A 54,873-nucleotide genomic window follows, 5' to 3' on the forward strand; every position below is an offset into this window, starting at 1 on the left:
CGCCGAAGCCCCAGGCCTGCCGGTCGATCAGCTCGGGGGTGAGCTTGCCGTCGGGCGTGGGGACGGTGAGCAGCTTGATGCCGCCCGCCACCTCGGGCGCGCCGCCCTCGTCGGTGTTGATGTGGGCGCTCTCGGCACAGATGACCGCCTCCCACTGCGCGGTCATGGCGCGCAGGGAGACGACGTTGGCGGCGGTGCCGTTGAACACCGGCCAGGCCTGCGCGCGCTCGCCGAAGTGCTGCTGGAAGACCTCCTGCGTGGCCTCGGTGTAGACGTCGTCGCCGTAGGAGGTCTGGTGACCGCCGTTGGCGGCGACGATGGCCTGGAGGATCTCGGGGTGCACCCCGGCGTAGTTGTCGCTGGCGAAGGCCTTGAGCCGGGGGTCGTGCCGGGGGTTCAAGAAGTGAGGTCCAATCGTGTGCCGTTGATCTCGGCGGCGGGGCGGTCGTAGAGGCCGCCGATGGCCGCCGCCAGGTCGTTGACGTCGGTGAAGCCGGGGAACCGGCCTTCGGGGTTCCGCTCGCGCATGGCGTCGTTCACCAGGGCCTTGACGACGAGGATGGTCGCCGCGCCGGAGGTGCCCCTGAGCGCGTCGGCCAGGGAGAGCGTCCAGGCCTCGGCCGCCGCCTTGGCCGCCGCGTAGGCGGCTCCTCCCGCGCTGGGCTGCTGCGCCGCCTTGGCGGAGACGATCACGAAGCGGCCGTCGTCGCTGCGGCGCAGCAGCGGCTCGAAGGCCAGCGAGACGTGCTGGAGGGTGCGGATCAGCAGGTCGTGCAGGAGGTCCCAGTCGTCGAGGCTGGTCTCGGCGAACGACTTGCTGCCGCGCCAGCCGCCCACCAGGTGCACCACGCCGTCCACGCGGCCGTGCTCGCGCTCGACGCGGTCGGCCAGGGCCTGGACGGCGGCGCGGTCGAGCAGGTCCACGTCCTGCCTGTCCACGCCGATCACGGTGTGCCCATTTTTCCGGAAATATCCGGAAACGGCGTCACCTGTGGGCCCTCCGGCCCCGGTAACCAGAATGATCATGCTCGGAGTCCCTTAGTCGATTCGACCACGTCCGTCAGCTTACGGCGCAGCGCCTCGTAGAACATGCTGAGCGGGAACTCGTCCGGCAGCACCGCGTCCACCTTGGCCTTCTGCTCCTCCGGCAGCGCCTCGACGCCCTTGGCCCAGGTGGAGCCGGGGTGCGGCGCCACGTACGCGCTCACCAGCTCGTAGGCCGCCAGCCAGTGCGCCAGCTTCGATCGGTCGATGCTGTCGCGATACAGCTTCTCGACCTCCCCGCGCAGGTCGGCCACCCCGTCCGCGACCCGCTCCCAGTCGATCGTGAGCCGGTTGTCGGTCCACCGCACGACGTCGTTGCGGTGCAGGTAGGCGAACAGGAGCTGCCCGCCGAGCCCGTCGTAGTTGCGCACCCGCTCCCCGGTGACGGGAAAGCGGAACAGCCGGTCGAACAGGATCGCCGTCTGCACGTACCGGGCGTACGGCACGCCCCGCCGCTCCAGCTCGACGGCCTCCCCGAACGCGGTCAGGTCGCAGCGCAGTTCCTCCAGCGCGTACAGCCAGTACGGCATCCGCTGCCTGATCATGAACGGGTCGAACGGCAGGTCGCCGTGGCTGTGCGTGCGGTCGTGCACCAGGTCCCAGAGCACGAACGTGTCCTGCGCCAGCCGCTGCGAGGCCAGCAGCCGCTCGGCGTCCGGCGGCAGGTCCAGCTTCAGCGTCTCGACGGCGGCCCTGGAGACCCGCCTGAACCTGGCGGCCTCGCGGTCGGCGAAGATCCCGCCCCAGGTGAACCTCGCGGGCGCCTGCCGCACCGCCACCGTCTCCGGGAACAGGACGGCCGAGTGCGTGTCGTAGCCGGAGGTGAAGTCCTCGAACGCGATCGGCACGAACATCGGGTTGTCGTAGCCGCCCGCCTCCAGCTCGGCCAGCCAGCCGGGCCAGATCGTACGGATCCAGACGGCTTCCAGGTTGCGGACCGGGTTGCCGTTCTGCGTGTACATGGGGAACACCACGACGTGCTCCAGCCCGTCCTCGCGCTGGGTGTCGGGGTGGAAGAGGTCGAGGGAGTCGAGGAAGTCGGGCACGCCGAGGTCCTGCGCGGCCCACTTGCCCAGGTCGTCCCGCACGGCCTGGAGGTAGGCGGCGTCATGCGGGAAATATCCCGAAATTTCGCCTACGCGATCCGCGATCCGGCCCACCAGGACCTTGGCCCGCTCCTTGGCCTCCGCCGGCACGGAGCCGTCCTTGACCTGGAGCGGCCGCAGCTCCTCCACGGCCTCCTTGAGCCGCACGAACAGGGCGGCCTTCGCCTCGTCGGCCGGGGCCGCGCGCCCCTCGTCGCCGGGCACCCGGGCGGCCCAGGTCACCACGTTCCGCCAGAGCGCGCGGTGGTCGTGGTCGTCGATGGAGTCGTCGCCGAACAGGTCGGAGTCGGCGAACACCACGACCCGCCCGCGCCCGTGCCGCAGCGCCACGGCCAGCGGCTCGCCGGCCGGGTCGGCCTCCGCCGAGGTGGCGAAGAGCACCTCCGCCCCCTCCGCCGCCAGCGTGCCCGCGCGGTAGAAGCAGGCCGTCCGCACGCCGGCCAGCAGCCCGGAGTCGCTGGAACGTTCCCCCAGCACCCAGGTGGCCACGTCCCGGTAGGCGTGACGGGGGTCGCGCACGGTGGTGTGCCGGACGTCCACGCCGAACCGGGCGAGCAGCTCGCGCAGGTTGTTGCCGTACTTGTCCTGCTCCTCCTCGGCCAGCACGACCAGCCCGCCGCCGCCCGCCACGAAGGACTCGACGGCGTCCAGCTCGGCGGCGGTGAGGACGGGGCTGCCCTGGCCGGTCGTGCGCTCCCACCTGTCGTTCGACGGGTGCGCGATCACCAGGACGTCCTGGTCCGCCAGCGTCTCGGGGCCGAGCGGGCCCGTCGTGTGCGCGGTGACCGTGTGCCCCAGGTGCCGCAGCAGCCCGGCCGCGCGGGCGTAGCTGGTGTCGTCGGGATGGGCGGGGTTGATGGACTCGGCCAGCTCGCGCCTGATGGTCCACGACTCGTTGTGAGCCTCGTCGAACAGCACCCTGGGGAACGATCGCATGAAATATCTCCTGCATCTGCCGCCTGATACAGGAAAATATACACATATTTACGGCTTTCCTCGCTAGTCCCTCCCGGCTAGGCGGCCCCAGGGCGTACCACGCCCGTCTCGTACGCGAACACCACGGCCTGCGCCCGGTCACGCAGCGACAGCTTCATCAGCACCCGCGCCACGTGCGTCTTGACCGTGGCCTCCCCGACGTACAGGTCCCTGGCGATCTCCGCGTTGGTGAGGCCGCGCGCCAGCAGCCGCAGCACCTCCAGCTCGCGCGGCGTCAGCTCGCCCAGCGCCGGCGACGGCACGGGCTCGGCGCGGCCCGCGAACGTGGCGATCACCCGGCTCGTCACGGCCGGGTCGAGCAGCGCGTCACCGGAGTGCACCACCCTGATCGCCTCCAGGAGCTGCTCCGGCGGCGACACCTTCAGCAGGAAGCCGCTGGTGCCCGCGCGCAGCGCGGCGTAGAGGTTCTCGTCGGTGTCGAACGTGGTCAGCGTGATGACCTTGGGCGGCGAGGGGGCGTCGAGCAGTTCCCTGGCCGCCGCCAGCCCGTCGAGGCGGGGCATCGAGATGTCCATGAGGACGATGTCCGGCCGGGTACGCCGGGCCACGGCGACGGCCTCGCGCCCGTCGGCCGCCTCCCCGACGACTTCCATGCCGGGGTCGCTCTCGACGACCATGCGCAGCCCGGCCCTGACCATCGCCTGATCGTCGGCGATGACTATGCGAATGCCCACACGCGGAGGTTAGACGCCGGGTGCCTCCTTGAACACCGGGAGAACACCCGCGCCAAGCCGTACGCAAGTGAGTTCCAAGTCAGGACAGCCGCACGCTCTGCCTGATCCTCGTCTGGGTGGCGTCGTCGCAGGTGGTCTTGCCGCAGAAGTACATGATCAGCATGGTCTTGGGCTCGCGGTCGATCACGTAGCTCACGAAGGCGAGCCTGGCGCCGCTGGCCGGGTCGTGCAGGGAGCCGTCGAAGCGGGTGGCGGGGCTGCTGCCCGCCTGGTCCAGCACGGGCTTGTCGAGGTCGACCTGGCCGGGGAGCAGGGCCTCCATCTTGGGTTTCATCATCTCGGCGGTACCGCTGGCGTCGAGGGTGTCGGAGACCTGGACGTACACGCCGGCGACGCCCTCGGGGTCGTTGTTGACGATCTCCTTGACCTTGGACCAGTCGGCGCCGGGACCGGCCACGAACAGGTCCTCGAACTCCGAGGCGTGCGAGGACGCCACGGCGAACAGGTCCTGGTGGGTACGTACCGTCCAGTCGCCCGGATAGTCGAACGTGAGCGGCGCGGCGGCGCTGGTCTTGTAGCTCATCCAGGTGTCGCCGCGATTGTTCATAATCACGAACGCCACCAGCGCGAGCGCGGCCACGGCGGCCACCAGCGTGGCGGCCACGATCGGGATCCGGCCCGGCCGCCTGCCCCCGGCCGGCCGGGCCTCCTGCGTGGGCTGACCGGCCGTCCCCCGAGGCTGCCTGAACGGGGCGGCGAACGGCGGCACGGACCCCGGCCCCGATCCCGGCCCTGAAACCGGCCCGGCCCCCGGCAGGGAGTGCGGCCCGGAACCCGGACCTGAGCCGGGCACGGAGTGCTGTGGCCCGGACCGGGGCCCGGACTGCGGCCCGGACTGCGGCCCGGACTGGGGCCCGGACTGGGGCCCCGACGGGGGCGCGGCATGGGCTCCTCCCGCGCGCTGCACGGGATGGGGCCCGGAGTGCGGGCTCTGCCCGGGCGGCGGCACCAGATGCTGCCCCGGCCCCAGCGGGGAGCCGAGCGCGCCGAACGGATCGGCGAAGGGGTCGTACTGGGGCCCGCTGATCGCATCGCGCAGCGCGGTCACGAACTCGGTGCAGGTCGCGTACCGCTGCTCGGGCGACTTGGCCAGCGCACGCATGATCACGCCGTCCACCTGCGCCGGCAGCTCGGGCCGAAGCTGCGACAGCGGTGCCGGCTGCTCGGCCAGGTGGGCCCAGAGCAGCGCGATGTCGTTCTCGCGCTGGAACGGCAGCCGCGCCGACAGCGCCTCGTAGACCACGCAGGCCAGCGCGTACTGATCGCACCGGCCGTCGATGTGCTCCTTGTTGATCTGCTCGGGCGACATGTAGCGCGGCGTGCCGATGAACTGGTCGGTCTGCGTCAGCCCCGAGATCGACGAGCGGTGCTTGGTGATGCCGAAGTCGGTCAGGTAGACGTGGTCACCGGCCAGCAGGATGTTGGCCGGCTTGACGTCGCGGTGGATCAGGTCGTGCGCGTGCGCGGCGTCGAGCGCGGCGGCCACCTGCGAGAAGATCTGGTTCGCCTGGCCGAGGGGCAGCGGCCCGCGGTCGTAGATGAGGCGGCGCAGGTCGAGGCCGTCCACGTACCGCATGGCGATGTACAGGACGCCGTCGACGTCGGCGTTGGCCTCGTAGATCGGGATGATGTTGGGGTGCTCGATGCTGGCGACCGTCCTGGACTCCAGGATGAACCGCTGCCTGAACCTGTCGTCGACGCTGAGCACCGGGTTGAGGATCTTCAGCGCCACCCGGCGGCTCAACCTGGGGTCGAGCGCGAGGTAGACGACGGCCATGCCGCCCTTGCCGACGATGTCCTCGATGTAGTACCCGGCCACCTCCTGGCCGATGAGTGCTCTTTCGTTCAATGGCATCACGTCTCGATGGGGTGGCCGCAGTAGCCGCAGAAGCGGTGCGCCGGTCCGAGCCTCATGCCGCACGAGGTGCAGTACTTGATCGCCGGGTCCGGCGCGGTCATCACCTGCTGCTGCTGCGGGACCACTTGGAACGACTGGGACCGCCGCACGACCACGGTCTGGTTGGCGCCGTCGTCGAGCGGTGGACTGGCCGCCAGCGGCTGTGGCAGTTCTGTCTGTCTTTCAGGAGTGCGGCGGCGCCACAGCAGATACGCTCCGCCCCCGGCGGCCATGAAGAGAATTCCCGCCGCCGCGATGTACGGCCACAGCGGCGTGGACTCCGCGGGCTCGTCCGAGGCCTTCTTCGTGCCCTGGTCCTCCGGGCCGCCCCGCTTGGCCAGCGAGGTCTTCAGCAGCGCCGCGGCCACCACGTTGCCCGGGTAGAGCTCCAGCACGCGCTGGAAGCCCGGCGCGGCCTCGGTGTAGTACTTCGTGTGGTAGCGGGTCAGCGCCGCCTCGAAGGCGGTGTCGATCGCGCCCCTGCGCGGGACGACCTTGGCGGCGGCCAGGATGGCGGTGACCTCCTTGACGCCGATCATCTTGCCCTCCTTGCCACCTCCGACCAGCAGGCCGATGACGTGGCCGTCCTTGTCGCCGATCACCGGCGCGCCGACGAGGCCCTTGTCGGCGAGGCCGCCGAGCTTGACCGGCTCGTCGATCTTCTTCTCGGGGTCGGCGAACGGCCTGCCGGCGCCGCCCTGCACGCCGCCCTTGCCCAGGTGGGCGATCTCGACGGTGTGCGCCACGTTCGGGCCCGGCCTGCCGAGGAAGCCGGCCACGTTCGTGGGCGAGCCCTCCTGGTCGGGGACCTTGTCGGCGAGCGGCGCGGTCGGCATGCCGACGCCGCCGGCGACGGGGGTCAGCGGCACCAGCACGGCCGGGTCGTCGGGGGCGGGGCCGGCCTTGATGCACTTGACCTTGTAGCCGTCGGGGCTGGCAGGCGAGACGTTGGGGAAGGCCGTGATCTCGGTGGTGACGCTGACGATGCAGGTCGCGGTGTCGCTGCCGGGGGTGTAGCACTGCTGGAGGTGACGGTCGAGCACGTCGTCGGAGAGCTTGTGCTTGTCGTAGTCGGCCGGGATCTTCACCTTGTGGTGCTCGGCGAAGATCTTGTTGGCGGCGTAGACGGCGACGTCGTTCGGGTTCACGGCGAGGCGCCTGAGCGCCACGATGGTGCCGTCGGGGTTGACGACCGTGCCCGTGCCCGCGGCGAACGGCAGGCTGTAGGAACGATCCACGTGCTTCAGCTCGCCCACGTGGTCGAGCAGGGTGATCTTCACGTGCGACACGGCTTCCAGTCGCACCACGGCTGGGCTCACCAGGTCGGTGATCCCGCTCGGGTGCTCGTGGGCCGCGACCGGCGTCGCGATGAGCGCCAGTGCCACCGCGGCGCCACCGGCAAGAGCTGTGAGGCGCGCCATCTCCGCTCCAAACACTGGAATAGGACCAGGTTCCCAATCACATGGCGTAAGTCAATAGACCACCACATAGACAAGCGCTTGCTCGGGGACATAACGTACCTGGATGGGTTACGCGATCGGCGTCGATGTCGGCGGCACCTTCACCGACGTGGTCCTGAGAGGCACGTCCGGCGCGATATCCGTGGCCAAATGTCTGAGCACCCACTACGACCCCATCGCGGGCATCGTCTCCGGCGTTACGCGCGTGCTCGGCGGCCGGGACCCGGCGCAGGTCACGCGGGTGGTGCACGCGACCACTCTGGCGACCAACGCGGTGCTCGAACGCACCGGGGTGCGGGTCGCCTTCGTCACGACCCAGGGCTTCCGCGCGGCCGTCCCGCTCGGCCGGTACGCCCGCGTCGAGGAGGACCGCTACGACCTGCGCTTCACCCCGCCGCCTCCCCCGGTCGCGCCGGGCGACTGCTTCGAGGTGGTGGAGCGCGTCTCGGCCCGCGGCGCCGTGCTGACCCCCCTCGACACCGGTTCGGTACGCCGGGCGGCCGCCGCGATCGCGGCCCGCGGGATCGAGTCGGCGGCGGTGTGCCTGCTGCACGCGTACGCGAACCCCGCGCACGAACGCCGGGTGGCGCGGATCCTGCGCGAGACGATCCCCGCCGTCGTCACCTCCTCCGAGGTGTGGCCCGAGATCCGCGAGTACGAGCGGGCCACCACCACCATCATGTCCGCCTACATCGGCCCGCTGATGGCGTCGTACCTCTCGCGGCTGCGGGAGCGGCTGGCGGAGATCGGGATCCGCGCGCCCGTCCACGTGATGGAGTCCAGCGGCGGGGTGATCTCGGCCGAGCTCGCCGCCAGGCGGGCCGTGGCCACGATCGAGTCGGGCCCCGCGGCGGGGGTGCTGGCGGCGGCGGGGGCCGGGTTCGCGGACGCGATCTCGTTCGACATGGGCGGCACCACCGCCAAGACGTGCGTGGTGCGCGGCGGGCGGCCGGAGATCACGCACGAGTTCCACGTGGGCGGCAAGGGCAGCTTCGGCGGCCGGCGGGCCGGCACCGGCGTGCCCATCAAGACCCCGGCCATCGACCTGGCGGAGGTGGGGGCGGGCGGGGGCAGCGTGGCCTGGCTGGACCCGGCGGGCGCGCTGCGCGTCGGCCCGCGTTCGGCCGGCTCGTCCCCCGGGCCCGCCTGTTACGGCCTCGGCGGCTCCGAGCCGACCGTCACGGACGCGAACCTCGTGCTCGGCTACCTGTCCTCCGCCTCCATCCCGCTGTCGCCCCCGCTGGCGGACAAGGCGCTGGACCGGCTGGCCTCCCCGCTGGGGGTGCCGCGGGAGGAGGCCGCGTACGCCGTGCACGAGATCGTCAGCGCCTCGATGGCGTCGGCGGTGCACGTGGTCACGGTGCAACGCGGCATCGACCCCCGCGGCTTCGCCCTCGTGGCCTTCGGCGGTGCCGGGCCCATGCACGCGGCCCGGATCGCCGAACGGTTCGGCATCGGAACGGTCGTGGTGCCGGCCCACTGCGGGGTGGCCTCGGCGGCGGGCCTGCTGTCGGGGGCTCTGTCCACCGAACGCGTCCTGTCCCGCCTCGACGCCCCCGACCCCGGGGCCCTGTTCACCTCGCTGGCCGAGGAGGCCGCCGCCGACCTCGACGTCCCGCTCGGGGCGCCGGGGGTGCGGGTGCTGCGCTCGGTGGACGTCCGATTCAGGGGCCAGTCCCACGACCTCACGGTGGACTGGTCCGCCGACCGCGCCGTCCTGGAGTCGCGCTTCTTCCGCAGGTACGCGGAGGTGTACGGGATCACGCAGCGGGGCGAGATCGAGCTGGTCAGCTACCGCGTCCGCGTCACCACCCCACCGGACAGCCCCGCGCCGGGCAGCCCTCCACCGGACAGCCCCCCGCCCGGCGGCACGCCCGGCACCCGGAAGGCGTACTTCCCGGAGTGCGGCGGCTACACCGACGTTCCCGTCCACACCAGGCAGACCCTCGCCACGGCAGGCGGCACCGTACGCGGCCCGGCCATCGTCGAGGACCCCGAGGCCACGACCGTCATCCCGCCCTCCTGGACGGCCGCCCTCTCCCCCGCCCGGGCCATCCACCTCACCAGGAGGAACGCCCCATGACCACGGACTCCCTGACCGCCGAGGTGCTCAGGAACGCCCTGGTCGTGGCCGCGGAGGAGGCCAGCATCGTGGTGGTGCGCTCGGCGTACTCGACGTTCATCGTCGAGGGCTCCGACGCCTCGGCGGCCGTCCTGGACGCCCGCGGCCGCCTGATCGCCCACTCCATGGCCACCACGCTGATGAACAGCATGGCGCTCAAGCTCGCCCTCCCCGAGCTGCTCAGGGACATCCCCCCGGACACGATGCGCCCCGGCGAGGTGTACGCCCTCAACGACGCCTACCGCGGCGGCGTGCACACCAACGACCTGCTGGTCTACCGCCCCGTCTTCGTCCAGGACGCACCCGCCTACTTCACCGCCACCATGATCCACGTCTCCGACCTGGGCGGCCTCTCGGCAGGCGGGATGGCCCCGCTGGCCACGGACATCTTCCTGGAGGGCCTCCAGCTCCCCCCGGTGCGCCTGGCCACCGCCGATGGCCTGGAGCCGGCGATCGAGGCGGTACTGAAGGCCAACAGCCGCACCCCGGACAAGGTCATGGGCGACGTACGCGCCCTCGTGGCCGGCACGGCGGTGGCCGCCGCCCGCATGGAGTCCCTGATCGCCGAGTACGGCGAGCACGGCCTGGCCGCGGGCGTGGACGGCTACCTCGACCACACGGAGGCCAGGACCAGGGCGGCGCTGGCGGAGCTGCCGGAAGGCCGGTTCGAGGCGTCGTACCCGATCGACGACGACGGGATCGACCCGGACCGCCACCACCACGTCCGCGTGGCCGTCACGCTGGACCGGCGCACGGCGGCGCTGGACTTCGCCGGCACCGGCCCGCAGGTGCCGGCGGCGATCAACGCCTCGGCGTCGCAGTCGCTGGCCGCCGCCGTGTTCGCGATCCGCTGCTTCCTCGACCCCACGATCCCCATGAACGACGGCTGCCTGCGCGCCATCGACGTGCATCTCCCGGAGGGCTCGCTGCTCAACGCCCGCTCCCCGCACCCCTGCGGCGGCCGGTACGTCCCGATCTACGCCGCCATGGAGGCCGTCTTCCAGGCGCTGTCGGACGCGGTGCCCGAGCGGGCCATCGCGGCCAGCGGGATCCTGCAGCCGTTCTCGATCTCGGCGGTGGGGGCGCCGTACTGGATCCACCTGTCGTACGACTTCGGCGGCGTGGGCGCGCGCCGCGGCCTGGACGGGCCGGATGCGACGGGCGTGCACTTCGGCGTCGGGCGGAACTCGGTGCCGCAGGTGGAGCCGGTGGAGAGCCGCTGCCCGCTGATCGTGGAGTCGATCGAGACGATCCCCGACTCGGGCGGCCCCGGACGCTACCGGGGCGGGCTGGGGTCGCGCACGGTGTACCGCTTCCTGGCGGACTGCCACGTCACGACGCGCGGCGACCGGCTGCGCCTGGCGCCTCCGGGGCGGGAGGGCGGGCTGCCGGGCCGGCTGGGCGGGTTCTACCGGCGGCGGCTGGACGGGACGGTGGAGCGGCTGGCGTCCAAGGTGAACAACGTGCGGTTCGCGGCCGGGGAGGCGTTCGTCGTGGAGACGACGGGCGGGGGCGGGCTGGGGCCCGCGGCCGAGCGGGATCGGGAGGCGGTGCTGGCGGACCTCGACGCCGGGCGCGTTTCGGCGCGGGGTGCGGCTGAGGACTACGGGTTCGGCCAATCCTCGTCGAGCAGGTCGGCCGGGTCGAAGCTGACCGGGTAGGGCGTGGACACGGTCAGCACAGTGCCAGGCTTGTGCGCGATCGGGCCCCTGTAGGAGTCGCCGCTCAACTCGAACTCGTAGACGGTCGGTCCTTCGAAGGGCTCGATGCGCCAGTAAGCGGGAATGCCCGCCCGCGCATAGGCATCGGTCTTGGCCCCTCTGTCGATGGATCCGGTGCTCGGGCTCGTCACCTCCACGGCCAGAACCAGGTCGCTGGGAGCCAGCATGAGCAGCTTGGGCCTGACCGTGGCCTTTCTCACCACGACGAGATCAGGGATGTACAGATCCTTCTCGGACGCGCGCAGATTGACGGTGTTGTACACCTTCAGACCTGGCGGCACCACCTGGTGCATGATCATCTGCAGTCGGAAGATCACATCCTGGTGCAGGAGGCTGAGGGCTGGGCTCACGACTAGGCGCCCGTTGAAGAGCTCGTAACGGTTCCCGTCGTCCGGAAACGTGAGCAGGTCATCGACAGTGAAGGGCGGCGCGCCGGGAAGGACCGTGCGCCTTGTTCCGATCGCCATTGCGGTCACCTGCCATGCCACTTCCCCGTTTTCCCTCACTTCAAGTGACGAGGCCGCCACTCCTCGGCCCCGCGCCGCACCGCCGCGTGCGCCGCCCGGGCCACCCGAGCCCCCCACTCCGACCGAGGCCCGCCGAACACCTCCTCCTCCCCCGCGACAGGCACCGCCACGCACACCGCGTCGGAGGCCGTCCCCGTCCCGGCGAAGCCCGTCTCGACGAGCGCCTGGGTCTTCGCCTCCGTGACCGTCATCACCACGTTGACCAGCGCCGCGTCCGTCATGGCCACGGGCAGCACGACCACGAGGTTGATCGTCCCGACCCGCATGGGCGCCAGCTCGGGATCGACGTGCCCCTCCGGCGCCGCCGCCCACGTGGGAACCCGCAGCCCCACGGTCGCGTACGCCTCCACACCCCCATCGGCGGCCCGCACGTAACGATCCACCGAGGCCGCGGTCATCATCCCGACCCCGGCCCCGTCCCGAGGCCCCAGCGACGCCAGGTGATCGACGGGGTCCATCCGCGCGTACCCGGCCACGACCTGCGCGTTCAGCACCCACTCCCGGGGCCCGATCCCGCCCCCGAGCATGGCCGAGGAGATCATCCGCCATCCGGGCCCGAACTCCCAGAGCAACGACCCGAGCCGGGCCCCCTCCTCCATGCGATAGCTGAGCTTCACGGCCCTCCCCGCACCAGGTGCACGACGGGCCGCCCGTCGGGCCCTGGCTCGATCTTCACATGCGCGTCGAAGTGCCGTCCCACGAGTTCCTCGGTCAGCACCTGGGCGGGCTCCCCCGAGGCGACGGCCCGGCCGCCGGTCAGGAGCAGGAGGGAGTCGGCGTACAGGCCGGCGACGGTCAGGTCGTGCAGGGTGGTGACGACGGTCAGCCCGTCGGTGCGCCGCAGCCGGTCCACCAGCTCCAGCACCTGCTGCTGGTGCCCGAGGTCGAGGGCGGTGGTGGGCTCGTCCAGCAGCAGCGCGGGGGCCTCCTGGGCGAGCGCCCTGGCGAGCACGACGCGCTGCCGCTCCCCACCGGACAGCTCCCCGACGCGGCGGCCGGCCAGCGACGTCAGGTCAAGCCGCTCGATCACGGACTCCGTCACCTCGCGGTCGTGCCGGCTCTCGCGCCCCAGGTAGGGGATGTACGGCGTGCGCCCCAGCAGCGCGTAGTCGAAGACCGTCATCTCCGGCGGCAGGGCGGGCGTCTGCGGCGCGTACGCCAGCAGCCTGGCCCGCTCGCGCGGCTTGAGCCCGCCGGACGGCCGGGAGTCGAGCAGGACGCCGCCCCGGTGCCCGACCAGCCCCATGAGCGCCTTGAGCAGGGTGGACTTGCCGGCTCCGTTGGGCCCGATGACGCCCACCCATTCGCCGCGCCGTACCTCGAGGTCCACGCCGTCGAGCACGTCGCGCTCCCCGAGCCGCACGGACAGGCCGCGAGCGCTGATCATGTGGCGGCCCGCCTGGTCATCCGCAGGACGGCCACGAAGAACGGCGCGCCCACGAACATGGTCACGACGCCGATCGGCAGCTCGGCGGGCGCGATCACGGTGCGCGCCACGAGGTCGGCCAGCACCAGGAACGCCGCCCCGCCGATCAGCGAGAGCGGCAGCACGATCCGGTACGAGCCGCCCGCGATCCGCCGCACGACGTGCGGCACCACGATCCCGACGAACCCGATCAGCCCGCTCACCGCCACGGCCGCCGCGGTGGCCAGCGACGCGGCCAGCAGCACCATGAGGCGCACCCTGGCGGCCCGCAGGCCCAGGCTGGTGGCCTCCTCGTCGCCGACGGACAGCACGTCCAGCATGCGCCCGTGCAGCAGGAGCAGCACGGCGGAGACGGCGGCGTACGGCAGGACGAGCCAGAGCTGGTCCCACCCGCCGCCGACGTCGCCGAGGATCCACGAGTAGATGCGCTGCAACTCCTCGACCTTGAACTGCTGGACGAACGTCTGGATCGCGGTCAGGAACGAGGTGACCGCCACCCCGGCCAGCACCAGCGTGGCGGTGCCGCCGGCCCGCCCGGCGGTGTTGCCCAGCGTGTACGCCAGGAACACGCCGCCCACGGCCCCCAGGAAGGCCGCCACCGGGATGCTCCCGGCCACGGCCGGGAGCAGCACGATGGCCGCGGTCGCCGCGAGCCCCGCCCCGGCCGCGGCGCCCAGCAGGTACGGGTCGGCGAGCGGGTTGCGGAACACGCCCTGATACCCGGCGCCGGCCATCGCGAGCAGCCCGCCGACCACGGCGGCGACCAGCACCCGAGGCAGCCGCAGCTCTAACAGCAGCCCCTGCTCGACGGGCGCCAGCCCCGAGTCCACGTGGGTGAACGGCAGCCAGTCCACGACCTGCAGCACGACCTGCCAGGGCGAGATGTCGGCGGCCCCGTCGAGCAGAGCGGCGATCATGGAGACGGCCAGCACGCCCAGCGCGCACACCACCCACAGGGGCCGGGCCCTGGACGGGCCCGCCTGTGTCACCACGTCAGCTCGTGCCCGCCTTCGAGACCGCGGCGCCGATGGCCTCCGCCAGGTCGACCACCCGCGGCCCCCACCGGGAGGCGATGTCGTCGTCGAGCTGGACCACCTGGTCGTTCTTGATCGCGGACAGGTTCTGCCATCCTGGCCGCTTGGCCAGGGTGTCCTTGCTCTGCTGGCAGCACTTGACGTCGGCCAGGAAGATCAGGTCGGGATCGGCCTGGGCCACGAACTCGGCGGACAGCTTGGGGTAGCCGCCGGCCGCGTCGGGCGCCTTGTCGGCGATGTTGGTCAGGCCGAACAGTCCGTAGATCTGGCCGATGAAGGTCTTGGACGTGGCGGCGTACGGCGTGGTGTCGAGCTCGTGGTAGTACGTGAGCCGCTTGTCCTTGGGCGCCTGTGCGGCCAGCTTGCCGATGGCCGCCTTCATGCCGGAGACGACCTCGTCGGCCTTGGCCTGGTTGCCGGTGGCCGCGCCGAGCTCGGCGATCTCCTCGTACGCCTCGTCGAGCTCGGTGGCGGCCGGCTGGAGCAGGACGGGCACGTTCACCTTGCCCAGCTCGGCCACGACCTTGTCGAGGTCGTCGGAGACGATGACGAGGTCGGGCTTCTGGGCGACGATGGCCTCGACGTTCGGCTTGAAGCCGGACAGGTTCGTCCTGGGGGCCTCGGGCGGATGGTTCGACTGGTCGTCGACCGCGATGACCTGGGGGCCCGCCCCGATGGCGAACAGCGTCTCGGTGTGGGTGGCCGACAGCGAGACGATGCGCTGGGGCTTCTTGGAGATGGTGACCTTGCCGTTGCCCGCCTCGATGGTGACGGGGAAGCCACCGGAGGAGGCGGCGGGAGCCGTGGGGGCGGCCGTGGTGGGGGCGGACGCTGTGGTGGTGTCGCCACCCTGGCCGCATCCGGCCAGGAGGAGCGTTCCCAGCAGCGCGCCCGCGAAGGCCGTACGTACGGGCCTCACGAGAAGTCCTTTCACACTGTTCGGAACCGAGAGACCCGCATAGTGCGACGGATCACCCTTTTCCACGAGGGTTGATGACGTCAGCGCGGAGGCAGGCGACCTGGCTATGACAGTTGCGGGACAGCGCCGGACTCGCACCGGACTTCGCTGCGCTCTGCGCATCGGACAAACGTTATCAATGCCTCGGATGCCGCCTGCGTCAAGGGGCGAGTTGAGCCTGCGCCTCGGCGATGATCCGCTGCAGCCGCAGGCCGTGGGCGGCGTCGAGGGCATGCCCGCCGCCGTCGCGCACGGTCCTGGCGAACTCCTCGGCGACCGTCTCCAGGGGGTCGTCGTCGAAGTGCGGCAGGACGGCGCTGCCCGCGCGGCCGTACACGGCGATCGTCTGCGGCGGCGGGTCGCCGGCGGCCGTCATGCACAGGGACACCTCGCTGACGGCGCCGCCCTCGTGGTCGAGCAGCAGGCCCGTCCAGCCGAGCGGGTGGCCGTGCGCGCGGACGCCGGTGACGCGGCCCAGGGCGGCGTCCAGGAGGTCGATCACGTGCGGGCCGATGTCCAGGAGCGCGCCGTGCGCGTGCCGCCAGGGGGTGGCGAAGGGGTGGTCGCCGAGGAGGATGCCGGAGATGTTCGCGGCGTGGCCGCCGAACGGGTCGATCTCGGCGCAGCGGGCGAGGAAGGCGCGGGTCTGCGGGGCGTACCTGAGGGTGAGCACCAGCTGGGAGGCCACGCCCGCCTCGGCGACGGCCCCGGCCACCCGCTCGGCGTTCTCCAGGGTGTCGGCGAGCGGCTTCTCCAGCAGCAGCGCCTTCCCTGCGCGGGCGGCCCGCACGGCGTACTCGGCCTGCACGGCGGGCGGCACGCAGAACGCCACGGCCTCGCAGTGCTCGAACAGCTCCTCGACCGTCGCGAACACGGGCGCCCCCAGCTCGGCGGCGGCCTCCGGCCTGCGTGCCCACACCCCGGCCAGCCGCGTGTGCGGCCCCTTGGCCAGCATCGGCGCGTGCGCCATCCGCGCCCACGGCCCCGCCCCGATCAGTCCTACCGCCACCGGTTCACTCTGATTGCTCACCGGTGCAACCTACGGCCGCGAGCGCCACTGCTCAACAGCGTGCTGAGGCCGGTGCGCGAGGGTGCCCGAGTCGATCACCAGGGTCTGCCCCGTCAGGCAGCGGGACTCGTCACAGCACAGGAACGCCACCAGGTTGGCGACGTCCTCCATCGAGCACGCCCACGGCAGCAGCCGCTCGGCCTGCTTGTCGGCGAGCTGCGCGGGCGTCATGGCCCGCTCGGCGGCCGGGGTGAGCACGAGGGCGGGCGCGACCGCGTTGCAGCGGATCCCCCGCGAGCCGTACATGGTCGCCACGTACCGGGTGAAGCCGATCAGCGCCGCCTTGGAGGCCCCGTAGGCCGCGTGCGCCGTGTCTCCCACCAGGGCGGACACCGACGACGTGAGCACGACGGCGCCCCCGTCGGGCATGGCGGGCACCGCGTGCTTGACCATGAGCATGGCGCCGCGCAGGTTGACCTCCATGGTGCGGTCCCAGACGGCCACGTCGAGCGTCTCCAGCTCGCGGTCCCGCCCGTACACGCCGTGGTCGAGCACGGCGGCGTTGGAGTGCAGGACGTCGACCCGGCCGAAGGAGGCCACCAGCGTCGCCACCGCCTCCTCCACCTGCTTCTCGTCGGAGACGTCGCAGGTCAGCGCCATCCCGGTACCGCCACGGGCGCGGATGGCGGCGGCGGTGGCCCGCGCACCGGCCGTGCGTACGTCGAGGACCCCGACGCAGGCCCCCTCGGCGGCCAGGCGGGCGGCGCAGGCGGCCCCGATGCCCGACCCGGCGCCTGTCACGAGCGCCACCTTCCCGTCGAAGCGCCCGCTCACCGTTCCACCCGCCCGCTCACCCGGGCCACCAGCCCGCTCACCAGTCCACCCGCAGGGACGTCAGGCCGCGGCCCACGATCGACCTGCGGTAGGAGATGTCCTGGCCGGGCGCGAGCCGCAGCCCCGGCAGCCGCCGGCCGAGCACCTCCAGCGCCGTGCGCAACTGCAGCCGCCCCAGCGCGGCGCCCACGCAGAAGTGGATGCCGTAGCCGAAGACCAGGTGCTCGGCGGCGTTCGGCCGGTCGATCACGAACCGGTCCGGGTCCGGGAAGACCGTCCCGTCGTGGGCGGCCGAGTCGGTGGACAGCAGCACGAGGGCCCCGCGCGGGATCGTCACGCCGTGCAGGGTGACGTCGTCGGCCGCGTACCGGAAGGAGCCCAGGGACGCCCCGTCGATGCGCATGCACTCCTCGGAGGCGTTCGCGACCAGCTCGGGCGGCACCGGCCAGGCGCCCTCGCGCAGCAGCCGCAGGACGGTGTTGCCGAGCTGGTTGGGCACGGTGTCGTTGCCGCCGAGCAGGATCGTGGAGATCAGCTCCACCACCTCGCGGTGCGTCAGCTCGTCGCCGATGAGCGAGGTCATCAGGGACGTGAAGTCGTCCTGGGGGTCCTTGGCCCGCGCGGCGACCAGGCGGTCCACGTAGTCGAGGTAGGTCAGGAAGCTGCCGGCCAGCTCCAGTTGCCTGGCCGGCGGCTGCGGGGAGAGGAAGAGCTGGAACCAGTCCTTGACGCGTGCCTGCACGAACGCCTCGTCCGCCTCGGGCACGCCGATGAAGCGGGCGGTCAGCTTGACCGACGGCTCGTGGCCGATCTCGCGGACGAAGTCGGCGTGCCCGCTGGGCGCGAGCCGGTCGAGCAGCTCCTCGTTCAGCCGCCTGAACTGCTGCTCCATGGCGGACACCGCGCGCGGCGTGAACGCCTTGGACACCGACCGGCGCAGGCGGGTGTGGTCGGGCGGGTCCACGTTCGCCACGAAGCTGGACAGGAACGAGCCGTGCTCGCCCAGCTTCTCCCGCGTCTCGCGGGTGAGGCTGCGCGAGATCGTCAGCGAGCCCTTGGAGGAGAAGCGGCGGGGGTCGCCGTACGCGGCCCGCACGTCGGCGTAGCGGGTCAGCACGTACGCGCCCAGGTGCTCGCTCCTGAACACCGGCGCCTGCTCGCGCAGCCTGGCCAGGAAGGGGTACGGGGCGGCCACGTGCCAGTCCGCGCCGACGTCGAAGTCCCCGGCCATGAAGTCCCCCGTCATGAAGTCCCCCGTCATGAAGTCCCCGGCCATAGAGTCCTCTGTCATGATGCGAAGATCCTCCGCGGGTTGACGACGAGCATCTGGTGGATCTGGTCGTCCGTGACGCCCCGCCCGCGCAGCGCGGGCAGCACGTCGCGGGAGATGTGCAGCAGGTGGTAGCGGGGATGCCGCTGCCGGACGACGCCGGCGTCGAACCGGTCGTTGAAGCAGTACGAGTCGTGGCTCAGCACCATCCGCCCGGCGTGCCCCCGCTCGCACAGCTCCGCCACGATCGCCACCCGGTCCTCGAACGGGCTGATCGTCTCGATGCCGAACCGGTCCATGCCCAGGTACGACCCGTTGGCGATCAGCTCCTCCAGGTACGCCACGTCCGTCGAGTCACCGGCATGCCCGATGACCACCCGCCCCAGGTCCACGCCCAGCGAGGCGAGCAGCTTCTGCTGGTCGAGCCCGCCCCTGGAGGCGCTGTGGGAGTGGGTGGTGATCGGCGCCCCGGTCTCCAGATGCGCCTCGGCGACGGCCCTGAACACCCGCTCGCACCCCTTGGTCAGGCCGAGGTGGTCGGAGGCGCACTTCAGGATGGCGGCCTTGACGCCGGTGCGGCCGATGCCCTCGGTGAGGTCCCGGACGAAGAACTCGGCCAGCCGGTCCGGCCCGCCGAACAACGATCCAGGGCCCCGGTTGGCGAAGTACGGCGGCAGCGCGTCGTAGGTGTAGAGGCCGGTGGCGGCCACGATGTTCACGGAGGTCAGCTCGGCCACGCGCTGGACGGCCGGGACGTACCTGCCCAGGCCCACCACGGTGAGGTCCACGATGGTGTCGACGCCCGCCGCCTTGAGCGCGTCGAGCTTGCCCGCCGCCTCGCGCGCCCGCGCCTCAAGGTCCCAGCCCTCCGGGATGTCCGGCCAGTTCCACAGGATCTCCGGGCTCAGCCCGAAGACGTGCTCGTGCATGAGCGTCGCCCCGAGGTCGGCGACCGGGCCCCTCACGGTTTCAGGCACGGGAACCTCTCGTGCTCGAACGGCCGGTTCACCTGCAGGCCGAGCCCGTCGGTCTGCTTGTACGGCAGGCCGGTGTAGAGGGCGTCGGCGTCGAAGTAGGTGGCGGTGAAGGACAGGCGCGGGGTGTCGCGGCGGTTGGCGGGGGCGCCGTGCACGGTCAGGGCGTGGTGCACGGTCGCGTCGCCGGCCTTGAGGTCGAGCGGCGGCGACAGCTCCAGCTCCTTGAGCCAGGGGTGCTGGGTGAGCTGGTCGTCGCCGGGGCGGGTGAAGCTGCGGCCGAGCAGGCCGTACCGGTGCGAGCCGTCGTAGAAGCGCAGCGACCCCATGTCGGCGGGCACGTCGGACAGGGCGAGCCAGACGGTGAGCATGGCCGAGCGGTCCATCGGCATCCACGGGAAGTCCTGGTGGAACTCGGTGGCGCCGTGCTCGCCCGGCTCCTTGACGAGCAGGTTGGTGACCTGCACGCGTACCGCGCGGACGCCGCGCAGCAGCCGGACGGCGGTGCGGCCCATCGCGGGGCTCAGCGTCAGCGCGGCGAACGCCTCGTCACTCGCCGCGACGTCCCTGGACTGCCCGAACGCCTGGTCGACGAGCGTCTCGTGACGTTTGGTGCGCTCCCGCAGGTAACCCGTGGCCCGCTCGCGCAGCTCGGCGGCGACGCCGGGCGGGACCAGCCGGCCGAGCCGTACCCAGCCGTGCTCGGCGAAGAACGCCGCCTCGTCGTCGGTCGCCTGACGCACCGGGATCTCCATGCCACCAGTCTGGCACCTAAAGCAAGCGCTTGGTAAGCCCCCGCCGTCTGAGTACCCCCTTACTCATGCGCGCCCACCCTTCCTGGCCGACTCTCGCAAGCATGACCACAGTGGACACCCCGTCCGTCACGTCGAGGTTCACCCGCACGGCGATGATCGCCTGCGCGGTGGCCGCACCTCTGCTCATCGCCCTGTCGCTGCTGCTCACCCCGTTCCAGGCCACCCTGGAAGGCGAGCCGTACGTCCGGGCCTTCACCGCCCACCTGGACGCGTACGCGCTGCCGAGCCGGCTCGGCCTCCTGAGCTTCGCCGCTCTCATCCCCGGGCTCCTCGCCGTGAGCAGGGTCGCCAGGTCGGGCCGGCCCGTGCTGGGACTGGTCGGCATGATCCTCGCCTTCATCCTGACCCTGCCCACCGTCGACACCGACGACGTCATCTACGCCGCCGCCCGCGTGGGGCTCGACGCGGCCACGACGAACCAGCTGATCACGGAGGTGGGCGAGGGGGCGCCGACGGCGGTGGCCGGCTTCGGGTTCTTCCCGGCACTGCTCGGGCTGGTCCTGCTGGGCGTGGCGGCGCTCGCCGGCGCGGCGCCGAAGTGGGCGGCGATCGCCCTGATCGTGGCCCCGTTCCTGATCCCCGTCGCCTGGTTCGCCCAGCTCCCGAACGCGGCGGCGGCCGCGGCCTGGATCGTCCTGGCGGCCGGCATGGGCGGCGTCTCCCTGGCCCTGCCCCACCCCCGCGACAAGGCCTGAGCCGCGGCCCGCACGCATTCGGCAAGACCGCGCCACGCGGCTATGATCCCGAGCAAGCACTTGGTGGGAGGCGAGCGTGCGGCGGTTCAGGTTCGGGGCGGTGGTGCGGGAGGCGGACTCGGGGAAGGCGTGGGCGGAGAAGGCCAGGAGGCTGGAGGGGGCCGGGTTCGACGTGCTGCTCGTCCCCGATCACCTCGTCGGCCCGAGGCTCGCGCCCATCGCGGCGCTCACCGCCGCCGCCTGCGCCACCAGCAGGTTGCGCGTGGGCACGCTGGTGTTCGCCAACGACTTCCGGCACCCCGCCGTGCTGGCCAAGGAGGCGGCCACGCTCGACCTGCTGTCCGGCGGGCGGCTGGAGGTCGGGATCGGGACCGGGTGGATGGCCGGCGACTACGCGGGCGCGGGGCTGGTTCTGGAGCCGCCGGGGGTGCGGGTCGAGCGGCTGCGGGAGGCCCTGGCCGTGCTCGAGGGGCTCTGGGGCGAGGGGCCGTTCCACTTCGACGGACGGCACTACCGGATCTCCGGGCTCGACCAGCAGCCCAAGCCCCTGCAGCGGCCCCGGCCGCCGCTGGTGATCGGCGCGGGCGGGGCCCGGATGTTGCGGCTGGCGGCCGAGGAGGCCGACGTCGTGAACATCGGGATGCGGGTGAAGCCCGACGGAAGCGGGCCCGACCTGCGCGACGGGGGGCTGCGGGCGTTGCTCGGCAAGCTCGCCGCCGTACGCGAGGCCGCCGGGGAGCGGTACGCGGGGCTCGAACTGGGCACCAGCGTGATACAGGCGGGCGAGCGGAAGGCGGAGGAGGCGTGGAGCGCGGCCGACAGCACCGCGCTGGACGAGACGCCGCAGGTGCTGCTGGGCACGCGACACGACATCGCCGACAAGCTCCGCTACTGGCGGGATGAGCATGATATTTCGTATTTCGTGCTGCATCACGAGCGGGATCTGGACGTCTTCGAGCCCGTCGTCGAGGAACTGGCCACCTGACGCGCACGCCCGCACTCCTCCGGCTGCCCGCCCGGGCGCGCCCACCTGGCCTCAGGCTGAGATCGGCCGTGCCCGATGATGGGACACATGAACGAGATGCTGCTGCTCCGGCACGGTGAGACCGAATGGAGCAAGGCGGGCAAACACACCGGCCGTACCGACCTGCCTTTGACGGAGCACGGCGAGGAGCAGGCCAGGGCCCTGGCGCCCCTGGTCAAGGAGCCGTTCGACCTGGTGCTGGTCTCCCCCGCCCAGCGCGCCCGCCGCACGGCGGAGCTGGCCGGGCTGACCGGCTACCAGGTGGACGCCGACCTTTGGGAGTGGGACTACGGCGGTTACGAGGGGATCACCACGCCGGAGATCCGCCGGACCAGGGCCGGGTGGTACCTGTGGCGCGACGGCGTGATCCCGGGCGACGCGGAGCACCCCGGCGAGAGCGCGGCGCAGGTGGCCGCGCGCGCCGACCGGGTGATCGAGCGGGCCAGGCAGGTGGACGGGCGGGTGGCGCTGGTGGCGCACGGGCACTTCCTGCGCGTGCTGGCCGCCCGCTGGCTGGGCCTGGCGCCCGAGGACGGCAGGCTGCTGAAGCTGGACACGGGCACCTACTCGCGCCTCGGCTTCGAGCACGCCGAGCCGGTGCTCATGTCGTGGAACGCCCCCGTCAACCAGTTGTGGAGCTAGACCTTCGTGCGCAGGGCCGACTCGTGCAGGGCCCTGCTCACCAGCCACCCGCGTAACGACCCGAGGCCGGGGTCGTAGGACAGGGGCCGCTCCCAGAGCGCGGTGAACACGTCCTGGGTGACCTCCTCCGCGTACGCCTGGCTGCCGGTGACCTTGACGGCGACGCCGTACACGTACGGGCCGTGCTGGTCGTAGGCGTCGGCCAGCGCGTCGAGGTCGCCGGCCGTCAGTCGCGCGCACAGGTCCATGTCGCTCATCAGTCGCATCCCAGCGTCGCGGCGGCGCGGATCAGCTCGCGGGCGAGCGCGGGGTCGCCCTCGGCGGCGTACGGGAAGCAGCCGGGCGGCCACCGGTTGGCCAGCAGCCGGCAGAAGTCCACGGCGTCGGCCGAGACGAGCACGCCGACGTGGCCGGAGGCCGGCGAGAGCGGGATCGTCCAGGTGCCGCCGCCGGGGCCGGTCAGCACGATGGTGGCGGAGACGTCGCGGCGCGGCCCCTTCATCGCGTGCGGCAGCATGACCAGGCCGAACTCGGCGATCATGCGCACGTGCTCGGGGCGGGGCGCGGCCTTGGAGCGGTCGGTGGCGGCCCGGATGTCGTCGGCGTGCGTCCACGTCTCGAACGTGCGCTGGACCATGGCCTGGCGCAGCGGCGCGCGGGCCGGGGTGGGGCTGGTGCCGGCCAGGGCCAGCTCCACGTCCAGCAGCACCTCGGTGCTGCCCGACACGCGTTGCAGCAGGGACCCGGCCTGCTCGCGCCAGCGCCGGTGGATCGGCGCGGCCGTCATGGCCACACCCGCGCCGGCCACGCCCATGAAGCGGGCCACGGTCGCGTCGTTGGCGGCCAGGTGCTCGACGAGCCCCCTGATCGTGCCGTGCCGGGCGACCGGGGCCTCCCAGTCGGGGGCGCTCAGCGCGGTCAGCAGGTCGTCCATGAGCGCGACCTGCTCGGCGTACGGGACCGCGACCGTCGCCACGGGCACCGGGGCCGGGCTGCGGCGCCGGCGTGCCATGGACATCACGGACTCGCGCAGCGACGGGGGCGGCCCGGCGGCGGTCTCCGGCCCGTCGAGCAGCGCGATGGCGGCGCTGCAGTCGGGGCACGAGGCGACGTGGTCGTCTGGGCTCTGCCCGTTGTAGAGGTAGGAGTCCGTCATGGCCACCTCCGCAGCCGACGCTAACCCGGCGGGCTCCCTGGTGCCAGGCGGCAGCCGGGGAACGGTGCCAGAAGCGTCTCACGCCAGCGGCCCTCAAGGTAGTCGCGGGCGCGTTTTCCCCAGTCCAACAGCCGAGAATCCGGCTCGACCTCGTCGTCGAGGCCCAGTGCCGCGTCGCGGGCGCGCTGGGTGGCCAGGTGGTCGTCGAGGGAGACGGCCCAGACGGTGACCGCCTCGCTGTCGCTGAACAGCACCTCGTACAGGCCGACGAGGGTGTGGCCGTGCTCGGCGAGCAGCGGGGCCCGTTCGGTGCGGACGGCGTGCAGGTAGTCGAGCGCGGCCCCGGGGCGTACGCGGGCGCTCTCGAAGAGGTAGAGCTCGGCGGCAGGCGCCTCGGCGAGCGGCGGGCAGCCGGGGGCGGCCCCGAGTGGCCGGGAGTACGCGGAGAAGCGCAGGTCGTCGATGTCGGACAGGAACAGGCGCTGGTCCACGCCCTGGTAGATCTCCATCATCTGCCGCCAGCCGCCGTCCCAGCCGCCGTGGCAGTCCCACAGCGTGACGGCCTTGAACTGGGGATGGCCGGTGATGCCGACCGCGTAGAAGGCGCCGACGAGGTCGATCTCGCGCGACCTGATGGACATGCCGGAGGTGAGCTCCGGGGCCGCGCGCTCCTCGTCCTCGCGCTTGTAGCGGGTCAGCCAGGTGAGGTACTCCAGCGGGCGCCTGGAGTTCATCGGCCGGAAGTCGACCTCCTCGATCAGGTGGATCGCGCGCCGCACCACGCCTCCTCTGGCTACCAAGCGATTGCTTGGCTCAGAGGATAGCGATCAGGCCGGCGCTTGGGAAGGCTGGGGCCCCCGTCCCGTGAGCCACTCCAGGACCCGGCGGTGCCCGGACGCGGCGTCCTCGAAGTGGCCCCAGTGCCAGTACCGGGGCTGGTCGCGCAGGCCGGTCACCCAGGTGCGGTAGGAGACGGAGGCGCCAGTGGTGGCGGGCGCCACGCCATAGGTGCGGATCACGACCTTGCCGCCCGGCGCGAACAGCACGTCGTCGGCGATCGGATACAGAGTCATCTGGTCGAGCATGACCCGATCCTGGCCAAAGGACGAGGCCGGGCGGTTACACCTCCGGCGCGCCCTCGTTACGCGGGGCGCGCCGGTGTGAACATGTTGTTACACGAGCAGGCCGTCGAACTCTCCGTCCTTCACCCCGAGCACCAGCGCCCGGATCTCGTCGCGGGTATAGATGAGGGCAGGTCCGTCGGGGAAGCGCGAGTTGCGCACCGCGATGCCCCCGTCGGGAAGCTCCGCGAGCTCGACGCAGTTGCCCTGCGAGTTGCTGTAGCGGCTCTTGCGCCAGGCGACCTGGGTCAGGTCCGCCGCCGGCATGCCGTTGTAGGTCTGGTTCATCTACATCTTTCTGAGAAGACCGCCGATGAGCTCGACGGTGCCCCCTGGCGTGGTGCTCTCCACGCACAACTGCTCCATGGCCGTGAGGTACGGATCGATGTCCTCACGCTTGTCCAGGTACAGGGCACCCCAGAGCTGCTCGACGTAGACAACGTCCGACAAGTCGGACTCGGGAAACCGCAAGATGCTGAACGCGCCCCCCTCAGCGGCGTGCTTGCCGAATCTGAAGGGCATCACCTGGATGGTGATGTTGGGAAGGGCAGCGACTTCCAGCAGATGCTGGAGCTGCTCGGACATGACCTCCCGCCCGCCGATGGTCCGCTTGAGCGCCGCCTCGTCGATGACGGCCCACAGCCGGGGTCCGTCTTTCTGGGTGAAGCGCTCCTGGCGCTGCATGCGCAGGTGCACGCGCCGTTCGATTCTCTCGGGACTCGCATCGGGGTTGCCAAGCTGGAAGACCGAACGCGCATACGAGGCCGTCTGCAGCAGGCCGGGCACGAACTGCACCTCATAGGTGCGGATCACGCTGGCCGCCTCCTCCAGACCGATGTACGTGGTGAACCACGACGGCAGTTCGGCCGAGTACTTGTGCCACCACCCGGGGGTGTTGGCCTCGCGCACCATCTCCAGCAGGGCACGGCGTTCGGCATCGTCGACGACGCCGTACAGGGTGAGCAGGTCTTCCACGTCACGTGTCTTGAATCCGACGCGGCCGAGCTCCATGCGGCTGATCTTGGACTCGGACGCCCGGATGTGGAATCCGGCCTGTGCCCGGTCGAGCCCGCTGGCCTCGCGGAGGCGCCTGAGGCTCGCCCCCAGCATGATGCGCCGAACGGTTGAACCGGTCCCGGGCGGATCAATCGACACGTGCTGCTCCTTGGTCGTTTCCTTGCAACACGATGAGGCCGCACCGTTCTCGGCGGCGCCCACCGCACGTAGCGAAGTTGCACCCGCGATACGCCCCTTTGTACGGGCGACCGCAGGGTAGCGGAGTATGCACCTACAGTCTGTCACTTCACGGCCGAAAGATCATGGGCCGCGGACAAGATCCCCTTTCCCCCATATTGACCATTTGAGGGCAACGGTAGCGCTTGCACGAGTTGTCTGCACGTGCATTCGCTCTTGCACCTGCACGAGAGTTTGCAGCAGAATGATCACGTGCAATCCACCACGGCACCCGGCCAGTGGACCACGTTCGATTGGTGGCCCCCTGTCGGCTGGTGGCCGGAGGCCGCCCGCGATCTGCTGGTCCCCGGCCCGTCCATGAGTGCCACGTTCGTGCTCCCGCCCACCGCCTCCTCGGTCCATTCCGCCCGCAGCTTCACCGTGGGCGCGCTGACCGGCTGGGGTCTCGGCGAGCTGGCCGACAACATGGAGCTGGTGGTCTCCGAGCTGGCCACCAACGCGCTCCGGCACGGCCTGTGCCTGGACGAACCGGCCCGCCAGCACGCCGTCCAGATGTCCCTCGTACGCCGGGGGCCGCTGGTGACCAGCGCCTTCACCGATCCAGGCTCCTCGGTACCGGTGCTGCGATACCCTGGGCCCCTTGACACCGGTGGCCTCGGACTCCACATCGTCGAATCGCTCAGCCTCCGCTGGGGCTGGTCCGCGCTCGCGCCTCACGGAAAGATCGTCTGGGCAGTCCTCTCCTGACCGGGGGTGATCTGCATTACCGTGGATGGTCATGGCTCACGGTGAGTCCCGCGCGCGACCCCATGAGAGTGCTGACAGATGGAAGATCACCTGCTCGGCTGGCTACGAACACTGGACGAGGACCGGCTTGGCCGCATCCTGGCCAACAGGCCCGACGCCATCGCCGCGCCCTGGCCCAGACGGCTCGACACCCTGGCGCAGCGGCTCGGCAACGCCGTCGCCGTGATCGAGACCCTGCGCCGCCTGCCGTTGCCCTGCCTCCAGGTCGCCGAGACCGCCCTGGCCATGACCCGCCCCACCGCCGAGACCCTGGCACGCTTCCTCAGCAGCCCGCCCGAGGAGGTGACGCCCTGGCTGGAGCACCTCTACGACCACGCGCTGGCCTGGCCCGGCGACGACGGCGTCATCCACCTCGCCGAAGGCGTCGCGCGCTGGTGGACCGCGCCACTCAGCCTCGGCGAGCCCCTTGATCACTACCTGAACGCCTGGTCGATCAGCAACGACGCGCTGCACGCCCTCGCCCGCAACCTCGGCCTGCCCGTGCAGGGCAACAAGCGCCGCATGATCACCCGTGTCATCGAGGCGCTCAGCGACACCGACCGCGTCAGGGCGCTGATGCGCCACGCCCCCGAGGGCACCGTGCCGCTGCTCGACCGCTTCGCCTGGGAAGGCCCCGCGCTCACCGTCGACGGCGCCCGGTTCGTCAGCCCCGGCACCCCCGAGCGGTGGTGCGCCGACCACGGCCTGCTCTTCCGGCCGAGCTGGCACAAGGCCGAGATCCCCCGCGAGGTGGCGATCTGCCTGCGCGGCTCCGGCTACCACCCGGCCTACCTGCCCGAGGCGCCCGAGCTGGCCACGATCCCGGTCGATCCCGAGGAGGTCGACCATCTGATGACGCTGGCCGCCCCGCACGTGGTCGAGCGGTGCGCGGCCCTGCTCGACAACACCTCCAAGACGCCGCTGCCGCTGCTCAAGACCGGCGGCGTGGGCGTGCGCGAGGTCCGCAGGGTGGCCAAGGAGACCGGCTGCGACGAGGACGAGACGCGGCTGCTGCTCGAGGTGTGCGCGGTGGCCAGGCTGATGGCCTGGGACGAGCCGTCCGGCGGCATGATCCCCACCGAGCGGTTCGACCGCTGGCGCCTCGACGAGGGCTCGGCCCGGCTGCGGGTGCTGCTGGCGGCGTGGTGGCGGATGGAGCGCTCGTCGCTGCGCAAGATCGACGGCAAGTACGGCACCGTGCTCGGCGACGACCCCGCCGGCGCCGTGATCGCCCAGGTGCGCAGGGCCGTGCTGTCGGTGCTCGCCCACCTGCCCTCGGGCACGGCCTTCGCCGACCGCGACAGCCTGATCAGCAACGTCCACTGGCACGCCCCGCTGATCGACAGGGCGCTGATGCGCGAGTGCGCGCCCGCCGTGCTCGACGAGGCCAGGCTGCTCGGGCTGCTGGCCAACAACACGCTGACCGATCTCGGCCGCGCCCTGGCCGGACTGACGGCCAGGCCGGGAGACGAGAACGACGACGCCGTCCCGATGGTCGAGCACGACCCGATGCTGGCGGAGGCGGCCACCCGCGCGCTGGCCAGCGTGCGCAGGAGCGCGCTGTTCGGGCCCGACCTGACCGCGGTCGTCACGGGGCCGCCGTCGGCGGAGCTGGCGGCGCTGCTCGACCGCTGCGCCGACCGCGAGTCGCGCGGCGCGGCCTCGGTGTGGCGCTTCACCACGCCGAGCGTGCGGCGGGCGCTCGACCAGGGGTACGAGGCCGACGACCTGCTCGACGAGCTGGCCGGGGTGGGCACCATCCCGCAGCCGCTCGAATACCTGATCCGCGACACCGCCCGCAGGCACGGCGAGGTCACGGTCAGCACGGTCGGGTGCGTGGTGCAGGCCACCGACCCGACGCTGCTGGCCGAGATCGCCGCCCACCGGCGGCTGGGCCGGCTGGGGCTGCGGCTGCTGGCCCCCACGGTGCTGGTCAGCGCGGCGCCGGCCGACCGCACGCTGGCGGCGCTGCGCGAGGTCGGCTACTCCCCCGTGCCCGTCTCCGACACCGGCGAGATCACCATCCACCGGGCCAGGGCCGAGGAGAGCGCCCCGGGCAAGCTCATCCTGCTGCCCGGCGGGCAGGTGGCCGAGCTGTCGGAGTTCCCCGGTCTGGCGGAGTTCGAGGCGCCGCCCCACATGCTGGTCGAGCCTCCGCCCGACCCGTACGAGCACGCCCGCCGCCTCGTCGCCGCCGGCCGGGCGGACGACGGGAAGCACGGGCGCACCTGGGCGATCATCGGCAGGATGGCGACCAGGCTGCCGACGGCGCAGCAGTCGCTGCTCGGCTTCGTCGTCGACCGGGGCGTGCGCGCCGGCATCACGCTGGCCGACGGGCTGACCGCCACGATCAGCCATGGCGAGCTCAAGGGCGGGGCGCTGGACGCCTGGTGCGAGGAGGCGGGCGACTACCTGGAGTTCCCCCTCGCCGAGATCGTCGAGGTGCGGGGCGCCTACTGAAGCGGTTCGGCCTTCTTCAGGTTCGCCACCAGCTCCTCCAGGAAGGTGGCGTACCCCTGGTAGCTGAAGGGGGCCTCGGCCGACCACGGGTAGAGCTGGCCGGCCTTGACCGCGGGGAGCTTGGCGAAGGTGGGCTTCTTCATCATCTCCTCGGGCTTGAGCGCCTGCGTACGCGTGTCGTAGAGGATCACGTCGGCGTCGTACTCGTCGGCGTTCTCCCAGCTCAGCGTCTGGAAGAAGCCGCCCTCGTCCACCTTGGCCGGCGTGACCACGTTCAGGCCCGCGTTCACCATGTGCACGATGTCCGGGTACTCCGGCGGGTTGACCACCCAGAACGCGTCCGCGCCGCCCGACGCCAGGAGGATCTTGAGGTCCTTGAACTGGGCGAGCTCCTTGGTGGCCGCCTCCATGCGGGCCTTGGCCTCGGGCACGCCCTCCATGCTCGCGCCGAGCGACGTGGCCAGCTCCTCGTACTTGCCGATCACCTCGGCGGCGCTCTTGCCGGTGAGCATGACGCCGGCGGTGGGCGCGACCTGCTCGATGGTGTCCTTGGACTTCTCGGGCACGTACCAGAGGGTGCCGTTGATGTACATGCTGCTGACCAGGAGGTCGGGCTGCAGGGCGATGTACTGCTCGACGTTGAACTCGTCCCAGACGTTGCCCAGGCCCGTGACCTTGGTGATGTCCACGTTGCCGGCCTGCGGGTCCTTGCTGCCGTCCTTCAGCTTGTGCGGGCCGAACACCGCGATCGGGCGCACGCCGAAGTCCCACAGGGCGGCCGCGGCGCCCACCTGGGCGACGATCCTGGTGGGGACCTTGGGCTGCTCGAGCTTCTTGCCGCGGTCGTCGGTGAACGTCCAGGGTCCCTGCGCGGGGGCGCCGGAGGAGGCCGGTGCCGCGGGGGTCGCCTGCGTGGTGGTCCCGCCATCACCGCACGCCGCGAGTGTCAGGGCCGCCGCGAGTCCTGCCGCGCCCGACAGGAAGCCCCTGCGAGCCAGTACCGGTCCCGACATGTACATCTCCTAAGGTTAGGCTTGCCTTCTTGTGTGGCCATTAGATTAGCCTTGCCTAAGTTTGACTTGCTACGAGAGGGGGTCGGGTGCGCCCGGCTGAGGTAACGGTCGCGGCCGGAGCGGGCCAGGAAGGCGGTGGACGCGCGGCCAAGGGGCGTGCCTCGGTGCTCGTCGCCGGGCTGGTCGTCACGCTCGGCCTACTGGCGCTGGTCGCCATGGCGAGCGTGGCGCTGGGCGCCCGCTCGGTGTCGTTCAGCACGGTGATCGACGCGTTCGTGGCGCCGGACGGCTCCAACGACCACACGGTCATCCGCGAGCTGCGGGTCCCGCGCACGCTGCTCGGCCTCGGCGTGGGCGCCACGCTCGGGCTGGCCGGCGCGCTCATGCAGAGCCTGACCCGCAACCCGCTGGCCGACCCCGGCCTGCTGGGCATCGACCAGGGCGCCGCGCTCGGCGTCACGCTGGCGCTCGGCCTGTTCGGGCTCACCGACCCCGTCGTGTACGTGTGGTTCGCCTTCGGCGGGGCCGCGCTGGCCTCCGTCGCCGTCTACTCGCTGGCCTCCGGCCGCCGCGCCGGCTCCAGCCCGGTACGCCTGGCCCTGGCCGGAGTCGCGTTCGGCATGGTCTGCACGGCGATCTCCTCGGCCATCCTGCGCATGGACTCCCAGACCTTCGACCGGATGCGGTTCTGGCTGACCGGCTCGCTGGCCGGGCAGACGGCCGACACGCTGGTGCGGCTGGCGCCGTTCATGGTCGCGGGGCTGGTGCTCGGGCTGCTGCTGGCCAGGCCGCTCAACATGCTGGCGCTCGGCGAGGACGCGGGCAAGGCGCTGGGCGTGAACCTGAACAGGACCAGGATCCTCGCCGGCGTGGCCGTCACGCTGCTGTGCGGCGCCGCCACCGCCGCCGCCGGGCCGCTGGTGTTCGTCGGGCTGATCGTGCCGCACGCCGTGCGCGCCCTGGTGGGGCCCGACCAGCGGTGGGTGCTGCCGTACTCGGCGCTGGCCGCGCCGATCCTGCTGCTGGGGGCCGACGTGATCGGGCGGCTCATCGCCCGGCCGGGAGAGGTGCAGGTGGGCATCGTGTGGGCGGTGATCGGCGCGCCGATCTTCATCATGCTCGCCAGGCGGAAGCGGGTGGCCGCGCTGTGAACGTCCGCGTCGGCTCCTGGTCCGTACGGCTCGCACCGCGCGCCCTGCTCGTCAGCGTCGTCCTCGTCGTGGCCGGCTTCCTGGTGACCGTGGCAGCACTGTCCACGGGCGAGTTCACCGTCCCCGTGCCGGACATCGTCTCGGCCATCTTCGGGCAGGGCACGCCGGTCGCCGAGCTGATCGTCGGCAAGCTCCGCGCCCCGCGCGTGGTGACCGGGCTGCTGGTCGGGGCCGCGTTCGGCCTGAGCGGGGCCATCTTCCAGAGCCTGACCAGGAACCCGCTGGGCAGCCCCGACTTCATCGGCTTCACCGCCGGCGCCTCCACGGGCGGCATCCTCGCCGTGGTCGCGGGCGGCTCCGCCATGACGATCGCCGGCGGCGCGCTGGCCGGGTGCGTGGTGACGGCCGCGCTGGTGTACCTGCTGGCCTACCGGGGCGGCGTCCAGGGTTACCGGCTGGTCCTCGTCGGCATCGGGGCGAACGCGCTGCTGGTGGCCGTCAACTCGTACATCCTGACCCGGGCCAACATCAACGACGCGGCCAACGCGGGCGCCTGGCTCACCGGCAGCCTCGGCGGGCGCGGCTGGGAGCACGCCTGGCCCGTGGCGCTGGCGCTGCTCGTGCTGCTGCCGCTGTGCCTGTCCATCGCGCGGCCGATGCGGATGATCGAGATGGGCGACGACGCGGCCAAGGCCATGGGCATCAGGGTCGAGGTCGTCCGCGCGGCGGCCGTCACGGCCGGCGTGCTGCTGTCCGGGGTGGCCACGGCCGCCGCCGGGCCCGTCATCTTCGTCGCGCTGGCCGCCCCGCAGCTCGCCCGGCGGCTGACCCGCTCCCCCGGCGTGACGCTGGCCTCCTCCGCCCTCATGGGCGCCGTGCTGCTGACCGCCGCCGACCTGGCCGCGCAGCGCGTGCTCGCCCCCACCCAGCTGCCCGTCGGTGTGCTGACCGCCGCCATCGGCGGCACCTACCTCGTCCTGCTCCTCCGAAAGGACCGCCACTGATGGATTCCGCCTGCCGCCTCTCCGGTGCCGGCCTGACGCTCGCCTACGACCAGCGCGTGGTGGCCACGGACCTGACCGTGGCGATCCCCGACGAGTCGTTCACCGTGATCATCGGCCCGAACGCCTGCGGCAAGTCCACTCTGCTGCGGGCCCTGGCCAGGATGCTCAAGCCGAGGACCGGCGCCGTGCACCTGGACGGCAGCGTGATCACCTCGTTGCCGTCGAAGGAGGTGGCGCGGCGGCTCGGCCTGCTCCCGCAGAGCTCGATCGTGCCCGACGGGATCACCGTGGCCGACCTGGTGGCCCGCGGCCGTTATCCGCACCAGAAGCTGATGCGGCAGTGGTCGAAGGCCGACGAGGCGGCCGTGGCGGAGGCCATGCGCGCCACCGACGTGGCCGAGCTGGCCGACCGGATCGTGGACGAGCTGTCGGGCGGGCAGCGGCAGCGGGTGTGGCTGGCCATGGCGCTGGCCCAGGAGACGCCGATCCTGCTGCTCGACGAGCCCACCACGTTCCTGGACATCTCCCATCAGATCGAGGTGCTGGACCTCTGCGCGGAGCTGCACGAGCAGGGGCGGACCATGGTGGCCGTACTGCACGACCTGAACCAGGCGTGCCGGTACGCCACGCATCTCATCGTGATGCGGGGCGGCCGGATCGTGGCCGAGGGGGATCCCACGGAGATCGTCACGTCGGAGCTGGTGCACGAGGTGTTCGACCTGCGCTGCGAGATCATCCCGGACCCGCAGTCGGGCACCCCGCTCATCGTCCCCGAGGCCCGCCGCCGCGTGGCGCCTCCTCTTAGGCCAGCTCAGGTCAGCGCCTCCTCTTAGGTCAGCGCCGTCTCTTAGGTCAGCGCCGTCTCTTAGGTCAGCGCCGTCTCTGCGGTCAGCGCCGTCGCCAGGGTGGTGACGGCGGCGACGGCGCGGTCGCGGCCGTACTCGCCCTGCAGCACCTCCGCCAGCTCCGCCTGCATGGACGCCAGCAGCGTGTGCGCCAGGGCGTCGGCGTCGCCGCCCCTGGCCTCGGCCAGCAGGATCGTCACGTGCCGGTGCCAGAACCAGTAGGCGCCGATGCGGTAACGCGCGCCCGGGCTGGCCGTCTCCGACATGCGCACCAGGTCGAGGTGGGCGAAGAGGAAGTCGAGGTACGCCCGCACGAACGCGACCAGCCGCTCGCGGGCGGGCGCGCCCGGCCCGAGCGGCGGCGGGCCCGACAGGATGCGCTGCTGCAGGTCGCGCTCGCGGGCGTCGAGCAGCGCCACCGCCAGCCCCGACTTGTCACCGAAGCGCCGGAACAGCGTGCCCTTGCCCACCCCGGCCTCGGCCGCCACGGCGTCCATCGAGACCGCGTCCACGCCCTTCTCCGCGAACAGCCGCGCCGCCGCGGCCAGCACCTTCTCCCGGTTGCGTGCCGCGTCCGCCCGCTCCTGGACGGGCCGGCTCATCAGCAGCTCCAGCGACGTTTCCCGCACCATCCGGACTTTAGTCCAACTCGCCGCGCCGGAACGCGCCAAAGGACGTGGAAGGAACGGCATCCACGGGCGACCCTCTGCCGAATGCTCAGCACGACCTCACAGGGGGAATCCAGATGGACCACGCCGTCGTCATCGGGGCGAGCATCGCGGGCCTGCTGTCCGCCGCCGCCCTGCACCGCAGGTTCGCCCAGGTCACGGTGGTCGACCGCGACACGTTGCCGGCCGTCGACGCCCACCGCAGGGGCGCCGGCCAGAGCCGCCACGCGCACGCCCTGCTCGCCAGGGGCGGCGAGGTCCTGGACGAGCTGCTGCCCGGCCTCACGGCCGAGCTCGTCGCGCAGGGCGCGCTCAGGGGGGACGTGCAGGACCGGGCCCGTCACGTCCACGCGGGCCGGCGGCTGGCCCGCGGTTCCAGCGGGCTCACCGGGCTGCTGGTCAGCCGGCCGCTGCTCGAAGGCCAGGTGCGGCGCAGGGTCGGCGCCCTGCCCGGCGTGCGGGTGCTGGCCGAGCGGACCGTCACCGGCCTGCTGGCCAGGCAGGGCCGGGTCACGGGGGTGCGGCTCGCCGAGGGCGAGCTGATCCCGGCCGACCTGGTCGTGGACGCCGCGGGCCGCGGCTCCCGCACCCCGTTCTGGCTCGCCGACCTGGGCTGCAGGCCGCCGCGGGAGGAGCGGGTGACGATCGACCTGCGGTACAGCTCGCGCGAGTTCCGCCGCCGCGACGACCACCTCGCCGGAGACCTGATCGCCGTCGTCGGCCCCACGCCCGAGACGCCGCGGGCCGGGGTGGCGCTGGCGCTGGAGGACGAGCGCTGGGTCGTCACCCTGGCCGGGTACGGCGCGGGCCCGCCGCGCGGCCATGCGGACTTCGCCGCCTTCGCCGCCACCCTCGCCGCTCCCGACCTGCACCACCTGGTCACGACCGCGGAGCCGCTCGGGGAGCCGCGCACCTACCACACGCCCGCCGCGGTCAGGCGCCGCTACGAGCGGCTGGCCTCCTTCCCCGACGGCCTGCTGGTCACCGGGGACGCCGTCTGCTCGTTCAACCCCCTCCACGGCCAGGGCATGACGGTCGCCGCTCTGGAGGCCAGGGCGCTGCTCGACCCCGACCTGAGCCCGGCGGCGTACTTCCGGCGGATCGCCGCCGTCGTGGACCTCCCCTGGCAGATCACGGTCGGCGCCGACCTGCGGATCGCCACCACGGGCGGCCGGCCGACGCCGAAGACGCGGTTGATCGGCGCCTACCTCGACCGCTTCCACGCCGCCGCCGCGCACGATCCCGAGCTGACGCGGCGCTTCCTGCGGGTGATGAACCTCTACGACCCGCCGCAGTCGCTGCTGAGCCCTCCGGCGCTGCTCAGAGTGCTGCGCAGCGGCGCACCGCGAGCAGTGCCAGTGCCCGCGTGACCTCGCGCAGCTCCCTCAGCTCGACCTGCTCCCTCGGGGCGTGCGCGAACCGCACGTCCCCCGGGCCGTAGTGCAGCGTCGGGATGCCGCCCGCCGTGTAGAGCCGCAGGTCGCTCCCGTACGGCGCCGCCGTCTGCGCGGGCCGGGCGCCGGTCGTGTCCTCGACGGCCCGGTTCACCTGGTCGAGCAGCTCGTGGCCCGCCGGCAGCCGGCCGCTGGCGAACTGCCCGCCCGGCCAGGTCACCACCGGCGGGTTGGCCCGCAGCCACGGGTCCGCGACCTCCGCCAGCGCCTGCTCGAACGCCGTCCGCGCCTCGGCCGGGTCCTCGTCCAGCCGCACCCCGAGCCGCCCCTCGGCGATCAGCAGGTCGGGCACGGTGCTGGCCCAGTCGCCGGCCCGCACGGTGCCGACCTCGATCGGGTACGGCATCGCGTTGCCGGCGAACAGCTGGGGCACGTCCCTGTTGCGCTCGGCCTCCAGCCGCCTGATCGCCTGGAACACCGGCCAGAACGCCTCGATCGCGTTGACCCCCTCGTACCGGGTGGCGCCGTGCGCGGCCCGCCCGGCGATCTCCAGCCGGAACGTCAGCGCGCCCGCGTTGGCCGTGATGACCGCGCCGCTGGTGGGCTCGGTGATGACCGCGGCCTCGGCCGTGTGCCCCCTGTCCAGGGTGGCGAACGCGCCGAGCCCGCCGTCCTCCTCGCTGATCACGCAGTGCACGGCCAGCGGCCTGGCCAGCTCGATCCCGGCCTGCTTGATCGCGCGGGCCACGGCGAGGTTCGCGACGAGGCCGGCCTTCATGTCGCAGGCACCCCGTCCGTGCAGCACGTCGCCGGTGATCCGGGCGGCGAACGGGTCGCTGCCCGCCCACTTGGCCAGGTCGCCGGTCGGCACGACGTCCACGTGCCCCTGCAGGGCCAACGCGGGCGGGCCCTCGCCGCCCGGGGTGACGGCCACCACGCCGTACCCCTCCGACCTCGGGGCCTCGGTACCGGGGAAGCCGGGGCTGGCGGTCAGGCCGGCCAGGTCGAGCTTCCAGACGTCCACGTCCATGCCTGCCTCGGTGAGCAGGCGGGCCATACGGTGCTGCAGGTCGGACTCGGCGTCGGTGCCGGTCACGCTGGGGACCCTGACGGTCTCGGCCAGCAGGTTCACGGTCTCCGCCTCGTCGATGGCGTTCAGGACCCGGGCTTCTGCGTCGTGCATGGGCACACCTTCTCATGAACCCGGATCGGGACTTGTGGCGATACAGGGCGTGCGTACATGGACGAGTTGGATCGTGGTGGTGCCCTTCGCCCTGTGGGCGGCGGTGCGGTTGAGCGGGTTCGAGCCGGACTGGCCGTGGGTGCCGGCGGTGGCGTACACGCCGTACGCGGTGTGCGCGGCCGTGATCGGCCTGGTGCTGGCCTGCGTGCTGCGCCGCTGGGCGGCGGGCACGGTCGCCCTCGTGTCGGTGCTGGCGCTGGTGCCCGCGGTGCTGCCGCGCGCGCTCACGGACGGCAACCCCGACGCCGACGGGCCGGTGCTGCGGGTGCTCGCGGCCAACCTGATGGTCGGCCAGGCGGACACGGCGGAGCTGATGGCCCTGGTCGAGCGGCTGAAGCCGGACGTGCTGGCGCTGCAGGAGTTCACCCCTGACTCCATGCGGCGGCTGGAGGAGGCGGGGCTGCGCCGCGCGCTGCGGCACGCGGTGACCAAGCCGCTGACGGGGGTGGGCGGGTCCGCCGTGTACGCCCGGCATCCGGTCGAGGACGGCGGGTTCATCAAGAAGGGTTCGTTCGGGCAGGCCAGGGCGTGGCTGACGCTGCCCGGCGAGGAGCGGGTCGAGGTCGTCTCCGTGCATCCGTGCGCGCCCAAGCGGATCGGTCGGCAGCCGTGCTGGCAGGCCGGGCTGGAGGCGCTGCCCCGGGGCGGCGGGGACGCGCTGCGGGTGCTGGCGGGCGACTTCAACGCCACGCTCGACCACCTGCCGGTGCGTGACCTGCTGGCCTCCGGCTACCGGGACGCCGCCGACGTGATGGGGCTGGGGTTCGTGGCGACCTGGCCGCAGTTCGGGTCGTGGCTGCAGTCGCCCGGGGTGACCATCGACCATGTGCTGGCCGACTCCCGGATGGCGGTGCGCAGCTTCCGGGTGCTGAAGCTCGACGGCACCGACCACCGGCCGGTGTTCGCCGAGCTGAGGCTGCCGTAGCCGGCGACTTCACGGCCGCGGCGGCTTCACGGCGATGGCGGGGTTCACGGCCGTGGCGGGGTCGCGGCGGCGCGGATCTCGGTGAAGCGGACGGGGAAGCCCTTGCCCCCGGGTGCGGCGGCCATGGCGCCGGCCAGGGCGGCCTGGCCGGGAGGGAAGTAGGCCAGGCGGAGCATGGTCTGCGGCGCGGCGCCGTCCAGGCCGTAGCGCACGGTGACCGCGTCGCCCGCCCGCTCCAGGTCGAACGTCACCGTGCTCGCCACCCGCTCCAGCGGCAGCACCGACCAGTCCGAGAACTGCCTGGTCACGACCGTGCTGAGGTGGAAGCCGCCGTCGACGTACTCGACGCCTGCCTTGATCCAGTTGTGCTCGTCGATCCGCAGCACGGCGCCGGCCTGGTCGTACTGCTCGGCGTACTCGCCGGAGAAGGTGACCGTGAGCCGCAGGTCACCGGGGAGGGTGCGGCCGAACAGGTGGGCGTTGTCGTTGACGTAGCCGTAGTGGGTGGTGCGCCACAGGTCCGTGCCCGGGTCGCAGAAGAGGCTCAGGCCGTCGTCCACGGTCCACTGCCTGGGGGCGTTCTGCCACTGCCAGCCGGTCTCACCGAAGGCCATGATCATGGCGATATCCTGCCATGATCACCCCGGTCACGGTAGGTGGCGGTCTGAGCGTCCTGGGGAACCACGCGTCCGCCTGCTCGTAAACTTGAGCCTGTGGAAGAGCCCAAGTTCGAGATTCAGATGCTGCACGACCGAGTCATGATCAGGTTGGAGCAGGAGGCCGAGGAGCGGCGCAGCGGCTCCGGGATCGTCATCCCCGCGACGGTCAAGATGGCCAACCGCCTGGCGTGGGGCGAGGTCTGCGGCGTCGGCACGAACGTGCGCTCGGTCAAGGTGGGCGACAAGGTGCTGTTCAACCCGGAGGACCAGTTCGAGGTGGAGGTGCACGCCAAGGTCTACCTGGTGATGCGCGAGCGCGACCTGCACGCCGTGGCCACCGAGGAGACCGATCACGGCACGGGCCTGTACCTATGACCCCGGCGTCCGGGTGAAGGAGACCCACAGGTCGGCGGCCCACGTGCGGGCGGGCAGGCCGGCGAGCACGCGCGTGACCCTGCCGCCGAGGTCGAGCACCGCCAGGCGGTAGGCGCCGCGGTGCGCCATGACGGCGACGAGGTGGCTCTCGTCCCACCAGCCGAACACCGCCTCCGGCCGCGCGGCCACCCGGCGGGCGATCCTGCCGGTGGCCGGGTCGACCAGGCACACATGCTCACGGAAGCGTGACGGGCACCAGGTGACCAGCCGCTGGCCCGAGGGCGAGAACGAGTCCTCGGGCCCCGTCGGCAGCCCGGCGCCCGCGTACGTGCGCACCACCGCCCCGTCGGAGACCCGGTGGACGCGCAGGCCGCCGCCGTGCCGGGAGACGAGGTTGCCGTCGGGGCTCCACCAGAAGCCGGCCTCCGCGCTCAGGCCGGAGATCCGCACGGTGCGGGCGGTCTTGGAGACCACGTCCACGACGGTGAAGCCGAGCACCCGCCACCTGCCGCTCACCTTGCGCTCGACCGTGAGCGCGACGCGCCTGGCGTCGCGCGACCAGGAGACGTAGGAGGCGGTCATCGGCTTCTTGACGGTGCGGATGCTGGAGGCCCGCCCGGTGGTGCGGTCGGTGACGACGAGGTGGTCGTAGCCGGACCGGTACGCGGCGGGCACGCCGGCCGTCCAGCGGTTGCCGGGCGAGACGGACACTTCGGACAACGACTTCTCCCAGGTGAAGGCGTTGCCGGTGGCCGATCTGACGTAGGTGCGCCTGGTGCCGAGCCCGTAGGCGGCCAGGCGTACCGGATCGCCCGCCTTTTCGCGATATCTCACGCCACTGGTGCCGGGCAGCGGCAGGTCCGCCCGCGCGGGCACGGCAGTGGCGGGGAGCGTCATGGACAGCGCGATGACGAGGTGAGCGATCACGCCCGCAGAATAGACAGCGGATCCGGGGATTCCCGGTGGCGATAACCACCGGGTCTGGATGCGGCCGGGGCTAGATGAAGCGCTGGGCGATCTCGATGACGTCGATCCCCAGCGTGAGCAGGCCGAAGTAGACGATCACCGCGGCGGCTGCCACCGTGACGATGAGCACGATGATGCGCACCGTCCAGCCCTGCCGCTTGTACCACTCCGTCCAGGCGTGCAGCGTCTGCTTGCCGAACTCCAGCGCCTTGTGCGCCCAGTGGAACTCCGTGGCCAGCACCGCCAGGCCCGCGAACACCACGAGCCAGCCCGGCCCGGGGAACGGCACCATGATCAGCCCGCCCACGACCATGACGGTGCCGATCACGCCGACCACGATCTTCAGGGTCAGCGCGCCCGCGCGGGTGGAGCGCACGCCGTCCAGCCAGCCCCGGAAACCCGAGCGGCGCTCGGGCATGCTGGAATGATCGGCGGCCTCATTCTTGATCACGTCGGCTTCGCCCGTGTCGGAGTTCGGAATCGGCACAAGTCCCCCCGGCAGTCAGTGTGCCACCCAGGATACGGCCCGCCCCTCCATGACCACTTGCAGACGACTAGCAAACCACCAAACCCCATAATCGGTAAAATTTCCTGCCTAGTCAGCCTTTGCCCAGCAAACATCGGTTAATGTCTGTTATGCCCGAGGTTCTACTCCGTACCGTCACCGGCCCTGTACGCGTGGCCGCCATCGACGGCACCGTCCTCCCCCACGAGCACCTGCGTACCGACATGCGCTGGGCGGTCGGCATCGACTCCGACCCGCACCGCTGGCTCGACGAGGAGACGACGGTCACCGCGGAGCTGCGCGAGCTGCGCCAGTCCGAACAGCTCGGGCTCGTGGTCGAGCTGACCTGCATGGGCATGGGCCGCGACGCCGCCGCCCTGGCCCGCGTCGCCGCGGGCAGCCGGGTGCCGGTGATCGCCTCGACCGGCCTGTTCGCCGAGCCGTTCACGAACGTCGGCGACGAGGACGTGGACACGCTCACCGCCCGCCTGATGGAGGAGATCGTCAGCGGCGTGGACGGGACGGGCGTGTTCCCCGGCGTCATCGGCGAGGTCGGCTGCTGGGGCGCGGAGCCCACGGCTCGCGAGGAGCGCTGCCTGGTCGCCGCCGCCCGCGCCTCGCTGCGCTCGCGCCTGCCGGTGGCCACGCACGGCAGGAGCGCCCTGACGCTGCTGGAGATCCTGCTCGGCGAGAACCTGCCCGGCTCGCGGATCGCCGTCGGGTACGCGGGCACCGACCTGGGCGCCGCCAGGAAGATCGCCGAGTCGGGCGCGTACGTCAGCCTGGGCGCGCTGGGCCTGGGTGCCGAGCAGGCGGCCAGGATCGCGCTCGCCCTCATCGAGGACGGCCACGCCGAGCGCCTGCTGCTCAGCACGGGGCTGAGCCGGGTGGCGCAGGTGCGCCGGTACGACGGGCCCGGTTACGCCCACCTGTTCCGCGCGCTGCTGCCGCGGCTGCGCGAGGCGGGCACGGGCGAGGACGTCATCCGCCTCATCACCCACGACAACCCGCTGCGCTGGCTGACCGAGGGCCTGGCCGCCTGACCCTGTCTTGACCTCAACCAACGTCAAGGTTGCAGACTGGGCGGCATGATCTTCACATCAGCGGAACTGGACTACCTCTCCGGCCAGCGGCTCGGCCGCCTGGCCACCGTCGCGCCCGACGGGCAGGTGCAGAACAACCCCGTCGGATTCTTCGTGCAGGACGGCACGATCGTCATCGGCGGGCAGGCCCTGGGCGCGTCCAAGAAGTTCAGGAACATCCAGCGGGGCAGCACCGTCTCCTTCGTCGTGGACGACCTGGCCTCGGTCGATCCGTGGGTCGCCCGGGGGATCGAGATCCGCGGCACGGCGGTGGCGCTGACGGACGCCGAGCCGCCCGTGCCGTTCTTCTCCCGGGAGGTCATCCGCCTCGCACCCAGCAAGATCATCTCATGGGGCCTGGACGGCACTCGGTCGAGCCGCACGGTGTGAAAGCTCGCTAGGATCGGGGCTACACGAGCCTGAGCGGGTGGGGGATGGCGACCGACGACACGCGGAGGACCGGGCGTCTGCGCAGGCCGCTCACCGCGCTGTCGCGCCTGAGCCGGCTGGGTGACGTGCCGGTCGTCGTCATGCTGGCGTGGGCCGGGTGGCTGGCCGTCCCGTGGTCGTTCAGCGGCCTCGCCCAGGCCCGCGCGGCGGCCGCCGCGGCCGCCGCCGACGCCGAGACACCCCGGCTCCAGACACCCGCCGCCGACCAGTCGCAGGGTGCTCCGCCTGCCGTCGCAAGCCAGTCCGCCACGGCGGCGTGGGGCATCCCCGCGGCCCGCACCGCACCCGTCGCGACGGTGCGGCCCTGGCCGGCGAGCCCCGTCGCACCCGCCGTCGGCGACGCCGCCCCTGACCTGGACGGCGCGGGCGGCCTGGCCGGGGACACGGACGCGGCATTCTCCGGCGCGGGCGGCCTGGCGGTCGACACGGACGCGGCTTTCCCGGGGGCGGGCGCCCTGGGCGGCATCGGGCGCGGCGGCGCGCCGCAGGTCGCGTCCGGCCTGGACGGCGTGGGCGCTGAGGCGGTGCTGGCGCGGGAGCGGGCCAGGATCGCCGGGGAGGTGCACGACGCGGCCGGTCACGGGCTGGCCGCGATCGCCATGCAGGCCGGGCTCGCGCTCGTCACCCTCGACGACGATCCCGAGCAGGCGCGGGCCTCGCTGCGCGCGATCAAGGAGACCAGCACGACGGCGCTCGCCCACCTGCGGGCCGCGCTCGACGGGATCGACCCGCCGACCGGCGATCTGGCCGCGCTCATCGACGGCGTCCGGGCGGCGGGCCTGCCCGTGGACGTCGAGCCTCCGGTCCTCGCCGTGCCCGCCCACCTCCACGGCCCTGTCTACCGGGTGGTGCGGGAGTCGCTCACCAACGTGCTGCGGCACGCCGGGCCCACCAGAGCGCTGGTGCGCACGTCCGGAGACCCGCACGAGTTCGTGGTGGAGGTCGCCGACCGCGGCATCGGGCCGGCGGGCGCGGGTGAGGGGCGTGGGCTGGCCGGGATGCGCGCCTGGGTGACCGAGGCGGGCGGCCACCTCACGGCCGGGCCACGCGAGGGCGGCGGTTTCCGCGTGGAGGCACGGTTCCCGCAGGTCTCGGCGTGACCGGCGCGGACGGCACGACCAGCGCAGACGGCATGGCCAGCGCGGAACGTACGACCGGCACGACCGGCACGACCAGCGCGGAAGGCGGTGCCGGGCCTGAGGGCGTGATCAGGGTCGCCGTCGCCGACGACCAGGCCGTCGTGCGGATGGGGCTGCGGGCGCTGCTGGAGCGGGAGCCCGGCATGGAGTGCGTCGGCGAGGCCGGCGACGGGCAGGCGGCCCTGGCCCTGATCCGCCGTACCCGCCCCGACGTCCTGCTCCTCGACATCCGCATGCCCGGCATGGACGGCCTGGCCACCCTGCGCGCCATCGCCGGCGACCCGGACCTGCGCGGCACCCGCATCGTCGTGGTGACGACGTTCGCCGTGGACGAGTACGTCTTCGCCGCGCTCCAGGCCGGCGCCAGCGGCTTCCTGCTCAAGGACAGCGCCCCCGACGAGCTGGTCAACGCCGTGCGCGTGGTGGCCGCCGGCGAGGCGCTGCTCTCGCCCGCCATCACCAGGAAGGTCATCGGCCTGTTCGGCAGGCACGGTGACGCCCGCCCGGTCGAGGGCATCGAGACGCTCACGCCCCGGGAGCGGGAGCTGGTGGCGTGGGTGGCCACCGGCCGGTCGAACGAGGAGATCGCCAGGGAGCTGACGATCAGCCCCGACACCGTGCGCACCCACGTCAGCCGCGCCATGGTCAAGCTGCACGCCAGGGACCGGGCGCAGCTCGTGGTGTTCGCCATGCGCGCCGGCCTCGCGCTGCCCGCCTGAGACCACTACTTCAGGAACCCTTCGTAGTTGCGCTGCTGGAGCTGGGCCTCGATCTGCTTCACGGTGTCCAGCCCCACACCGACCATGATCAGGATGCTGGCCCCGCCGAACGGGAAGTTCTGCTGCGTCCCCGGATCCCGCAGGATCGCGAACGCCACCAGCGGCAGCAGCGCCAGCACCGCCAGGTACAGCGCCCCCGGCGCGGTCAGCCGGCTGAGCACGTACGCCAGGTACTGCGCCGTCGGCCGCCCGGGCCGGATCCCCGGCACGAAGCCTCCGTACTTGCGGATGCCGTCCGCCACCTCCTCGGGGTTGAAGGTGATCGACACGTAGAAGTACGCGAATCCGGCGATGAGCAGCACGTACACCGCCATGTAGAGCGGATGCGTCCCGGAGGTGAGGTTGAGCTCCACCCACGCCCGAGCCTCCGGCCCCAGCAGGGGCGCGGCCAGCGACGGCAGGTACAGCAGGGACGAGGTGAAGATGACCGGCACGATGCCCGCCTGGTTCACCTTCAGGGGGATGTAGGTGTTCCGCCCGCCGTACATGCGCTTGCCGATGAGCTGCTTGGCGTACGACACCGGCACCCGCCGCTGCGCCTGCTCCACGAACACCACGGCGGCCACCAGGAACAGCCCCGACACAATCATCACCACGAAGCTCACGGGGCTGAGCACGAAGATCCTCGACAGGTACGCCGGGAACACGGCCACGACCTGGGTGAAGATCAGCAGGGACATGCCGTTCCCGACCCCGCGCTCGGTGACCAGCTCGCCCATCCACATGACCGCGCAGGCCCCCGCCACCATGGTCAGCACGATCACCGTCACGGTGAGCAGCCCGTCGTCGCGCAGCAGCGGCCGGGGGCAGCCGGGCAGGAGCTGCCCGGTGCGGGCCAGGGCGACGACCGTGCCGGCGTTCAGCACGGCGAGCCCGACGGTGACGTAACGGGTGTACTGGGTGATCTTGGCCTGGCCGTTCTGGCCCTCCTTCCTGAGCGCGTCCAGCCTGGGGATCACCACGGCGAGCAGTTGCATGACGATGCTGGCCGTGATGTACGGCATCACGCCCAGCGCGAACACGGAGAGCTGCAACATGGCGCCCCCGCTGAGCATCTGCACCATGTCGAACACGCCGCCGCTGGCGGACCCGAGGCACTGGCGCACCACTACGATGTCCACGCCCGGCGCGGGCATGAGCTGCCCGAGCCGGAACAGCACGATGATCCCGAGCGTGAACAGCACCTTGCCCCGCAGGTCCGGCGCCCGGAAGACTCTCGTCAAGACGGTCAGCATGGGCAACGAGTCTGCTCGCCGCGAGGGTCGCGGTCGTCCGCCGAGGCGAGGCACCCGCGTACGCAGATCCGCGTATACGGTGATCTGCGTGAGCACGCTCTGGGTGATCAGCGGGCCGCCCGGCGCGGGCAAGTCCACGGTGGCGGCCGAACTGCTCGCCCGCCTGTCCCCCGTGCCCGCGCTGCTCGACAAGGACACCGTGTACGGCGACTTCGCGGCGGAGGTGCTGCGTGCCCACGGCCGCCCCGACGGCGAGCGCGAGGGCCCCTGGTACGACGAGCACATCAAACGGCACGAGTACCGGGGGCTGACCAGGATCGCCAGGCAGGTTCGCGGGCACGGCTGCCCCGTCCTGCTCGACGGGCCGTTCACCACGCAGGTGCACGACGCGGCCAGGTGGGCGGAGTGGGTGGCGGAGCTGGGCGGGCCGCCGGTGCGGCTGCTGTGGGTGCGCTCCGACGGGCCGACCCTGCGCGAGCGGCTGACGGCCAGGGGGCTCGGCAGGGACGCGGGCAAGCTGGCGGCGTTCGGCGACTACCTGCGCGACATCCGGGTGGACGAGCCGCCGGCCGTACCGCATCTGGAGATCGACAACCGGCGGGGCGCGCCGGCGATCGGGGCGCAGCTCACGGCGGCGGGCATCCCGCCGCGAACGCCCGTCAGGTCACCAGATAGTCGTCGTCGCGGACATCCATGATCGCCATGTGCCCCGGCAGGTGGCCGATCGCGAAGTCGACGCCGCTGGCCAGCACCGCCGCCTGCGGCGTCACCCCGCACGCCCAGAACAGCGGCACCTCCCCGGCCCGCACCTCCACCGGATCGCCGTAGTCGGGCCGGGCGAGGTCGCCGATCCCGATCGCGGCCGGGTCGCCGACGTGCACGGGCGCGCCGTGCACCATCGGGTACCGGCCGCTGACCGCGATGGCGGTGCGCACCAGCTCGCCGGGGACCGGCCGCATCGACACCACCAGCGGCCCCGACAGGCTGCCGGTCGACTGGCAGGGCACGCTCGTGACGTACATCGGCACGTTCGTCCCGCTCTCCAGGTGCCGCACCGGCACGCCGGCGGCCAGCAGCGCCCGCTCGAAGGTGAAGCTGCAGCCGATCAGGAACGGCACCAGGTCATCGCGCCACTCGCGCACCACCTCGTCGAGGTCGGCGACCGCCTCGCCGTCGCGGTAGAGCCGGTAGCCGGGCAGGTCCGTACGCAGGTCGCCGGCGAACAGCTCGGTGGACCACGCTCCGGGCTCCCCGACGTCGAGCACCGGGCACGCCTGGGGGTTGCGGTGGGCGAACAGCAGCAGCTCGTACCGCAGCCGCTTGGGCACGGCGATGAGGTTGGCCTGCGTCCAGCCCTGGCACCAGCCGGCGGTGGGGATCCGCGCACCGGTGCGGAAGCGCTCCCGCGCCTGCGCGGGGCTCAGGTCGGCGACATCCACGTCTCGACTGTAGGAGCGCCGCATACGAAGGTCCACCAGGGGTAGCCGGATCGCCGTGCGTCTCGATGTGAACCCCCTCGACTATGCGCTCATCGCGATCTACTTCGTCACCGTGCTCGCCATCGGTTTCGCCGCACGCCGCCGGATCACCTCCAGCCTCGACTTCTTCCTGGCCGGGCGCGGGCTGCCGGCCTGGATCACGGGGCTGGCGTTCGTCTCGGCGAACCTCGGCGCGATCGAGATCCTCGGCATGGCGGCCCAGGGCGTCCAGTACGGCGCCATGACGCTGCACTACTACTGGATCGGCGCCGTCCCCGCGATGGTGTTCCTCGGCCTGGTGATGATGCCGTTCTACTACCGGTCGAAGGTGCGCAGCGTGCCGGAGTTCCTGCGCAGGCGCTTCAACCCCGCCACGCAGCTGCTGAACGCGATCACGTTCGCGGTGGCGCAGGTGCTCATCGCCGGGGTCAACCTCTTCGCGCTGGCCCTGGTCATCGAGGCGCTGCTGGGCTGGCCGCTGGTCGTGTCGGTGGTGGTGTCGGCGGTGATCGTGCTGGCCTACATCACGCTCGGCGGGCTCTCCTCGGCGATCTACAACGAGGTGCTGCAGTTCTTCGTGATCCTCGCCGGGCTGATCCCGCTCACCGTGCTCGGGCTGATCAAGGTGGGCGGGATCTCGGGGCTGTTCGAGAAGGTCCGGCAGAGCCCGCTCGGCGAGGGGGGCCTGCACACCTGGGCCGGCACCGCCGGCGACAACCCGATGCAGGCGCACTGGATCGGGATCGTGTTCGGGCTGGGGTTCGTGCTGTCGTTCGGGTACTGGACCACGAACTTCGCCGAGGTGCAGCGGGCCCTGTCGGCCAGGAACACGAACGCGGCCAGGCTGACGCCGATCGTGGCCGCGTACCCGAAGATCTTCATCCCCTTGGTGACCGTGCTGCCGGGGCTGATCGCGCTCGTGCTGTTCAGCGGGTGGGGTCAGGGTCAGGACTACAACAACGCGATCCCGCTGCTGATGCGCGACCTGCTGCCGAACGGCGTGCTGGGGATCGCGGTGACCGGGCTGCTGGCCTCGTTCATGGCGGGGATGGCGGCCAACATCAGCGGGTTCAACACGGTCTTCACCAACGACATCTGGCAGGCCCACCTGCGGCCGGGGCGCGAGGACCGGCACTACCTGCTGGTGGGGCGGGTGGCGACCGTGGCAGGGGTGGCGCTGGGGGTCGGCACGGCGTTCATCGCGGCCGGTTACTCCAACATCATGAACTACCTGCAGACGCTCTTCTCCTTCTTCAACGCGCCGCTGTTCGCGACGTTCATCCTCGGGCTGTTCTGGCGGCGGATGACGCCGTGGGCCGGGTTCTGGGGGTTGCTCGCGGGGACGGTGGCGGCCTTCGCGTCGTACATCTCGTACAAGGCGGGGCTGGTGGACTTCGGCACCGAGCTGAACGCCAGCTTCTGGGGCGCGGGGCTGGCGTTCGTCGTGGACATCGCGGTGTCCGTGGTGGTCACGCTGGTCACCACGGAGAAGCCGGAGGAGGAACTGCGCGGGCTCGTGTACGGGCTCAGCGACGTGAACCTGGAGGACGACGCGCTGGCCGGGGACGCGCGGTGGTACCGCTCGCCCGTCCTGCTCGGCACGGGCGCGCTCGTCCTGGCGGTCCTGGCCTACGGGGTGATCCTGTGAGTGACATCAGAATGGTGATCGGCGGGCTGTTCCTGCTGTACGGCGTGATCCTCATCGTCGCCGGGGTGGTCGGCGACGCGATCAACCTGTGGACGGGGCTGGCCATGGCCGTGTTCGGGGGCGCGTTCGTGGTGTGGGCGCGGATCAAACGGGTCTGACCGGCTCGTTGGCCCGCTCGTCGTAGGACTGCCTGGCGGCGATCACCTCGTCGGCGTGCTCGCCCGCCCACTCGCCGATGGCCTGCAGCACGCCGATCGCGCTGCGTCCCAGCTCGGTGAGCTCGTAGTCGACCCTGGGCGGGATCGTCGGGTAGACGGTGCGGGTGACCAGGCCGTCGCGCTCCAGGCTGCGCAGCGTCTGCGACAACATCTTCTGGGTGAGGCCGTCGAGGATCCTGCGCAGCTCGTTGAACCGCCGGGGGCCGTCGAGCAGGGCGCCCATGACCAGGCCCGTCCACTTGTTGGTGAAGATGCCTAGCACGGTGTTGGGCTTGCACGCCCGCAGGAACGCCTCGGCGCCGCCGTACCGGCGAAGATCGGGAAAGGTAGTATCCATCAGGTACCTGGATATCAACAAGGTGCCTTCTTCACAAGGGGTACCTGACCTGAACAGCATGTCTTCTGTGACAGAGAACATGCGCGCGATCGTTTATCGCTCTTATGGCGAGCCCGAGGTGCTGGAGCTCGCCGACGTCGCCCGGCCCGAGCCGCAGGCGCACGAGGTGCTCGTACGGGTCAGGGCCGCCGGCGTCAACCCGCCCGACTGGAAGCTGCGGCGCGTGCCGTACCCGCCGGACTACACCGAGCCGCCGCTGACCCCCGGCTGGGACGTGTCGGGCGTCGTCGAGGAGGTCGGCGAGTACGTCGGCCGGTTCAAGCCCGGCGACGAGGTGTTCGGCATGCTGAACTTCCCGCTCTACGCCGGGGCGTACGCGGAGTACGTGGTGGCCAGGCCGCGGCAGTTCGCGCTCAAGCCCGCCGGGATCTCGCACGTGCAGGCGGCGGCGCTGCCCATGCCGGCGCTGACGGTGTGGCAGGCGTTCACGGACATCGCCGGGGTCTCGCCGGGGCAGCGGGTGCTCGTCCACGCCGCCGCGGGCGGGGTCGGGCACCTGGCGGTGCAGCTCGCCAAGGTGCGCGGGGCGTACGTGATCGGCACGGCGCGCGGCTCCAAGCACTCCTTCGTGCGGGAGATGGGGGCCGACGAGGTGATCGACTACACCAGCACGGACTTCGCCTCGGCCGTGTCCGGGGTCGATCTCGTGGTGGACATCGTGGGCGGGGACTATCCGGCCAGGTCGCTCCCCCTGATCCGGCCGGGTGGCGCGCTCATCGCGGTCGCCGGGATGACGCCCGCGGACGTCGAGGCGTACACGAGGGCGGGGGTGCGGCACGGGCTGTTGATCGTGGAGCCCGACCACGCGGGGCTGGCCTCGGTGGCCGAGCTGGCGGCGCAGGGCTCGCTGAACGTGCACGTGGACCGGGTCTTCCCGCTGTCCGAGGCCGCCAAGGCGCACGCGCTGATGGAGAGCGGCGACTTCGTCGGCAAGCTCGTGCTGGAGATTTGACATCCGGCCTCGCGTCAACCTACGTTGACCCTGAGATGGTCAATCAAGGTTGACGCGAGGGAGATGTGTGGACGTGGACGCGTTGTCCGTCGCGGTGGCGGCGAACCTGCCGGTCCTGCTGTGGGGTTCGCCCGGGACCGGGAAGACCTCGGCCGTGCTGGCGCTCGGCGAGCGGCTGGGGCTGCCGGTGGAGGTCGTGGTCGGCTCGATCAGGGAACCGAGCGACTTCGCCGGGCTGCCGGTGCTGCGTGACGGGGAGACCTGGTTCGCGCCGCCGCGGTGGGCTTCCCGGCTCGCGGCGGCGGGCAGGGGGATCCTGTTCCTCGACGAGCTCACCACGGCGCCGCCCGCCGTACAGGCCGCGATGTTGCGGGTGGTGCTGGAGCGGGCGGTCGGGGACCTGGCGCTGCCCCCGTCGGTGCGGATCGTGGCCGCCGCGAACCCGCCCGAGCAGGCCGCCGACGGGTGGGACCTGTCGGCGCCGCTCGCCAACCGGCTCGTCCACCTGAACTGGACGGTGAGCGCCGAGTCCGTGGCGGAGGGGTTCATCGGCGGCTTCTCCGCGCCGGCGGGCGTTCCCGTGGAGGCCGGGACCGCGCCGGCGGGGCGGGCCCGGGCGCTGGTGGGGGCGTTCCTGCGGGTACGGCCCGAGCTGGTGCTGGCGGTGCCCGGCGGGCCGGCACGGGCGTGGCCGAGCCCGCGGACGTGGGAGCTGGCGGCCATGGCCCTGGCCTGCACCGGTGACGGCGCCGGCCCCCGGGCGGAGGCTCCGCGGCCCGGCATGGAGCAGGTGCGGGCCGAGCTGGTGACCGGGGCCGTCGGGGAGGCCGCCGGCTTCGAGCTGCTGTCCTGGCTGCGGGACCTGGACCTGCCCGATCCCGCGGCCCTGCTCGCCGACCCCACCGCCCCGCTGCCCGACCGGGTGGACCGGGTGCACGCCGTGCTCGGCTCGGTGGTGGCGCACGTGGCCGCCGACGGGAGCGCGGACGCGTGGCAGCGGGCGTGGCCGGTGATCGGCCGGGTGGCCCGGCGCACCCCCGACGTGGCGGCCACCGCGGCCCGTTCCCTCGCCGCCCGCCGCCCCCACGGCGCCGTCCTGCCTCGGACGGTGCTGGAGCTGGCCCCGATCCTGCGATCCGCGGGGCTGATGCCGTGAACGAGCACGATCCGGCCGGGCTGGAGCGCTTCGCCGGTGCCCGGTTGTGGGCCGCCACGCGGGCGCCGTACCTCGCCTCCGCCCTCTTCGCCCTCACGCCGCTCCCCCACGGGACCGCCCCACCGCGCCCCGCCGCCGACGAGCACTGGAACCTGCACCTCAACCCGGCCGCCACTGCCGCCATCCCCGTGCCCGAGCTCGGCTGGTGGCTGCTCCACCACGTGACGCACCTCCTCAGGGACCACCACACCCGCGCCCGGCCCTACCAGGACGACGCCCTGCGCTGGGCCCGCGCCGCCGACGCCGAGGTCAACGACGACCTGCCCGGCGCCCCCGGCAGCGCGATCTCCCCCGAGACGCTCGGCCTCCCCGACGGCCTGCTCGCCGAGCGCTACGCCGAGCTGCTCGACCTCATCGACCCCCTGCCGCACCTGACCCCCTGCGCCGAGCCCCCGTTCACCGGCCCGGAGGCGATGACGGCGCTGGAACGCGAGCTCCTGGCCAGGGCGGTGGCCGCCGAGATCGACGCCAGGGGCACGGCCCCGGGCGGCTGGCGGCGCTGGGCCGAGGCGACGCTGCGCCCCGAGGCGGACTGGCGCGCCGTGCTCGCCCGGCTGGTCCGCAGGGGCCTGGCCCAGGCGGCGGGCCGGGTGGACTACAGCTACCGCCGCCCGTCCAGGCGTGCCGCCGCCGCGCCGTCGATCGTGCTGCCCGCCCTGGTACGCCCGCTCCCCCGCGTCGCCGTCCTGGTCGACACCTCGGGCAGCGTCACCCGTACGGCGCTCGAACAGGCCCTCGCCGAGCTGGACGGGGTGCTGCGCGCCACCGGGCACCGGTGGCTCGACGTGATCTGCTGCGACACCGAGGCGCACCCGCCCCAGCGGGTACGGGCGGCGGCCCAGGTGGAGCTGGCGGGCGGCGGCGGCACGGACCTGCGGCCCGGCTTCGAGGCGGCCTCGCCACGGGCCGACGTGCTCGTCGTGCTCACCGACGGTGACACCCCGTGGCCGGAGCGGCGCCCCCGCCCGTACGTCGTGACCTGCCTGTTCGGGGACCGCCACGCGGCCCCGGCCTGGGCGAGCACGGTCCGCGTACCGCACGGCGGGAGCGCCGGATGACGGAGTGGGCCGGCTTCACGCAAGGCGAGGTGCGCAGGTGGAGAGGGGCCGGATTCGGCGCCGAGGAGGCGGCGGCGTGGCGGGAGGCGGGCGTGACCGTCCCCGCCGACGCCCGCCTCTGGAGCACCGCCGCCGCCACCCCGCGTACGGTCGTCACCTGGCAGCGGGCCGGCATGACGCCCCGGGACGCGGTGCGCTGGCACGAGCTGGGCGTCGCCGCGCACGACGCCGCCCGGCGGCACCTGGCGGGCGAGCGCCCGCGCCGGGTCCCCTGGCTCGCCCGGCTGGGGACGCCCCGGCCCGCCACGCCCGGCCCCGAGGTCGTGGAGACGCTGCGGCGGCTGTTGCGCGCCGGCGTGCCCGCCGACGTGGCCCGCGCGTACGCCGACGCGGGCTGGGACGGCGCCGCGGCCGAGGAGTGGGCGCGGCGGCGGGTGGACCAGGGGGACGCGCGGCTGTTCAGCGCACTCGGCTTCACGGCGGCCGAGGCGGCCAGGACCGGGCTCCCCGCGGTGGAGGTCATGGCCTCCTGGTGGGGCGCCGTACCGCTGGAGGAGGTGGCGGCCTGGTGCGCGGCCGGGCTGACGCCGGAGGAGGCGGCCCGGCAGCGCGCGTCGGGCGTCACGGCGGAGCAGGCAGCCGTCCTGCGCGCGCTCTCATCATGAGGGCGTGGGTGCGGCGTCCAGTACTCGACCTCACCATGAGCGCATGGGTGCGGCGTTCAGTACTCGACCTCGAACGGGTGCGGCGTTCAGTACTCGACCTCGAACGTGTGCGGCCCGAGCCCGTACCCGTCGCCGGACGGCACCACGTACCCCTGCTCGACCAGCTTCGCCAGGCTCTCGCGCACCTCCTCCTCCGCCAGTCCCGACGCCCGCACGATCCCGCCGAGCCGGGCACCGCCACCGGCCCACTCGACGGTCTGGGAGGCGACGGCCTCGTACACGTGGATGTCCCGGTCCGACAGGGCCTGGACATCGTGACCTTCCGTCATGACCGCTGCCTCGCTCCCTCCCTCAGCCGCAGCGGGTCGACCTCGCGGTCGGGGTTGCGGCGGAGGTACTCGGCCTCCAGCTCGTTCGTGCGGGAGGTGTGGTGGTCAAGGGCGTCGTCGGACCCGTGGAAAAAAGTATCGCTCCGGGTCAGGTGCAGCTGCCGCAGCTCGCGTACCAGATCATCATCGCTGAGCTGGGCCGGATCTATTCCCATCGTCGTCATGCGCTCCCCCTACCCCAGGAACCCTCGAACAATATCTGTCACAATTCCTGACATAGAGGCATTGTTTGTAAGAGATCGCCGCCTTACCTTCCCGTTATGGACCTCGAGCTCAGGCACCTCAGGATCGTCCGCGCGGTCGCGGACGCGGGAAGTGTGAGCAAGGCCGCGTCCCTGCTCGGGCTGGCACAACCGGCCCTGACCGCACAGCTCAAGCGCATCGAGAGGGTGCTCGGCGGCGCCCTCTTCGAGCGCGACCGCCACGGCGCCAGGCCCACCCGCCTCGGCGAACTCGTGCTCGCCAGAGCACGCGTCCTTCTCCCCGCAGCCAAAGAACTGCAGGACGAAGCCGTACGTTTCGCTCACACCCCCTCCCCCGGCTTCCGCATCGGCGCCACGAACGGGCCGATACTCGGCGGCCTGGTCGACCGGCTCGCCGCGGAGCGGAAGGTCAGCACCTACACGTCCTGGTCGACGCACGAGCTGAACAGCATGGTCGAGCTCGGCCGCCTCGACTACGTGCTGACCGGGGCCTGCGGCGACTCCGGCACCCCCACCGGCACGCTCGTATGGGAGACGATCAGCCTCGACCCCGTCTTCTGCCTGGTCGGAGAGGACCATCCCGTCGCCAAGGAGAAGGAGGTGGAACTGGCCGACCTCGCCGGCGAGCAGTGGGCGGTGACGCCGGGCGACGGCTGCTTCGCCGACTGCTTCGCGATGGCGTGCGCGCGGGCCGGGTTCACGCCGGGCACGATCTACGAAACCGACGTGCCGACCTGCACCCACCTCGCGCAGGTCGGGCGGGCCGTCGTACTCTGCCAGGCCACCCACCAGCCCGCCCAGGGGCTGATCATGGTGCCGCTGGCCCGCGCGCCGCTGCGCTGGCGGCAGCTCCTCGGCCGCCACCCCACCGCACCCGAGGCCGCCTGGGTGGTCGGGCAGGCCAAGCAGGCCCACATGGACGCCGTACGCCGGAGCCCGGTCTACTACGACTGGCTGGTACGAAACCCCGGTTACGGCACCGCTCCATAACATGGCGATAGGGGCAAAGTAATACTCCTCCGCGCTTGGAACCGCCGTTACCGTGACGGCACCCCCAGCAGCGAGGAGACACCCATGCTCCGAACCCCGGCGCTGATCGGGATCGCGATCGGCGCGTTACTCGTGACGGCGACCCCGGCCGTCGCCACCGCGAAACCGCCTTCAGGCGTGGTCGACGCCCTGCAGCGCGACCTCGGCATCACGAAGGACCAGGCGATCAACCGCCTGCTCAACGAGGCCCGCGGCAACGCCGCCGCACCCGGCCTGAGCAAGACGCTCGGCGACCGCTTTGCCGGAATCTGGTACGAAGGCGCGGAAAGCGCACTCGTCGTGGCCAGCACCTCCGCCGCCGACACGGCCGGCATCACCCGTGCCGGAGCCAGAGCCCGCGTCGTCCCGCGCTCCTTCGCCCAGCTCGTCTCGGTCAAGGAGGGCCTCGACCGGACGGCGCCACCGGCCTCCGTGCACAGCTGGGCCGTCTCCCCGCAGAGCAACTCCGTCGTCGTCCTCACCGGCGACGAGCAGGCCGCCCGCGCCTGGGTCGCGACCAGCGGCATCTCCGACACCGCCGCCGTGACGTTCGAGGCCTCGGCCGAGCGCCCGCGCCTGTTCTACGACATCCGCGGCGGGGACGCGTACTACACCTCGGAGGGCTACCGCTGCTCGGTCGGCTTCGCCGCCAGGCGCGGCACCCAGCTCGGCTTCACCACCGCCGGCCACTGCGGCGGCAACGGCGTCACCACGACCGGCTACAACCGGGTGGCGCAGGGCACGTTCCAGATCTCGTCGTTCCCCGGCAACGACTACGCCTGGGTCGCCACGAACACCAACTGGACCGCGCCCGGCGTGGTCAACGGCTACAGCGCCGGCATCCTCCCCGTCCGCGGCTCGGCCGTCACCCAGCCCCAGGGCTCCATCTGCCGCTCGGGCTCCACCACCCAGTGGCACTGCGGCACCGTCCAGGCCCTGAACTCCACCGTCAACTACCCGGAGGGCACGGTGTCGGGCCTGACGCGCACCAACGTGTGCGCGGAAGGCGGCGACTCGGGCGGGTCGTTCATCTCCGGCGACCAGGCCCAGGGCATGACGTCCGGCGGCTCCGGCAACTGCTCGGTGGGCGGCACCACGTACTTCCAGCCCATCGGCGAGATCCTCTCGGCAGGCGGCCTCACCCTCGTCACGGCCGGCGGCACCGACCCGCCGCCGACGGGC

General features: G+C 72.3%; 59 protein-coding genes and 1 riboswitch (2 of these 60 cut by a window edge). Of the genes, 26 read left to right on the top strand and 33 right to left on the bottom strand.

Annotation, left to right across the window (positions count from 1 at the left end; genetic code table 11):
* From ACBJ32_RS12920 to ACBJ32_RS12945, 6 genes are all read right to left on the bottom strand, one after another.
* A protein-coding gene (locus ACBJ32_RS12920; RefSeq protein WP_357865556.1) for a low specificity L-threonine aldolase crosses the window boundary here: on the bottom strand, positions 1-400 show its 5' end (the start). It extends 653 nt beyond the left edge of the window; only the first 400 of its 1,053 coding nucleotides appear in the window; its start codon is at positions 398-400; the stop codon falls past the left edge of the window.
* Positions 397-1,026 carry an SDR family NAD(P)-dependent oxidoreductase gene (locus tag ACBJ32_RS12925; RefSeq protein ID WP_375126884.1) on the bottom strand — a complete coding sequence of 210 codons (630 nt, stop codon included), beginning with the start codon at positions 1,024-1,026 and terminating at the stop codon, positions 397-399. The genes ACBJ32_RS12920 and ACBJ32_RS12925 overlap by 4 nt, the downstream gene beginning before the upstream one ends.
* Complete coding sequence (locus ACBJ32_RS12930; protein WP_375126885.1) at positions 1,023-3,086, bottom strand: DUF6421 family protein; 2,064 nt, start codon at positions 3,084-3,086, stop codon at positions 1,023-1,025. The genes ACBJ32_RS12925 and ACBJ32_RS12930 overlap by 4 nt, the downstream gene beginning before the upstream one ends.
* Positions 3,087-3,163: 77 nt before the next feature.
* On the bottom strand, positions 3,164-3,820 hold the full coding sequence (locus ACBJ32_RS12935) for a response regulator (RefSeq protein WP_375126886.1): 657 nt from the start codon (positions 3,818-3,820) through the stop codon (positions 3,164-3,166).
* A gap of 79 nt (positions 3,821-3,899) precedes the next feature.
* Positions 3,900-5,735: a serine/threonine protein kinase gene (locus ACBJ32_RS12940; protein ID WP_375126887.1), complete on the bottom strand. Its 1,836-nt coding sequence runs from the start codon at positions 5,733-5,735 to the stop codon at positions 3,900-3,902.
* A complete protein-coding gene (locus ACBJ32_RS12945; protein ID WP_375126888.1) occupies positions 5,735-7,198 on the bottom strand; it encodes a zinc ribbon domain-containing protein in 1,464 nt (487 codons plus the stop codon). Before ACBJ32_RS12945 ends, ACBJ32_RS12940 begins: the two co-directional genes overlap by 1 nt.
* Before the next feature lie 103 nt (positions 7,199-7,301).
* Between ACBJ32_RS12945 and ACBJ32_RS12950 the strand changes: the two genes are divergently transcribed.
* Positions 7,302-9,320: a hydantoinase/oxoprolinase family protein gene (locus tag ACBJ32_RS12950; RefSeq protein ID WP_375126889.1), complete on the top strand. Its 2,019-nt coding sequence runs from the start codon at positions 7,302-7,304 to the stop codon at positions 9,318-9,320.
* The gene (locus ACBJ32_RS12955) at positions 9,317-11,020 is read left to right on the top strand and encodes a hydantoinase B/oxoprolinase family protein (protein ID WP_375126890.1); all 1,704 of its coding nucleotides are present in this window, start codon (positions 9,317-9,319) and stop codon (positions 11,018-11,020) included. Before ACBJ32_RS12950 ends, ACBJ32_RS12955 begins: the two co-directional genes overlap by 4 nt.
* Here the strand turns inward: ACBJ32_RS12955 and ACBJ32_RS12960 are convergent.
* The 10 genes from ACBJ32_RS12960 to ACBJ32_RS13005 form a co-directional block, all read right to left on the bottom strand.
* The gene (locus tag ACBJ32_RS12960) at positions 10,963-11,547 is read right to left on the bottom strand and encodes a Uma2 family endonuclease (protein WP_375126891.1); all 585 of its coding nucleotides are present in this window, start codon (positions 11,545-11,547) and stop codon (positions 10,963-10,965) included. The genes ACBJ32_RS12955 and ACBJ32_RS12960 overlap by 58 nt on opposite strands.
* A 35-nt stretch (positions 11,548-11,582) precedes the next feature.
* Positions 11,583-12,224, bottom strand: a complete 642-nt coding sequence (locus ACBJ32_RS12965; protein WP_375126892.1) for an adenosylcobinamide amidohydrolase — start codon at positions 12,222-12,224, stop codon at positions 11,583-11,585.
* Positions 12,221-12,994, bottom strand: coding sequence for an ABC transporter ATP-binding protein (locus tag ACBJ32_RS12970; protein WP_357865539.1), 774 nt, complete (start codon positions 12,992-12,994; stop codon positions 12,221-12,223). Before ACBJ32_RS12970 ends, ACBJ32_RS12965 begins: the two co-directional genes overlap by 4 nt.
* Positions 12,991-14,025: a FecCD family ABC transporter permease gene (locus ACBJ32_RS12975; RefSeq protein WP_375126893.1), complete on the bottom strand. Its 1,035-nt coding sequence runs from the start codon at positions 14,023-14,025 to the stop codon at positions 12,991-12,993. The genes ACBJ32_RS12970 and ACBJ32_RS12975 overlap by 4 nt, the downstream gene beginning before the upstream one ends.
* A gap of 1 nt (position 14,026) precedes the next feature.
* Complete coding sequence (locus tag ACBJ32_RS12980) at positions 14,027-14,986, bottom strand: ABC transporter substrate-binding protein (RefSeq protein WP_375126894.1); 960 nt, start codon at positions 14,984-14,986, stop codon at positions 14,027-14,029.
* 72 nt (positions 14,987-15,058) lie between these two features.
* A riboswitch (cobalamin riboswitch) is annotated at positions 15,059-15,187 on the bottom strand.
* On the bottom strand, positions 15,186-16,055 hold the full coding sequence (locus tag ACBJ32_RS12985; RefSeq protein WP_375126895.1) for a Gfo/Idh/MocA family protein: 870 nt from the start codon (positions 16,053-16,055) through the stop codon (positions 15,186-15,188). It overlaps the preceding riboswitch by 2 nt.
* Before the next feature lie 9 nt (positions 16,056-16,064).
* On the bottom strand, positions 16,065-16,868 hold the full coding sequence (locus ACBJ32_RS12990) for an SDR family NAD(P)-dependent oxidoreductase (protein ID WP_375126896.1): 804 nt from the start codon (positions 16,866-16,868) through the stop codon (positions 16,065-16,067).
* A gap of 37 nt (positions 16,869-16,905) precedes the next feature.
* On the bottom strand, positions 16,906-18,159 hold the full coding sequence (locus ACBJ32_RS12995; RefSeq protein ID WP_375126897.1) for a cytochrome P450: 1,254 nt from the start codon (positions 18,157-18,159) through the stop codon (positions 16,906-16,908).
* Positions 18,156-19,115, bottom strand: coding sequence for a phosphotriesterase-related protein (locus ACBJ32_RS13000; RefSeq protein ID WP_357865528.1), 960 nt, complete (start codon positions 19,113-19,115; stop codon positions 18,156-18,158). The genes ACBJ32_RS12995 and ACBJ32_RS13000 overlap by 4 nt, the downstream gene beginning before the upstream one ends.
* Complete coding sequence (locus tag ACBJ32_RS13005) at positions 19,100-19,867, bottom strand: phytanoyl-CoA dioxygenase family protein (RefSeq protein ID WP_375126898.1); 768 nt, start codon at positions 19,865-19,867, stop codon at positions 19,100-19,102. The genes ACBJ32_RS13000 and ACBJ32_RS13005 overlap by 16 nt, the downstream gene beginning before the upstream one ends.
* 101 nt (positions 19,868-19,968) lie before the next feature.
* Between ACBJ32_RS13005 and ACBJ32_RS13010 the strand changes: the two genes are divergently transcribed.
* From ACBJ32_RS13010 to ACBJ32_RS13020, 3 genes are all read left to right on the top strand, one after another.
* Entirely contained in the window at positions 19,969-20,622 is a 654-nt protein-coding gene (locus ACBJ32_RS13010; RefSeq protein WP_375126899.1) for a hypothetical protein, read from the top strand.
* 76 nt (positions 20,623-20,698) lie between these two features.
* Positions 20,699-21,607 (top strand): TIGR03621 family F420-dependent LLM class oxidoreductase, encoded by a 909-nt coding sequence (locus tag ACBJ32_RS13015; RefSeq protein ID WP_375126900.1) that lies wholly within the window; start codon positions 20,699-20,701, stop codon positions 21,605-21,607.
* An 87-nt stretch (positions 21,608-21,694) separates the two neighbouring features.
* A complete protein-coding gene (locus ACBJ32_RS13020) occupies positions 21,695-22,288 on the top strand; it encodes a histidine phosphatase family protein (RefSeq protein ID WP_375126901.1) in 594 nt (197 codons plus the stop codon).
* Here ACBJ32_RS13020 and ACBJ32_RS13025 read toward each other — a convergent pair.
* The 6 genes from ACBJ32_RS13025 to ACBJ32_RS13050 all read right to left on the bottom strand — a co-directional run bounded on the left by ACBJ32_RS13025 (position 22,285) and on the right by ACBJ32_RS13050 (position 25,675).
* Positions 22,285-22,545 (bottom strand): sigma factor, encoded by a 261-nt coding sequence (locus ACBJ32_RS13025; RefSeq protein WP_357865520.1) that lies wholly within the window; start codon positions 22,543-22,545, stop codon positions 22,285-22,287. The two genes, ACBJ32_RS13020 and ACBJ32_RS13025, sit on opposite strands and share 4 nt — an antisense overlap.
* A complete protein-coding gene (locus tag ACBJ32_RS13030) occupies positions 22,545-23,444 on the bottom strand; it encodes a maleylpyruvate isomerase family mycothiol-dependent enzyme (protein WP_375126902.1) in 900 nt (299 codons plus the stop codon). Before ACBJ32_RS13030 ends, ACBJ32_RS13025 begins: the two co-directional genes overlap by 1 nt.
* Positions 23,445-23,464: 20 nt before the next feature.
* Entirely contained in the window at positions 23,465-24,223 is a 759-nt protein-coding gene (locus ACBJ32_RS13035) for a hypothetical protein (RefSeq protein WP_375126903.1), read from the bottom strand.
* Positions 24,224-24,271: 48 nt separating this feature from the next.
* Positions 24,272-24,517, bottom strand: a complete 246-nt coding sequence (locus tag ACBJ32_RS13040) for a hypothetical protein (protein WP_357865514.1) — start codon at positions 24,515-24,517, stop codon at positions 24,272-24,274.
* 99 nt (positions 24,518-24,616) lie between these two features.
* Entirely contained in the window at positions 24,617-24,853 is a 237-nt protein-coding gene (locus tag ACBJ32_RS13045) for a DUF397 domain-containing protein (RefSeq protein ID WP_043632079.1), read from the bottom strand.
* Positions 24,854-25,675 (bottom strand): helix-turn-helix transcriptional regulator, encoded by an 822-nt coding sequence (locus tag ACBJ32_RS13050; protein ID WP_357867037.1) that lies wholly within the window; start codon positions 25,673-25,675, stop codon positions 24,854-24,856. It abuts the gene before it with no gap.
* Between the two features lie 336 nt (positions 25,676-26,011).
* Here ACBJ32_RS13050 and ACBJ32_RS13055 point away from each other — a divergent pair, with 336 nt between their 5' ends.
* Entirely contained in the window at positions 26,012-26,506 is a 495-nt protein-coding gene (locus ACBJ32_RS13055; protein ID WP_357865512.1) for an ATP-binding protein, read from the top strand.
* Between the two features lie 78 nt (positions 26,507-26,584).
* Positions 26,585-29,005, top strand: coding sequence for a helicase-associated domain-containing protein (locus tag ACBJ32_RS13060; RefSeq protein WP_375126904.1), 2,421 nt, complete (start codon positions 26,585-26,587; stop codon positions 29,003-29,005).
* Here the strand turns inward: ACBJ32_RS13060 and ACBJ32_RS13065 are convergent.
* Positions 28,999-30,018, bottom strand: a complete 1,020-nt coding sequence (locus ACBJ32_RS13065; protein WP_375126905.1) for an ABC transporter substrate-binding protein — start codon at positions 30,016-30,018, stop codon at positions 28,999-29,001. The two genes, ACBJ32_RS13060 and ACBJ32_RS13065, sit on opposite strands and share 7 nt — an antisense overlap.
* A gap of 86 nt (positions 30,019-30,104) precedes the next feature.
* On the opposite strand from ACBJ32_RS13065, the gene ACBJ32_RS13070 reads away from it, so the two are divergent.
* From ACBJ32_RS13070 to ACBJ32_RS13080, 3 genes are read left to right on the top strand one after another with little or no spacing between them, the layout of a single operon-like run.
* Positions 30,105-31,169, top strand: a complete 1,065-nt coding sequence (locus ACBJ32_RS13070) for a FecCD family ABC transporter permease (RefSeq protein WP_375126906.1) — start codon at positions 30,105-30,107, stop codon at positions 31,167-31,169.
* Complete coding sequence (locus tag ACBJ32_RS13075; RefSeq protein ID WP_357865504.1) at positions 31,166-32,173, top strand: iron chelate uptake ABC transporter family permease subunit; 1,008 nt, start codon at positions 31,166-31,168, stop codon at positions 32,171-32,173. The genes ACBJ32_RS13070 and ACBJ32_RS13075 overlap by 4 nt, the downstream gene beginning before the upstream one ends.
* Positions 32,173-33,006, top strand: coding sequence for an ABC transporter ATP-binding protein (locus ACBJ32_RS13080; protein ID WP_375126907.1), 834 nt, complete (start codon positions 32,173-32,175; stop codon positions 33,004-33,006). The genes ACBJ32_RS13075 and ACBJ32_RS13080 overlap by 1 nt, the downstream gene beginning before the upstream one ends.
* A 32-nt stretch (positions 33,007-33,038) precedes the next feature.
* Here ACBJ32_RS13080 and ACBJ32_RS13085 read toward each other — a convergent pair whose 3' ends face one another.
* Entirely contained in the window at positions 33,039-33,650 is a 612-nt protein-coding gene (locus ACBJ32_RS13085) for a TetR/AcrR family transcriptional regulator (protein ID WP_375126908.1), read from the bottom strand.
* Positions 33,651-33,763: 113 nt separating this feature from the next.
* On the opposite strand from ACBJ32_RS13085, the gene ACBJ32_RS13090 reads away from it, so the two are divergent.
* Positions 33,764-35,056 carry an FAD-dependent oxidoreductase gene (locus ACBJ32_RS13090; RefSeq protein WP_375126909.1) on the top strand — a complete coding sequence of 431 codons (1,293 nt, stop codon included), beginning with the start codon at positions 33,764-33,766 and terminating at the stop codon, positions 35,054-35,056.
* Here ACBJ32_RS13090 and ACBJ32_RS13095 read toward each other — a convergent pair.
* Complete coding sequence (locus tag ACBJ32_RS13095; protein ID WP_375126910.1) at positions 35,007-36,263, bottom strand: ArgE/DapE family deacylase; 1,257 nt, start codon at positions 36,261-36,263, stop codon at positions 35,007-35,009. The genes ACBJ32_RS13090 and ACBJ32_RS13095 overlap by 50 nt on opposite strands.
* 49 nt (positions 36,264-36,312) lie before the next feature.
* Between ACBJ32_RS13095 and ACBJ32_RS13100 the strand changes: the two genes are divergently transcribed.
* Entirely contained in the window at positions 36,313-37,248 is a 936-nt protein-coding gene (locus ACBJ32_RS13100; protein WP_375126911.1) for an endonuclease/exonuclease/phosphatase family protein, read from the top strand.
* 44 nt (positions 37,249-37,292) lie between these two features.
* Here the strand turns inward: ACBJ32_RS13100 and ACBJ32_RS13105 are convergent, their stop codons facing one another.
* Complete coding sequence (locus ACBJ32_RS13105; protein WP_375126912.1) at positions 37,293-37,868, bottom strand: DUF1349 domain-containing protein; 576 nt, start codon at positions 37,866-37,868, stop codon at positions 37,293-37,295.
* Positions 37,869-37,961: 93 nt separating this feature from the next.
* Here ACBJ32_RS13105 and ACBJ32_RS13110 point away from each other — a divergent pair, with 93 nt between their 5' ends.
* Positions 37,962-38,282, top strand: coding sequence for a co-chaperone GroES (locus tag ACBJ32_RS13110; protein ID WP_185107225.1), 321 nt, complete (start codon positions 37,962-37,964; stop codon positions 38,280-38,282).
* Here the strand turns inward: ACBJ32_RS13110 and ACBJ32_RS13115 are convergent.
* A complete protein-coding gene (locus ACBJ32_RS13115; RefSeq protein WP_375126913.1) occupies positions 38,277-39,209 on the bottom strand; it encodes a hypothetical protein in 933 nt (310 codons plus the stop codon). The two genes, ACBJ32_RS13110 and ACBJ32_RS13115, sit on opposite strands and share 6 nt — an antisense overlap.
* A gap of 70 nt (positions 39,210-39,279) precedes the next feature.
* A complete protein-coding gene (locus tag ACBJ32_RS13120) occupies positions 39,280-39,699 on the bottom strand; it encodes a TIGR02611 family protein (protein WP_375126914.1) in 420 nt (139 codons plus the stop codon).
* A 185-nt stretch (positions 39,700-39,884) separates the two neighbouring features.
* On the opposite strand from ACBJ32_RS13120, the gene ACBJ32_RS13125 reads away from it, so the two are divergent.
* The 4 genes from ACBJ32_RS13125 to ACBJ32_RS13140 all read left to right on the top strand — a co-directional run bounded on the left by ACBJ32_RS13125 (position 39,885) and on the right by ACBJ32_RS13140 (position 43,143).
* On the top strand, positions 39,885-40,796 hold the full coding sequence (locus ACBJ32_RS13125; protein ID WP_375126915.1) for an aryldialkylphosphatase: 912 nt from the start codon (positions 39,885-39,887) through the stop codon (positions 40,794-40,796).
* Between the two features lie 45 nt (positions 40,797-40,841).
* A complete protein-coding gene (locus tag ACBJ32_RS13130; RefSeq protein WP_375126916.1) occupies positions 40,842-41,225 on the top strand; it encodes a PPOX class F420-dependent oxidoreductase in 384 nt (127 codons plus the stop codon).
* 44 nt (positions 41,226-41,269) lie between these two features.
* Positions 41,270-42,385 (top strand): sensor histidine kinase, encoded by a 1,116-nt coding sequence (locus ACBJ32_RS13135; protein ID WP_375126917.1) that lies wholly within the window; start codon positions 41,270-41,272, stop codon positions 42,383-42,385.
* A 104-nt stretch (positions 42,386-42,489) separates the two neighbouring features.
* The gene (locus ACBJ32_RS13140) at positions 42,490-43,143 is read left to right on the top strand and encodes a response regulator transcription factor (RefSeq protein ID WP_357867033.1); all 654 of its coding nucleotides are present in this window, start codon (positions 42,490-42,492) and stop codon (positions 43,141-43,143) included.
* Positions 43,144-43,148: 5 nt separating this feature from the next.
* Here ACBJ32_RS13140 and secY read toward each other — a convergent pair whose 3' ends face one another.
* Positions 43,149-44,438, bottom strand: coding sequence for a preprotein translocase subunit SecY (gene secY / locus ACBJ32_RS13145; RefSeq protein WP_375126918.1), 1,290 nt, complete (start codon positions 44,436-44,438; stop codon positions 43,149-43,151).
* Positions 44,439-44,526: 88 nt separating this feature from the next.
* Here secY and ACBJ32_RS13150 point away from each other — a divergent pair, with 88 nt between their 5' ends.
* Positions 44,527-45,135 (top strand): AAA family ATPase, encoded by a 609-nt coding sequence (locus ACBJ32_RS13150; RefSeq protein ID WP_375126919.1) that lies wholly within the window; start codon positions 44,527-44,529, stop codon positions 45,133-45,135.
* On the opposite strand, the gene ACBJ32_RS13155 is transcribed toward ACBJ32_RS13150, so the two are convergent.
* Positions 45,098-45,877 carry a putative hydro-lyase gene (locus ACBJ32_RS13155; protein ID WP_357865476.1) on the bottom strand — a complete coding sequence of 260 codons (780 nt, stop codon included), beginning with the start codon at positions 45,875-45,877 and terminating at the stop codon, positions 45,098-45,100. The genes ACBJ32_RS13150 and ACBJ32_RS13155 overlap by 38 nt on opposite strands.
* A 55-nt stretch (positions 45,878-45,932) precedes the next feature.
* On the opposite strand from ACBJ32_RS13155, the gene ACBJ32_RS13160 reads away from it, so the two are divergent.
* Together ACBJ32_RS13160 and ACBJ32_RS13165 are read left to right on the top strand one after the other, a co-directional pair.
* Positions 45,933-47,564, top strand: coding sequence for a sodium:solute symporter family protein (locus ACBJ32_RS13160; protein ID WP_357865474.1), 1,632 nt, complete (start codon positions 45,933-45,935; stop codon positions 47,562-47,564).
* Positions 47,561-47,722, top strand: a complete 162-nt coding sequence (locus tag ACBJ32_RS13165) for a hypothetical protein (RefSeq protein ID WP_375126920.1) — start codon at positions 47,561-47,563, stop codon at positions 47,720-47,722. Before ACBJ32_RS13160 ends, ACBJ32_RS13165 begins: the two co-directional genes overlap by 4 nt.
* On the opposite strand, the gene ACBJ32_RS13170 is transcribed toward ACBJ32_RS13165, so the two are convergent.
* Complete coding sequence (locus tag ACBJ32_RS13170; RefSeq protein ID WP_375126921.1) at positions 47,709-48,119, bottom strand: winged helix-turn-helix transcriptional regulator; 411 nt, start codon at positions 48,117-48,119, stop codon at positions 47,709-47,711. The genes ACBJ32_RS13165 and ACBJ32_RS13170 overlap by 14 nt on opposite strands.
* A 58-nt stretch (positions 48,120-48,177) precedes the next feature.
* On the opposite strand from ACBJ32_RS13170, the gene ACBJ32_RS13175 reads away from it, so the two are divergent.
* From ACBJ32_RS13175 to ACBJ32_RS13190, 4 genes are all read left to right on the top strand, one after another.
* The gene (locus ACBJ32_RS13175; RefSeq protein WP_375126922.1) at positions 48,178-49,131 is read left to right on the top strand and encodes an NADP-dependent oxidoreductase; all 954 of its coding nucleotides are present in this window, start codon (positions 48,178-48,180) and stop codon (positions 49,129-49,131) included.
* 73 nt (positions 49,132-49,204) lie between these two features.
* Positions 49,205-50,287 (top strand): AAA family ATPase, encoded by a 1,083-nt coding sequence (locus ACBJ32_RS13180; protein ID WP_375126923.1) that lies wholly within the window; start codon positions 49,205-49,207, stop codon positions 50,285-50,287.
* Positions 50,284-51,405, top strand: a complete 1,122-nt coding sequence (locus ACBJ32_RS13185; protein WP_375126924.1) for a VWA-like domain-containing protein — start codon at positions 50,284-50,286, stop codon at positions 51,403-51,405. The genes ACBJ32_RS13180 and ACBJ32_RS13185 overlap by 4 nt, the downstream gene beginning before the upstream one ends.
* Positions 51,402-52,070: a hypothetical protein gene (locus ACBJ32_RS13190; protein ID WP_375126925.1), complete on the top strand. Its 669-nt coding sequence runs from the start codon at positions 51,402-51,404 to the stop codon at positions 52,068-52,070. The genes ACBJ32_RS13185 and ACBJ32_RS13190 overlap by 4 nt, the downstream gene beginning before the upstream one ends.
* 86 nt (positions 52,071-52,156) lie before the next feature.
* Here ACBJ32_RS13190 and ACBJ32_RS13195 read toward each other — a convergent pair whose 3' ends face one another.
* Complete coding sequence (locus ACBJ32_RS13195) at positions 52,157-52,399, bottom strand: hypothetical protein (protein ID WP_375126926.1); 243 nt, start codon at positions 52,397-52,399, stop codon at positions 52,157-52,159.
* The gene (locus ACBJ32_RS13200; RefSeq protein ID WP_357865450.1) at positions 52,396-52,623 is read right to left on the bottom strand and encodes a DUF6158 family protein; all 228 of its coding nucleotides are present in this window, start codon (positions 52,621-52,623) and stop codon (positions 52,396-52,398) included. Before ACBJ32_RS13200 ends, ACBJ32_RS13195 begins: the two co-directional genes overlap by 4 nt.
* Positions 52,624-52,719: 96 nt before the next feature.
* On the opposite strand from ACBJ32_RS13200, the gene ACBJ32_RS13205 reads away from it, so the two are divergent.
* Positions 52,720-53,652 carry a LysR family transcriptional regulator gene (locus ACBJ32_RS13205; protein WP_357865447.1) on the top strand — a complete coding sequence of 311 codons (933 nt, stop codon included), beginning with the start codon at positions 52,720-52,722 and terminating at the stop codon, positions 53,650-53,652.
* 84 nt (positions 53,653-53,736) lie between these two features.
* Positions 53,737-54,873 carry the 5' portion of a S1 family peptidase gene (locus ACBJ32_RS13210; protein WP_375126927.1) on the top strand. 309 nt of this gene lie beyond the right edge of the window, so only the first 1,137 of its 1,446 coding nucleotides appear in the window; it begins with the start codon at positions 53,737-53,739; the stop codon falls past the right edge of the window.

The sequence above is a fragment of the Nonomuraea sp. GTA35 genome, assembly GCF_041950525.1.
Classification (GTDB): domain Bacteria; phylum Actinomycetota; class Actinomycetes; order Streptosporangiales; family Streptosporangiaceae; genus Nonomuraea.

Coding starts and splice junctions, on each gene's coding strand:
- ACBJ32_RS13200 (WP_357865450.1), bottom strand. CDS start 52,623: ATGACGACGATGGGAATAGATCCGGCCCAGCTCAGCGATGATGATCTG.
- ACBJ32_RS12955 (WP_375126890.1), top strand. CDS start 9,317: ATGACCACGGACTCCCTGACCGCCGAGGTGCTCAGGAACGCCCTGGTC.
- ACBJ32_RS12940 (WP_375126887.1), bottom strand. CDS start 5,735: ATGCCATTGAACGAAAGAGCACTCATCGGCCAGGAGGTGGCCGGGTAC.
- ACBJ32_RS12995 (WP_375126897.1), bottom strand. CDS start 18,159: ATGACAGAGGACTCTATGGCCGGGGACTTCATGACGGGGGACTTCATG.
- ACBJ32_RS13125 (WP_375126915.1), top strand. CDS start 39,885: ATGCCCGAGGTTCTACTCCGTACCGTCACCGGCCCTGTACGCGTGGCC.
- ACBJ32_RS13050 (WP_357867037.1), bottom strand. CDS start 25,675: ATGCTGGGGGCGAGCCTCAGGCGCCTCCGCGAGGCCAGCGGGCTCGAC.
- ACBJ32_RS13020 (WP_375126901.1), top strand. CDS start 21,695: ATGAACGAGATGCTGCTGCTCCGGCACGGTGAGACCGAATGGAGCAAG.
- ACBJ32_RS13025 (WP_357865520.1), bottom strand. CDS start 22,545: ATGAGCGACATGGACCTGTGCGCGCGACTGACGGCCGGCGACCTCGAC.
- ACBJ32_RS12960 (WP_375126891.1), bottom strand. CDS start 11,547: ATGGCGATCGGAACAAGGCGCACGGTCCTTCCCGGCGCGCCGCCCTTC.
- ACBJ32_RS13190 (WP_375126925.1), top strand. CDS start 51,402: ATGACGGAGTGGGCCGGCTTCACGCAAGGCGAGGTGCGCAGGTGGAGA.
- ACBJ32_RS13080 (WP_375126907.1), top strand. CDS start 32,173: ATGGATTCCGCCTGCCGCCTCTCCGGTGCCGGCCTGACGCTCGCCTAC.
- ACBJ32_RS13205 (WP_357865447.1), top strand. CDS start 52,720: ATGGACCTCGAGCTCAGGCACCTCAGGATCGTCCGCGCGGTCGCGGAC.
- ACBJ32_RS13095 (WP_375126910.1), bottom strand. CDS start 36,263: ATGCACGACGCAGAAGCCCGGGTCCTGAACGCCATCGACGAGGCGGAG.
- secY (WP_375126918.1), bottom strand. CDS start 44,438: ATGCTGACCGTCTTGACGAGAGTCTTCCGGGCGCCGGACCTGCGGGGC.
- ACBJ32_RS13175 (WP_375126922.1), top strand. CDS start 48,178: ATGTCTTCTGTGACAGAGAACATGCGCGCGATCGTTTATCGCTCTTAT.
- ACBJ32_RS12925 (WP_375126884.1), bottom strand. CDS start 1,026: ATGATCATTCTGGTTACCGGGGCCGGAGGGCCCACAGGTGACGCCGTT.
- ACBJ32_RS12930 (WP_375126885.1), bottom strand. CDS start 3,086: ATGCGATCGTTCCCCAGGGTGCTGTTCGACGAGGCTCACAACGAGTCG.
- ACBJ32_RS13060 (WP_375126904.1), top strand. CDS start 26,585: ATGGAAGATCACCTGCTCGGCTGGCTACGAACACTGGACGAGGACCGG.
- ACBJ32_RS12945 (WP_375126888.1), bottom strand. CDS start 7,198: ATGGCGCGCCTCACAGCTCTTGCCGGTGGCGCCGCGGTGGCACTGGCG.
- ACBJ32_RS13105 (WP_375126912.1), bottom strand. CDS start 37,868: ATGATCATGGCCTTCGGTGAGACCGGCTGGCAGTGGCAGAACGCCCCC.
- ACBJ32_RS13130 (WP_375126916.1), top strand. CDS start 40,842: ATGATCTTCACATCAGCGGAACTGGACTACCTCTCCGGCCAGCGGCTC.
- ACBJ32_RS13135 (WP_375126917.1), top strand. CDS start 41,270: ATGGCGACCGACGACACGCGGAGGACCGGGCGTCTGCGCAGGCCGCTC.
- ACBJ32_RS12970 (WP_357865539.1), bottom strand. CDS start 12,994: ATGATCAGCGCTCGCGGCCTGTCCGTGCGGCTCGGGGAGCGCGACGTG.
- ACBJ32_RS13195 (WP_375126926.1), bottom strand. CDS start 52,399: ATGACGGAAGGTCACGATGTCCAGGCCCTGTCGGACCGGGACATCCAC.
- ACBJ32_RS13085 (WP_375126908.1), bottom strand. CDS start 33,650: ATGGTGCGGGAAACGTCGCTGGAGCTGCTGATGAGCCGGCCCGTCCAG.
- ACBJ32_RS13040 (WP_357865514.1), bottom strand. CDS start 24,517: ATGACTCTGTATCCGATCGCCGACGACGTGCTGTTCGCGCCGGGCGGC.
- ACBJ32_RS13090 (WP_375126909.1), top strand. CDS start 33,764: ATGGACCACGCCGTCGTCATCGGGGCGAGCATCGCGGGCCTGCTGTCC.
- ACBJ32_RS13170 (WP_375126921.1), bottom strand. CDS start 48,119: ATGGATACTACCTTTCCCGATCTTCGCCGGTACGGCGGCGCCGAGGCG.
- ACBJ32_RS13045 (WP_043632079.1), bottom strand. CDS start 24,853: ATGAACCAGACCTACAACGGCATGCCGGCGGCGGACCTGACCCAGGTC.
- ACBJ32_RS13005 (WP_375126898.1), bottom strand. CDS start 19,867: ATGGAGATCCCGGTGCGTCAGGCGACCGACGACGAGGCGGCGTTCTTC.
- ACBJ32_RS13065 (WP_375126905.1), bottom strand. CDS start 30,018: ATGTCGGGACCGGTACTGGCTCGCAGGGGCTTCCTGTCGGGCGCGGCA.
- ACBJ32_RS13010 (WP_375126899.1), top strand. CDS start 19,969: ATGACCACAGTGGACACCCCGTCCGTCACGTCGAGGTTCACCCGCACG.
- ACBJ32_RS12950 (WP_375126889.1), top strand. CDS start 7,302: ATGGGTTACGCGATCGGCGTCGATGTCGGCGGCACCTTCACCGACGTG.
- ACBJ32_RS13030 (WP_375126902.1), bottom strand. CDS start 23,444: ATGACGGACTCCTACCTCTACAACGGGCAGAGCCCAGACGACCACGTC.